At 49.0% G+C, this 57,671-nt stretch carries 50 protein-coding genes (2 of these 50 cut by a window edge); 12 read left to right on the top strand and 38 right to left on the bottom strand.

Going from position 1 to position 57,671, the window contains the following annotated elements:
• On the top strand, nt 1-345 hold the 3' portion of the coding sequence (gene rcsB, locus JK154_RS00500; RefSeq protein WP_211990536.1) for a response regulator transcription factor RcsB. The gene continues 306 nt to the left of window position 1, outside the view; the window shows 345 of its 651 coding nt (coding positions 307-651); its start codon lies beyond the left edge, outside the window; it ends in the stop codon at nt 343-345.
• A gap of 64 nt (nt 346-409) precedes the next feature.
• On the opposite strand, the gene rcsC is transcribed toward rcsB, so the two are convergent.
• Nucleotides 410-3,280, bottom strand: coding sequence for a two-component system sensor histidine kinase RcsC (gene rcsC / locus JK154_RS00495; protein WP_211990535.1), 2,871 nt, complete (start codon nt 3,278-3,280; stop codon nt 410-412).
• 235 nt (nt 3,281-3,515) lie between these two features.
• Entirely contained in the window at nt 3,516-6,152 is a 2,637-nt protein-coding gene (gyrA, locus tag JK154_RS00490) for a DNA topoisomerase (ATP-hydrolyzing) subunit A (protein WP_211990534.1), read from the bottom strand.
• A gap of 160 nt (nt 6,153-6,312) precedes the next feature.
• Here gyrA and ubiG point away from each other — a divergent pair, with 160 nt between their 5' ends.
• From ubiG to yfaE, 4 genes are all read left to right on the top strand, one after another.
• Nucleotides 6,313-7,032, top strand: a complete 720-nt coding sequence (gene ubiG, locus JK154_RS00485) for a bifunctional 2-polyprenyl-6-hydroxyphenol methylase/3-demethylubiquinol 3-O-methyltransferase UbiG (protein ID WP_211990533.1) — start codon at nt 6,313-6,315, stop codon at nt 7,030-7,032.
• Between the two features lie 355 nt (nt 7,033-7,387).
• Nucleotides 7,388-9,673: a class 1a ribonucleoside-diphosphate reductase subunit alpha gene (gene nrdA, locus JK154_RS00480; RefSeq protein WP_211990532.1), complete on the top strand. Its 2,286-nt coding sequence runs from the start codon at nt 7,388-7,390 to the stop codon at nt 9,671-9,673.
• Between the two features lie 59 nt (nt 9,674-9,732).
• Entirely contained in the window at nt 9,733-10,863 is a 1,131-nt protein-coding gene (nrdB, locus tag JK154_RS00475; protein WP_211990531.1) for a class Ia ribonucleoside-diphosphate reductase subunit beta, read from the top strand.
• 3 nt (nt 10,864-10,866) lie between these two features.
• Complete coding sequence (yfaE, locus tag JK154_RS00470; protein ID WP_211990530.1) at nt 10,867-11,121, top strand: class I ribonucleotide reductase maintenance protein YfaE; 255 nt, start codon at nt 10,867-10,869, stop codon at nt 11,119-11,121.
• 142 nt (nt 11,122-11,263) lie between these two features.
• On the opposite strand, the gene JK154_RS00465 is transcribed toward yfaE, so the two are convergent.
• The 3 genes from JK154_RS00465 to JK154_RS00455 form a co-directional block, all read right to left on the bottom strand.
• Nucleotides 11,264-12,607: an esterase-like activity of phytase family protein gene (locus tag JK154_RS00465; protein WP_211990529.1), complete on the bottom strand. Its 1,344-nt coding sequence runs from the start codon at nt 12,605-12,607 to the stop codon at nt 11,264-11,266.
• Between the two features lie 79 nt (nt 12,608-12,686).
• A complete protein-coding gene (locus tag JK154_RS00460) occupies nt 12,687-13,889 on the bottom strand; it encodes a nicotinamide mononucleotide deamidase-related protein YfaY (RefSeq protein ID WP_211990528.1) in 1,203 nt (400 codons plus the stop codon).
• Between the two features lie 167 nt (nt 13,890-14,056).
• Nucleotides 14,057-14,593: a YfaZ family outer membrane protein gene (locus tag JK154_RS00455; protein WP_211990527.1), complete on the bottom strand. Its 537-nt coding sequence runs from the start codon at nt 14,591-14,593 to the stop codon at nt 14,057-14,059.
• Between the two features lie 258 nt (nt 14,594-14,851).
• On the opposite strand from JK154_RS00455, the gene JK154_RS00450 reads away from it, so the two are divergent.
• Nucleotides 14,852-16,300, top strand: a complete 1,449-nt coding sequence (locus tag JK154_RS00450; protein WP_211990526.1) for a catalase — start codon at nt 14,852-14,854, stop codon at nt 16,298-16,300.
• A gap of 238 nt (nt 16,301-16,538) precedes the next feature.
• Here the strand turns inward: JK154_RS00450 and menE are convergent, their stop codons facing one another.
• From menE to JK154_RS00340, 22 genes are all read right to left on the bottom strand, one after another.
• Complete coding sequence (gene menE / locus JK154_RS00445; RefSeq protein WP_211990525.1) at nt 16,539-17,897, bottom strand: o-succinylbenzoate--CoA ligase; 1,359 nt, start codon at nt 17,895-17,897, stop codon at nt 16,539-16,541.
• Nucleotides 17,894-18,859: an o-succinylbenzoate synthase gene (menC, locus tag JK154_RS00440; protein WP_211990524.1), complete on the bottom strand. Its 966-nt coding sequence runs from the start codon at nt 18,857-18,859 to the stop codon at nt 17,894-17,896. Before menC ends, menE begins: the two co-directional genes overlap by 4 nt.
• Nucleotides 18,859-19,716, bottom strand: coding sequence for a 1,4-dihydroxy-2-naphthoyl-CoA synthase (gene menB / locus JK154_RS00435; protein WP_211990523.1), 858 nt, complete (start codon nt 19,714-19,716; stop codon nt 18,859-18,861). The genes menC and menB overlap by 1 nt, the downstream gene beginning before the upstream one ends.
• A 2-nt stretch (nt 19,717-19,718) precedes the next feature.
• Nucleotides 19,719-20,498 carry a 2-succinyl-6-hydroxy-2,4-cyclohexadiene-1-carboxylate synthase gene (menH, locus tag JK154_RS00430; protein WP_211990522.1) on the bottom strand — a complete coding sequence of 260 codons (780 nt, stop codon included), beginning with the start codon at nt 20,496-20,498 and terminating at the stop codon, nt 19,719-19,721.
• Complete coding sequence (gene menD, locus JK154_RS00425; RefSeq protein WP_211990521.1) at nt 20,495-22,162, bottom strand: 2-succinyl-5-enolpyruvyl-6-hydroxy-3-cyclohexene-1-carboxylic-acid synthase; 1,668 nt, start codon at nt 22,160-22,162, stop codon at nt 20,495-20,497. The genes menH and menD overlap by 4 nt, the downstream gene beginning before the upstream one ends.
• An 82-nt stretch (nt 22,163-22,244) precedes the next feature.
• Entirely contained in the window at nt 22,245-23,546 is a 1,302-nt protein-coding gene (gene menF, locus JK154_RS00420) for an isochorismate synthase MenF (protein ID WP_211990520.1), read from the bottom strand.
• Between the two features lie 104 nt (nt 23,547-23,650).
• Nucleotides 23,651-23,962 carry a DUF883 family protein gene (locus tag JK154_RS00415; protein ID WP_211990519.1) on the bottom strand — a complete coding sequence of 104 codons (312 nt, stop codon included), beginning with the start codon at nt 23,960-23,962 and terminating at the stop codon, nt 23,651-23,653.
• 39 nt (nt 23,963-24,001) lie between these two features.
• A complete protein-coding gene (locus JK154_RS00410) occupies nt 24,002-24,475 on the bottom strand; it encodes a GNAT family N-acetyltransferase (protein WP_211990518.1) in 474 nt (157 codons plus the stop codon).
• Between the two features lie 157 nt (nt 24,476-24,632).
• Nucleotides 24,633-26,090, bottom strand: a complete 1,458-nt coding sequence (nuoN, locus tag JK154_RS00405) for an NADH-quinone oxidoreductase subunit NuoN (RefSeq protein WP_211990517.1) — start codon at nt 26,088-26,090, stop codon at nt 24,633-24,635.
• Between the two features lie 6 nt (nt 26,091-26,096).
• Nucleotides 26,097-27,626, bottom strand: a complete 1,530-nt coding sequence (gene nuoM, locus JK154_RS00400) for an NADH-quinone oxidoreductase subunit M (protein WP_211990516.1) — start codon at nt 27,624-27,626, stop codon at nt 26,097-26,099.
• 84 nt (nt 27,627-27,710) lie between these two features.
• A complete protein-coding gene (nuoL, locus tag JK154_RS00395; protein WP_211990515.1) occupies nt 27,711-29,552 on the bottom strand; it encodes an NADH-quinone oxidoreductase subunit L in 1,842 nt (613 codons plus the stop codon).
• Nucleotides 29,549-29,851 carry an NADH-quinone oxidoreductase subunit NuoK gene (gene nuoK / locus JK154_RS00390; protein WP_211990514.1) on the bottom strand — a complete coding sequence of 101 codons (303 nt, stop codon included), beginning with the start codon at nt 29,849-29,851 and terminating at the stop codon, nt 29,549-29,551. The genes nuoL and nuoK overlap by 4 nt, the downstream gene beginning before the upstream one ends.
• Entirely contained in the window at nt 29,848-30,405 is a 558-nt protein-coding gene (gene nuoJ / locus JK154_RS00385) for an NADH-quinone oxidoreductase subunit J (RefSeq protein ID WP_211990513.1), read from the bottom strand. The genes nuoK and nuoJ overlap by 4 nt, the downstream gene beginning before the upstream one ends.
• Before the next feature lie 10 nt (nt 30,406-30,415).
• Nucleotides 30,416-30,958: an NADH-quinone oxidoreductase subunit NuoI gene (nuoI, locus tag JK154_RS00380; RefSeq protein ID WP_211990512.1), complete on the bottom strand. Its 543-nt coding sequence runs from the start codon at nt 30,956-30,958 to the stop codon at nt 30,416-30,418.
• Nucleotides 30,959-30,972: 14 nt separating this feature from the next.
• Nucleotides 30,973-31,950: an NADH-quinone oxidoreductase subunit NuoH gene (gene nuoH / locus JK154_RS00375; protein ID WP_211990511.1), complete on the bottom strand. Its 978-nt coding sequence runs from the start codon at nt 31,948-31,950 to the stop codon at nt 30,973-30,975.
• Entirely contained in the window at nt 31,947-34,670 is a 2,724-nt protein-coding gene (nuoG, locus tag JK154_RS00370) for an NADH-quinone oxidoreductase subunit NuoG (RefSeq protein WP_211990510.1), read from the bottom strand. Before nuoG ends, nuoH begins: the two co-directional genes overlap by 4 nt.
• A gap of 92 nt (nt 34,671-34,762) precedes the next feature.
• Nucleotides 34,763-36,106 (bottom strand): NADH-quinone oxidoreductase subunit NuoF, encoded by a 1,344-nt coding sequence (gene nuoF / locus JK154_RS00365; protein ID WP_211990509.1) that lies wholly within the window; start codon nt 36,104-36,106, stop codon nt 34,763-34,765.
• Nucleotides 36,103-36,603, bottom strand: coding sequence for an NADH-quinone oxidoreductase subunit NuoE (nuoE, locus tag JK154_RS00360; RefSeq protein WP_211990508.1), 501 nt, complete (start codon nt 36,601-36,603; stop codon nt 36,103-36,105). The genes nuoF and nuoE overlap by 4 nt, the downstream gene beginning before the upstream one ends.
• A 2-nt stretch (nt 36,604-36,605) precedes the next feature.
• The gene (nuoC, locus tag JK154_RS00355) at nt 36,606-38,417 is read right to left on the bottom strand and encodes an NADH-quinone oxidoreductase subunit C/D (protein ID WP_211990507.1); all 1,812 of its coding nucleotides are present in this window, start codon (nt 38,415-38,417) and stop codon (nt 36,606-36,608) included.
• Nucleotides 38,418-38,503: 86 nt separating this feature from the next.
• A complete protein-coding gene (gene nuoB, locus JK154_RS00350; RefSeq protein ID WP_211990506.1) occupies nt 38,504-39,178 on the bottom strand; it encodes an NADH-quinone oxidoreductase subunit NuoB in 675 nt (224 codons plus the stop codon).
• A gap of 15 nt (nt 39,179-39,193) precedes the next feature.
• On the bottom strand, nt 39,194-39,640 hold the full coding sequence (gene nuoA / locus JK154_RS00345; RefSeq protein WP_211990505.1) for an NADH-quinone oxidoreductase subunit NuoA: 447 nt from the start codon (nt 39,638-39,640) through the stop codon (nt 39,194-39,196).
• A gap of 633 nt (nt 39,641-40,273) precedes the next feature.
• Entirely contained in the window at nt 40,274-41,203 is a 930-nt protein-coding gene (locus JK154_RS00340) for a LysR family transcriptional regulator (protein ID WP_211990504.1), read from the bottom strand.
• Between the two features lie 881 nt (nt 41,204-42,084).
• Here JK154_RS00340 and JK154_RS00335 point away from each other — a divergent pair.
• Both JK154_RS00335 and yfbR read left to right on the top strand, forming a co-directional pair.
• Nucleotides 42,085-43,299, top strand: a complete 1,215-nt coding sequence (locus JK154_RS00335) for a pyridoxal phosphate-dependent aminotransferase (protein ID WP_211990915.1) — start codon at nt 42,085-42,087, stop codon at nt 43,297-43,299.
• A 121-nt stretch (nt 43,300-43,420) separates the two neighbouring features.
• Nucleotides 43,421-44,020, top strand: a complete 600-nt coding sequence (gene yfbR, locus JK154_RS00330; protein ID WP_211990503.1) for a 5'-deoxynucleotidase — start codon at nt 43,421-43,423, stop codon at nt 44,018-44,020.
• Nucleotides 44,021-44,050: 30 nt separating this feature from the next.
• Here yfbR and JK154_RS00325 read toward each other — a convergent pair whose 3' ends face one another.
• The 4 genes from JK154_RS00325 to yfbV form a co-directional block, all read right to left on the bottom strand.
• Entirely contained in the window at nt 44,051-45,883 is a 1,833-nt protein-coding gene (locus JK154_RS00325; protein ID WP_211990502.1) for an SLC13 family permease, read from the bottom strand.
• 87 nt (nt 45,884-45,970) lie between these two features.
• A complete protein-coding gene (locus JK154_RS00320) occupies nt 45,971-46,630 on the bottom strand; it encodes a sugar phosphatase (protein WP_211990501.1) in 660 nt (219 codons plus the stop codon).
• An 11-nt stretch (nt 46,631-46,641) separates the two neighbouring features.
• Complete coding sequence (locus tag JK154_RS00315) at nt 46,642-47,136, bottom strand: YfbU family protein (RefSeq protein ID WP_211990500.1); 495 nt, start codon at nt 47,134-47,136, stop codon at nt 46,642-46,644.
• 213 nt (nt 47,137-47,349) lie between these two features.
• Nucleotides 47,350-47,805, bottom strand: a complete 456-nt coding sequence (gene yfbV / locus JK154_RS00310; RefSeq protein ID WP_211990499.1) for a terminus macrodomain insulation protein YfbV — start codon at nt 47,803-47,805, stop codon at nt 47,350-47,352.
• A gap of 332 nt (nt 47,806-48,137) precedes the next feature.
• On the opposite strand from yfbV, the gene ackA reads away from it, so the two are divergent.
• Together ackA and pta are read left to right on the top strand one after the other, a co-directional pair.
• Nucleotides 48,138-49,340, top strand: a complete 1,203-nt coding sequence (gene ackA, locus JK154_RS00305; protein WP_211990498.1) for an acetate kinase — start codon at nt 48,138-48,140, stop codon at nt 49,338-49,340.
• An 81-nt stretch (nt 49,341-49,421) separates the two neighbouring features.
• Nucleotides 49,422-51,566: a phosphate acetyltransferase gene (pta, locus tag JK154_RS00300; protein ID WP_211990497.1), complete on the top strand. Its 2,145-nt coding sequence runs from the start codon at nt 49,422-49,424 to the stop codon at nt 51,564-51,566.
• 149 nt (nt 51,567-51,715) lie between these two features.
• Here the strand turns inward: pta and yfcD are convergent, their stop codons facing one another.
• From yfcD to yfcF, 3 genes are read right to left on the bottom strand one after another with little or no spacing between them, the layout of a single operon-like run.
• On the bottom strand, nt 51,716-52,258 hold the full coding sequence (gene yfcD / locus JK154_RS00295) for an NUDIX hydrolase YfcD (protein ID WP_211990496.1): 543 nt from the start codon (nt 52,256-52,258) through the stop codon (nt 51,716-51,718).
• Between the two features lie 54 nt (nt 52,259-52,312).
• Nucleotides 52,313-52,864: a phosphodiesterase gene (yfcE, locus tag JK154_RS00290; protein WP_211990495.1), complete on the bottom strand. Its 552-nt coding sequence runs from the start codon at nt 52,862-52,864 to the stop codon at nt 52,313-52,315.
• A gap of 56 nt (nt 52,865-52,920) precedes the next feature.
• The gene (gene yfcF, locus JK154_RS00285; RefSeq protein WP_211990494.1) at nt 52,921-53,553 is read right to left on the bottom strand and encodes a glutathione transferase; all 633 of its coding nucleotides are present in this window, start codon (nt 53,551-53,553) and stop codon (nt 52,921-52,923) included.
• A 248-nt stretch (nt 53,554-53,801) separates the two neighbouring features.
• Between yfcF and folX the strand changes: the two genes are divergently transcribed.
• Together folX and JK154_RS00275 are read left to right on the top strand one after the other, a co-directional pair.
• Complete coding sequence (folX, locus tag JK154_RS00280; RefSeq protein WP_211990913.1) at nt 53,802-54,164, top strand: dihydroneopterin triphosphate 2'-epimerase; 363 nt, start codon at nt 53,802-53,804, stop codon at nt 54,162-54,164.
• Between the two features lie 23 nt (nt 54,165-54,187).
• Entirely contained in the window at nt 54,188-55,081 is an 894-nt protein-coding gene (locus tag JK154_RS00275) for a TIGR01777 family oxidoreductase (protein WP_211990493.1), read from the top strand.
• Nucleotides 55,082-55,138: 57 nt separating this feature from the next.
• On the opposite strand, the gene hisP is transcribed toward JK154_RS00275, so the two are convergent.
• From hisP to hisJ, 4 genes are all read right to left on the bottom strand, one after another.
• On the bottom strand, nt 55,139-55,915 hold the full coding sequence (gene hisP, locus JK154_RS00270; protein WP_211990912.1) for a histidine ABC transporter ATP-binding protein HisP: 777 nt from the start codon (nt 55,913-55,915) through the stop codon (nt 55,139-55,141).
• 10 nt (nt 55,916-55,925) lie between these two features.
• Nucleotides 55,926-56,639, bottom strand: a complete 714-nt coding sequence (locus JK154_RS00265) for an ABC transporter permease (RefSeq protein ID WP_211990492.1) — start codon at nt 56,637-56,639, stop codon at nt 55,926-55,928.
• Entirely contained in the window at nt 56,636-57,322 is a 687-nt protein-coding gene (locus JK154_RS00260; RefSeq protein ID WP_211990491.1) for a histidine ABC transporter permease HisQ, read from the bottom strand. Before JK154_RS00260 ends, JK154_RS00265 begins: the two co-directional genes overlap by 4 nt.
• A 76-nt stretch (nt 57,323-57,398) precedes the next feature.
• Nucleotides 57,399-57,671, bottom strand: the final stretch of a protein-coding gene (hisJ, locus tag JK154_RS00255) for a histidine ABC transporter substrate-binding protein HisJ (protein ID WP_211990490.1). It continues 510 nt past the right edge of the window; 273 of the gene's 783 nt are visible here — the last part of the coding sequence; its start codon lies off the right edge, out of view; the stop codon is at nt 57,399-57,401.

The raw sequence follows: 57,671 nt of genomic DNA, 5'->3' as shown, positions 1-57,671 counted from the left end.
ATCGAAGGTATTGTACTGAAACAAGGAGCACCGACTGATTTACCAAAAGCATTAGTCGCGCTGCAAAAGGGCAAGACATTTACCCCGGAAAGTGTCTCTCGCCTGTTAGAAAAAATTAATGCTGGCGGCTATGGTGACAAACGCCTTTCGCCAAAAGAGAGCGAAGTTCTGCGCCTGTTTGCTGAAGGCTTTTTGGTTACTGAAATAGCGCGTAAACTCAACCGCAGTATTAAAACCATCAGCAGCCAAAAGAAATCTGCAATGATGAAGTTGGGTGTTGAAAATGATATTGCCTTACTGAATTATCTCTCATCGGTTAGCCTGGCACCGGAAGATAAAGAGTAAGTACCGTCGAAGCATTAGCGATCTATTCCCCTGATGAAAACAGGGGAATAGATCCGCACTCTTGTTATACTTCATGGAGTTGACGTGTTTTCCTGACCTGTGCTGCATATTTTTCCAGTGTCAGCCTGACCACGTCCAGGGTTACCGGTTTAGAAAGACAACTGTCCATTCCTGAAGCAATACAACGTTGTTTTTCTTCTGCAAGCGCATTCGCGGTTACCCCAATGACCGGCATGGTTAACCCCAGCTCACGAATATGCTGTGTCAGACGATAACCGTCCATATTCGGCATGTTTACGTCACTTAAAACAATATCAATATGGTTTTTACTGATCACATTAAGCGCATCCACACCGTCATTGGCTGTTCTGCAACGATAACCAAGCAGGCTTAACTGGTCTGCAAGTAATCGACGGTTGATGGGATGATCGTCCACGACCAGAATCAGCATATCTTCATTATTTTCACTCTTCTCGTTATCTGTTGATAATTGAAATAATTCGGTCCGCAGATTTTGCCGTTCAGCAGTCATGCCATAAATACGTGCTAACAGCATCGGGAGCTCATGGGGGGATACCGTACTGTATATCCATTCTCCTGCATGGCGTTCAACAGGAAGCCCAATATGAGAGTGGTCAAAAATAATGCTCGCCTTACCACCCCATGGACTTTTACGTTTTTCATCACTGATCAGAATATCGTTGGAACTGGGCTCTTCCCCTGTCCAGTAGCGTACAGTCATCCCACAGTCAACTAGCAGCAATTTAAGGTAGTCGCTTAATGAATCATTGCGTACATCGAGCCAGCAACAATAACGTGTAAATTCCTCACATTCGACGACCGGCGCAAAATGAGCATGATAAAGAGGAATACGCACCGTGAACTGGCTCCCCATGCCCGGTTCACTGTCAACTGAAATATCGCCATCCATCATGTTAATCAGTTTTTCACTGATAGCCAGCCCCAGCCCTGTACCCTGAAAATTGTGCTGAACCCCAGATCCGACCTGAAAGAAGGGATCAAACAAGCTCATCAACTCCTTCGACGGGATACCGATCCCGGTATCCCGAACCCGGAAGCTAAGGTAATCATCCTGGAGTGCGACATGGATAATAATACAGCCGAAATCAGTAAACTTAATCGCATTACTCAGCAGATTGGAAATCACCTGCTGCAGGCGCATTGAGTCGCCTGATAACGTCAGGGGAACTTCGGGTTCAATAAAGCAGTACAGCCCAAGTTGTTTTCTGACTACCAGTGGTAAATAGTTCGCTGTAATGTGATCAAGGGCTTCACGAGGTGAGAATTCTCGTGGCTCTATTTTTAATTGCTCAGACTCTATTTTCGAGAAATCGAGAATGTCACTGATGATTTTTAATAAAAGGCTGGAGGAATTGCTCATGGCTGTTACCAGCCTGTCTGCACCCTTTGGTAAGGTCTCGTTACGCAACAAATCAAGGTTACCAATAATCCCGTATAACGGCGTGCGTAATTCATGACTCACGGTAGCAAGGAACATGGATTTTGACTGGCTCGCCTGCTCAGAAGACTGGGCCATCTCTTGCAGAGACTCTTCCATTTTTACCCGGGCACTGACATCCACCAATACGCATATGGCAACATTTTCATTACGGTAACGTGAATGAACAAAGCTCATTTGCAGGTTTGTCTGATTACTGGTCAGAACATCGACAAAATTGACTTGTTGCCCGCAAATAATCTGCGTGAGTTTTTGCCTGTCCTCATGAGTCAGCATGCTCAGGTAGTCATGTGCCAGCTCGTTACTGAGAATATTCGTGCCATCCCGCGTGCGCAAGATACAGATCCCAACCGGGGCAGATGCGACTATTTTATGATTAAACTGTTCATTTTCTTCTAAGCGTCGCGCATCACTCTCTGCTGGCACAAAGACGCGCCGCTCATACATCCGAGTCAGCAGCAGCAGCCCCAGACCTATCAGCAGATTCAGTATCACGGCATTAATAACCGACAACCGGATAGTGTCAAAAACAAATTCCACGGGCACCGAATAAACCACAGTCAACGATGTGGGGGAGAGATTCTTCTTCAACACCAGTGATTTAAAACCAGAGCTGTAACCGAACCAGGTACGGTTCTGTAACCAGCTATTTTCCAGCTCAAGGCGAGGATCAGAACCACGCAGGGAGATTAACAGCTTACCTGATTCATCAAAAATACCGACCCCTACGGGTAACGAACCGGGTATAAAAAAGTTTTCGGTTCTTACACTTTGCTCTATGCCCAACAGCCCCTGGAGTCTGTTTGACTGATAAACCGGTGTTATCGTATAAAAATAACCCAGCCCGGGACGTGGCCCCTGTTCTATCCAATAGAGACTATTAGGCCGCTCATTTCGAGCGGTTCCGTAATAATCCTGTACCCGACTCTGGAGCATTCTGAGGGTGCTGTCGCGTTCAAATGGCATATCTCTGAGGCCAAAATTCGCAATACATTGCCCGTCATCAATCACTAAAAAAATCCGGTTAAGATCGTAAACTGTAGAAAAATTCTCCTGCCAGTAATGGAGATATCCCGCCAGAGACTGTACAGGCGTATTCCAGCTTTCACGGGTTACTGAGCAATTGGAGGGCTCCAATAAAGGCATGAACGTGGGAGTCTCAGGCAAACTGTCTTCAGCATCTACCGGGGGCTGAGGGTCTATTGGGGTGATAAATCTATTTTCAGTGACGTATTTGAGATCTTTGATAACATCACTACTGCGCTGTATGAAACGCTGGGTTTGATCAAAATTCGTATTAAATTCTTGTCTTATCTCTGACTCTCGCTGATGTAGAGCATTAATAATATAAAATACAGAAAGCAGTACAATCAGCAGCCAAAATAACAGCACCAGAGCCCGAAAAAGATAGCGGGAAATTTTCAGGGTATTACGGAAAGAGACAAGATAGTTCAAATTAGGCCTGAAAGTCAGCGAGTAAAAGAGAATCTGATAAGGTTAAGGTAGTCGTAAAATATCCCCCTCGCAATACCAATGCGATGCGGGATGATAACCTTAAGTGATATCACCAACACCGGCGATAGTAATATTTACAGAAAAAACATAAAAAAAGAGGAAAAACAAATGCTTTCCCTCTTTTTAGTGATGATAAAAGCCAACAACGCAATACGGTTTTATCCGCTATTTCAGATTATTCGTCTGCGTCGTTACTTTCGTCTTCGTCACTGTCCGTTTCAGGCACGATATCATCGTCCCCTTCCGCTAATGAACCATCAATGCTGTCCAGCTCTTCGTCATCAACAGGTTCAGCGACACGTTGTAAACCTACCACGTGCTCATCTTCCGCTGTACGAATCAGAATCACGCCCTGAGTATTACGACCCACAACACTGACTTCAGATACTCGGGTTCTCACCAGTGTACCCGCATCGGTGATCATCATGATTTGGTCCGTGTCTTCAACCTGGACCGCACCGACGACAGTACCGTTACGTTCAGTCACTTTGATAGAGATAACGCCTTGAGTCGCACGGGATTTAGTTGGATATTCTGCTGCTGAGGTACGTTTACCGTAACCATTTTGTGTCACAGTCAGAATAGAGCCCTCACCTCGCGGAATAATAAGCGATACAACACTATCGCTGTCCGCCAGTTTGATACCGCGAACACCGGTAGCATTACGCCCCATCGCACGAACCGCGTCCTCTTTAAAGCGAACGACCTTACCAGCGCCAGAGAATAACATCACCTCATCTTGCCCATCGGTAAGATCGACACCAATCAGTTCATCACCCTCATTCAAGTTGACAGCAATGATACCGGCTGAACGTGGACGGCTGAATTCAGTCAGCATGGTTTTCTTCACGGTACCGCTGGCGGTTGCCATAAAGACGTTTACCCCTTCAGCATATTCACGGACTGGCAGAATCGCCGTGATACGCTCATTTTGCTCAAGTGGTAACAGGTTCACAATCGGTCTGCCACGAGCCCCGCGACTGGCCTCTGGTAATTGATATACCTTCATCCAGTAGAGACGACCACGACTTGAGAAACAAAGGATGGTGTCATGGGTATTGGCCACCAGCAGTCGGTCGATGAAGTCTTCTTCTTTAATCCGCGCAGCTGATTTACCTTTACCACCACGGCGCTGAGCTTCATAATCGGTAAGAGGCTGATATTTCACATATCCCTGATGGGACAAGGTGACCACAACATCTTCCTGATTGATCAAGTCTTCGATATTAATATCAGCAGAATTGGCGGTTATCTCTGTGCGGCGATCATCACCAAACTGAGCACGCATTGCTTCCAGTTCTTCACGAATGACTTCCATCAAACGTTCTGCACTGCCCAGAATATGCAGCAGTTCTGCAATTTGTAACAACAGTTCTTTATATTCATCGAGCAGTTTTTCATGCTCAAGCCCTGTCAGCTTTTGCAGACGTAAATCGAGGATAGCTTGCGCTTGCTGCTCGGTGAGGAAATATTTTCCGTCACGAATACCAAACTCTGGTTCCAGCCATTCAGGACGTGCTGCATTATCCCCGGCACGTTCCAGCATCTGTGCCACAGAACCTAAATCCCACGGCTGTGCTGTTAAACCTGCTTTCGCTTCAGCCGGTGTCGGCGCTCGACGGATAAGCTCAATAATAGGATCAATATTAACCAGTGCAATGGCCAGAGCTTCAAGGATATGGGCCCTGTCACGAGCTTTGCGTAGTTCAAAAATCGTCCGGCGCGTCACGACTTCACGACGGTGACGTATAAATGCTGACAGGATCTCTTTGAGTGTCATGATCTTCGGCTGACCATGGTGCAATGCCACCATGTTAATGCCGAATGAGACTTGCAACTGAGTCTGGGAGTAGAGATTATTAAGTACCACTTCCCCTACAGCATCTCGTTTGATTTCAATGACAACACGCATGCCGTCTTTGTCAGACTCATCCCTTAGCGCGCTAATCCCTTCAATACGCTTGTCTTTCACCAGTTCAGCGATTTTCTCAATCAGGCGGGCTTTATTTACCTGATAGGGGATCTCATGAACGATAATGGTTTCACGACCTGTTTTCGGGTCAGCTTCAACTTCAGCTCGGGCACGAATATAGATTTTACCGCGCCCAGTACGATAAGCCTCTTCAATGCCACGACGGCCATTGATGATTGCCGCAGTCGGGAAATCCGGGCCAGGGATGTGCTCCATCAGGGCTTCAACACTGATGTTTTCGTCTTCAATGAAGGCGAGACAACCGTTGATCACTTCCGTAATGTTATGAGGTGGAATATTCGTTGCCATGCCCACAGCAATACCGGATGCACCGTTAATCAAAAGATTCGGGATCTTGGTTGGCATGACATCCGGAATTTTTTCGGTACCGTCATAGTTATCGACGAAGTCTACCGTCTCTTTTTCCAAATCAGCCATTAGCTCATGGGCGATCTTCGACATACGGATTTCCGTATAACGCATCGCCGCAGCGGAGTCACCATCGACAGAACCGAAGTTTCCCTGGCCATCAACCAACATGTAACGTAAGGAGAATGGCTGCGCCATACGTACAATGGTGTCATAGACAGCCGTATCACCATGGGGGTGATATTTACCGATGACATCACCCACGACACGGGCTGATTTTTTATACGCTTTATTCCAGTCATTGCCCAGTACGTTCATGGCGTAGAGTACGCGACGGTGTACCGGTTTGAGTCCATCTCGGACATCTGGAAGTGCACGGCCGACAATAACCGACATTGCATAATCCAGATAGGAGCTTTTAAGCTCTTCTTCAATATTGACCGGTGTAATTTCTCTGGCAAGGTCGCTCATGTAAACGCTATCCCTCTCACTGTATCCCGGATTCAAAGGTCGCAAATTATAACACATGCGCCCCACAGTGGGGAAACCAGAACGCTTTTGCTGACGCTTTATTCACGACGCTAGCCTGATATACTGCTGTCATTCACTTCTGAAAGGAGTTACCACCGCTATGAACCCTGAAAACCCGTCGTTTTCACAAAATGTCGATCCACAAGAAATAGCCAAATTTGAAGCTGTTGCTTCTCGCTGGTGGGATCTTGAAGGTGAATTTAAGCCACTACACCGCATTAATCCCTTACGTCTGGGTTACATCAATCAGCGTTCAGGGGGAATTTTCGGTAAAAAAGTGCTCGATGTTGGCTGTGGAGGGGGGATTCTGGCAGAAAGTATGGCCCGTGAAGGGGCCGATGTTACCGGCCTGGATATGGGGGCAGAACCATTACAAGTGGCCAGACTGCATGCTTTAGAAGAAGGTATCAGTGTTAACTACATACAGGAAACCGTTGAACAACACGCTGAAGCGCATGCCGGTGAGTACGATATTGTCACCTGTATGGAAATGCTTGAGCATGTTCCCGACCCACAATCGGTAGTTGCCGCATGTGCGCAATTGGTCAAACCGGGTGGTCATGTATTTTTTTCCACGATTAATCGTAATGGCAAAGCCTGGTTAATGGCGGTGGTTGGCGCCGAATATGTGTTACGTATGGTTCCCAAGGGAACGCATGACGTCAAAAAATTTATTAAACCTGCCGAATTATTGCACTGGATTGACCAGACCCCGCTCCGTGAACGTCACATCACCGGTTTACATTTCAATCCATTAACTAACCACTTTAGCCTTGGTCCTGGGGTCGACGTTAATTATATTCTGCATACTGAAGCCTGATCAGGCATAAGATATACCAACTCGTACTGAAAAATGCGCAGCAGTAATGCTGCGCATTTATTCATTAAGTTTAAGAAACCAGCATCCGATCAAATTTTTCATTTTTTTTGTATCCCATTGACAATCGAATCAGGCCTTATGTGGCGAGGACTTACAGAAATTCACACTTCAGAACCTCAATTTCTCCTCAAAATCAATACTTGTTCTAAAGAGAATCCTTACTAGAATACTCACCATATTGTGATTTATTTTTATCCAAACCCCTACATATAGTATTTATCCACAGAGTTAGTCACAGATTAACAAATGTGTATAAAGCGGGGATATCTTCTTTTCACGGACAGGTACAACGCACATGAATCAGAGTCTGCTGGTTACAAAACGTGATGGTCGCACTGAGCGCATCAATCTGGACAAAATCCATCGAGTAATAGACTGGGCTGCCGAAGGGCTGGATGACGTTTCAGTCTCGCAGGTTGAACTGCGTTCCCATATTCAGTTCTATGATGGTATTAAGACTTCTGACATTCATGAAACGATTATCAAAGCAGCGGCTGATTTAATCTCCCGTGATGCCCCTGATTATCAGTATCTGGCTGCACGACTGGCGATTTTCCATCTGCGTAAAAAAGCCTATGGCCAGTTTGAGCCTCCTAAGCTTTATGACCATGTTATTAAAATGGTTAAAGCAGGAAAATACGATCAACATCTGCTGGAAGACTACACGGAAGAAGAGTTCAAGCAGATGGACGATTTCATCGATCACTGGCGCGATATGAATTTCTCCTATGCGGCAGTGAAACAGCTTGAAGGCAAGTATCTGGTACAAAATCGCGTGACCGGCGAAATTTACGAAAGTGCTCAGTTCCTCTATATGATGGTCGCTGCATGCCTGTTCTCCGGTTATCCCCGTGAAACACGTCTTGATTATGTGAAACGTTTCTACGATGCGGTATCAACCTTTAAAATATCTCTGCCGACCCCTATCATGGCAGGGGTACGAACCCCTACTCGTCAGTTCAGCTCCTGTGTGCTGATTGAGTGTGGTGACAGCCTCGATTCCATCAATGCGACGTCCAGCGCTATTGTAAAATATGTTTCTCAGCGTGCGGGGATCGGTATCAACGCAGGACGTATTCGTGCGTTAGGTAGCCCAATTCGTGGTGGTGAGGCTTTCCATACCGGTTGTATTCCGTTCTATAAACATTTCCAGACAGCAGTAAAATCCTGCTCACAAGGGGGCGTGCGTGGTGGTGCGGCGACCTTGTTTTACCCAATGTGGCACCTGGAAGTTGAAAGCCTGCTGGTATTGAAAAATAACCGTGGCGTGGAAGGCAACCGCGTGCGCCATATGGACTATGGGGTACAAATCAATAAATTGATGTATACCCGTTTGCTTAAAGGTGAAGACATCACCTTGTTCAGCCCTTCTGACGTTCCGGGTCTGTATGATGCCTTCTTCGCCGATCAGACTGAGTTCGAGCGCCTTTATACGCAATATGAACAAGATAGCAGTATTCGTAAGCAACGCATTAAAGCCGTTGAGCTATTTTCACTGATGATGCAAGAACGTGCGTCCACGGGGCGTATCTATATTCAAAACGTGGATCACTGTAATACCCATAGCCCGTTCGACCCAAGCGTGGCTCCTGTACGTCAGTCAAATCTGTGTCTGGAAATTGCCCTCCCGACTAAACCGTTGAATGATATTAATGACGAAAACGGTGAAATTGCCCTCTGCACCTTGTCCGCATTTAACCTCGGGGTTATCGAAAGCCTGGATGAATTAGAAGATCTCGCCGCTCTTGCAGTACGTGCTCTGGATGCCCTGCTTGACTATCAGGATTACCCAATCATTGCAGCAAAACGGGGCGCGATGGGGCGCCGTACCCTGGGTATAGGTGTCATTAACTACGCCTATTATCTGGCCAAAAATGGGGTGCGTTATTCCGATGGGAGTGCAAACAACCTGACCCATAAAACTTTCGAGGCAATTCAGTACTATTTGTTGAAAGCATCTAATGAGCTGGCTAAAGAGCAAGGTGCCTGCTTGTGGTTTAACGAAACCACCTATGCTCAGGGCATTTTGCCTATCGACAGTTATAAGAAAGATCTCGATGCTATCAGTAATGAACCACTGCATCTCGATTGGGAAACCTTGCGTGAGTCCATTAAAACGCATGGTCTGCGTAACTCGACTTTATCCGCACTGATGCCTTCAGAGACATCCTCACAAATCTCTAACGCCACCAATGGAATCGAACCACCACGCGGCCATATCAGCATTAAAGCCTCTAAAGACGGTATTCTGCGTCAGGTGGTTCCTGAATATGACCGCCTTAAAGATAACTATGAATTGCTGTGGGATCTGCCAAACAATGATGGTTACCTGCAGTTAGTGGGTCTGATGCAAAAATTCATCGACCAGGCTATTTCGGCTAACACTAACTATGACCCAACGCGTTTCCCGTCAGGGAAAGTTCCGATGCAGCAATTGCTGAAAGACTTGCTCACCGCCTACAAATTTGGTGTGAAGACGCTTTATTACCAAAATACCCGTGATGGCGCCGAAGATAACCAGGATGACCTGCTGCCTTCAGCCCAGGATGACGATTGCGAAAGCGGTGCCTGTAAGATCTGATGCCTCCCGGGCAACATGACATCATGTGGCCCGGGACCTCTGTATAAGGAATATTATTAATGGCTTACACTACATTTTCCCAGAATAAAAATGATCAACTGTCCGAGCCGATGTTCTTTGGTCAGTCCGTTAACGTGGCGCGTTACGATCAACAAAAATATGATATTTTTGAAAAGTTAATAGAAAAACAACTGTCTTTCTTTTGGCGCCCGGAGGAGATTGACGTCTCCCGGGATCGTATCGATTTCCAGGCACTGCCAGAGCATGAAAAACACATCTTCCTGAGCAACCTGAAATATCAAACATTACTGGACTCTATTCAGGGACGCAGCCCGAACGTAGCCCTGCTGCCTTTGATCTCCATCCCAGAGCTTGAAACATGGGTTGAGACTTGGGCATTCAGTGAAACTATTCACTCCCGTTCCTACACCCATATTATTCGTAATATCGTTAACGATCCGGCGATTGTTTTTGATGACATTGTCACCAATCAGGAAATCCTCAAGCGTGCGAAAGACATTTCGGGTTACTACGATACGCTGATTGAAATGACCAGTTACTGGCATTTACTGGGGGAAGGTACCCACCATGTTAACGGTAAAAGCATTACCATTAATCTGCGCGAACTGAAAAAACAGCTTTATATCTGCCTGATGAGCGTTAACGCACTGGAAGCCATACGTTTCTATGTGAGCTTCGCCTGCTCCTTTGCTTTCGCAGAACGTGAGCTGATGGAAGGAAACGCTAAAATCATCAAACTGATTGCGCGTGATGAAGCCCTGCACCTGACCGGCACGCAGCATATGCTGAACCTGTTACGTTCAGGTGAAGATGATCCTGAGATGGCAGAGATTGCACTGGAATGCCGCCAGGAGTGTTACGACCTGTTTGTTCTGGCCGCAGAGCAGGAAAAAGAGTGGGCTGAGTATCTGTTCCGCAATGGCTCTATGATTGGCATGAACAAAGATATTCTCTGCCAGTATGTTGAGTACATCACCAATATTCGTATGCAGGCAGTAGGGCTGGATTTGCCCTTTAAGACACGTTCAAACCCTATTCCCTGGATTAATGCCTGGCTGGTGTCAGACAACGTACAAGTGGCGCCACAAGAAGTTGAGGTCAGCTCTTATCTGGTGGGTCAAATTGACTCGGAAGTCGATACCGATGACCTGAGCAACTTCCAGCTTTAAGGTATGGGTAGCATTACACTCACAATTACCGGCGCGAAGTTAATCAGCCATAAAGAACACCCTTCGCTGCTTGTTGCCCTGGAGTCTCACAATATCTGTGTGGAATATCAGTGTCGTGAGGGATATTGTGGTTCATGCCGGGTCAAGCTGGTCACTGGCGAAGTTAACTGGCTGACTAAACCCCTGGCACTCATTCAGCCAGGGGAAATACTTCCCTGCTGTTGTAAAGCGAAGGGCGATATCGAAATAGAGCTTTAGTGTATTAAGCCCCGAGCCATTTGCCAGTACAGTCAGTCAAAAGCCCCCCTGTTTACAGGAGGGGCTTTTTCTTCACCACGAGCAGCAGGATAACAATCAAAAGCCCCAAAAAAACCCGGGACGACGGTGAATGTCCCGCCTGTTATTTCAGCAAGTCAGGGACGTTTAACAAGATAAACTCGTTATCATCCGCCATATTCGGCTCACGGCTGGAAGAGAACGGGAAATTGTTATCGTTACCCACAATAATATGGCTATCATCAACAACATCAACATTCTCGATAGTAAAGAACGGGAAAGTCAGTACTCCATCATTTAATGGTTTACGTGCCAGTTTGTCCGGATCCTGAATATTCATTAAATCAATATAAGCCAGTTTATCGACAGGCTTACCGACGTTATCATCGGAAAAAGCAATTTTATACACTCGCTTAAACTTCGCCGGTTTGCTAAAGCAGTTATCCGTCGGGGCCCCTTCAGCACAGGCCTTATCTGAAGCACCTTCCCCATTATCCCGTTCGATAACCAAACCATGACTGGCGTCTGTCATATTGAAATCACCAATCGCATTCTGATTATCTTCAAGGACATATTGCCAACTACGCCCTGTCCAGTCCTGTTTTTTTACATCAAATTCCAGTACTCGTAGATAACGTTTCCCCTCAACATTTTCATACTGCTCGCCTTCCCAGAGCGCCCCTTCCAGCATCGGGTATAACATTTTACCGTCCGGTGAAGCGGCCATTCCTTCAAACCCTTTGGAGCGCGTTACCTGGAAATTTTGTTTCCCATCAGGGGCTCCTGGCAATGTCAGGGTTGGGTTATCGGGTGACTTCACTACCTTATCTTCCACACGGGTATCAAAAACTGCCAGAACCTTGCCATTCAAATCTGTTTTAATCAACCAGGGGCCAAATTCGTCACCAATCCACAGCGCATTATCGGCAAACTGGAAACTTTCAGGATCGAAATCGCTCCCCGTCAGATAACGCTTTTCGGTGCTCTCATTAACAATATGGAACGGCACTTTTCTATCCTGGTCATTCAGGAATAATGTGCGTAACGGTGTCACTGTCCCGTCTTTAAAATCAATGTTGTATTGTGTCAGATACAGCATGGAATCGGGGGAGTTGGCTTTGCTACCAAAACCATTATCTGTCAGAACCCAGTAGGTTCCATCAGGCATATGTTTAATCCCTGAATGCCCCTGTAAGGGCTGCCCATTGACAGGCAAGCCTATTCCCGTCAAACGATCAGCAGACTTCCCGGGTACACTACCCAATTCAGTGACACGTTGCCCACTGGTGTATTTACCACTTTGTTGCAAATCTGATGGTGCATCATCAGGGGCTGGAATGAGTGACTGCACAGGCAAGATCGCATGGCCGGCAAGGGTTGCCTGCACTGACTGAGCTTGTGCCCAAAGGTTACAACTCAGTGCCAGGCAACTTACTAATAACGCGGATCGTGTTCGAGTGAAGTGCATACTGTTTTCCTTTGTCGTTGTGGTTACCCCTTGGTCAGGTCAACGACAATATAGGAAACACAAATGACAACAGTATGATTTAAACAAGGTCACCATATGATTCACGGATTTTAATCCATCCCTGATCGACAGCCAGTGCCTCTCCATTCATCCAGCGACGCAGCATATTCAAAGCCATCAGGGCACAAACTTCCTGACGCGTTGCCAATTGATAATGGCTCACACCAAACTCAACAGCTAAACCGTAGTCCCCTGTCTCGGTTGTCAGAACAAAATTAATCTGACTCTCTATCGTGCCCGCGATCACCAAGGCCAGATCGGCCCCCTGTTTCTGACGCAGACCAGCACCATAGTCCAGCGTATCCCTGAGGCTTTGTTGTTGGGGGGGGAGTATTTCACTGGCAAGCAACGGGACAGCGGCTCTGACAAGATCCAACGCCAGCAAACCGCCCGTAAATTGCTCACTGATGCTCAATGTCTGATGATTTGCCTTCAGTCGACGGGCTATTTGTGCGGGTAAACCTTCTGTCCCTTCATAAATCAGGCTATCACCCGCGACACGTTTGACCTCTGGCCAGATAGCTTCCATTGCTGCCCGCTGCGTTGCCGGCCCGGTGAGTTTCAGCTCAATGATCGGCATGGACGACCGATAACCCATCACGACCCCATCAGGTAATGGCAAATTTTCCAGGCTTTGGGCTAAATCACTTTCACCGCGGCCAAAGGTAGTAAGACGCAAACACACAGGAGGTTCAGGCAGCGTAAAGCGTGCCCGCAATCGCGGCAAAATCTCCTGCGCAACCATCTCTTTGAACTCGGATGGAACGCCTGGAGTAAAAAAGATCAAACAACGATTCAGCTGCATTGCAAAACCACATGCTGTCCCAACCGGGTTATCAATCATCTCACTGTGGGCCGGGATTAACGCTTGCTTACGGTTGGTCGGCGCCATGATTTTACCCCGTTTTGCAAAGAAGGCTTCCATCGTTTTCAGCCACTCTTGATGCTCCACTAACTCGACGCCAGCAGCAGTCGCTGCTGCCAATGCACTGAGATCATCACTGGTCGGACCCAGACCACCGTTAACAATAAGCACATCCGCGTGCTGACTGCGCTCTTTAAGGATGGTAATTAAATCCTCAAGGTTGTCACCGACCGTATTGCGACGTGAAAAAGGTAATCCGTGGTTGAACAGATAATCCGCAAGCCAGGCGGCATTGGTATCAATAATTTGCCCGTATAAAACTTCATCACCGGTTGACAGCATTTCTACTTTTAACATTGCTCTACCTTGCAGATAAATGGAGGACGTACTGCCTGCTATACTTCAGATTATTGTGCATTTCCTTTGCATCGCGTGGCAAATCACAGACATGATCGAGGCGATATAACGCAGACGGCGCTGAAAACAGGCATGATAAAGCGCGGTAGAATACCGCGCTGACAAGATTAGAAACGGGCATTAACCCCGACGTAGGCGCCATCAGCAATCATTCTGTTACTGTCGCCATTTTTACCATCCAGCGCAATATAGCGATAACCGCCTTCAAGGCTGATTGGCCGGAAAATGGCCCAGCTAGCACCAGCACTGGCTTCTTTATAGTCTTTTACACCACTGGAGAGCGAGTCCGGTGAGTAGTAATAATCACCAAACAGGCTGACGCTGGAAGTAACAGGCCACCTTAAACCGCCCCCCGCCGCCAAAGCATAACCATTTTTGCCTTCTTTCGGATTCAGGTAGAGTGCCCTGCCACCCACTGTCGCCGTAACAGGCCCCAGAGGGATATTATAGCCAAGCCCTAAACCGGCCGTATTGCCATTATTTTCATGGTGGGCATAGTTCCCATTAATTGACAAACCGCTGGTATCGGTAGAAGCACCTAAGTAGCTAAACTCTTTACCCACTCCGCCACCAATGCTGATTGCACTCGCACTGGCAGATATCAACAATAGCCCCGGCACACAAGCCAGATATCGCTTTTTCATTCCATGGTTCCTGAAAAAAGGGGGGAGCCCCTATAGATAAAATCTCTCACACGTAGATTATCTAATCAATGCCTCACTAAATGCTACTGATTCTTGCATTGTAATAAAATGAAAATAGAACGGATCTTTGTCTCGGGATCAAGGAATTACAGTAATAGGAAATGGCACATTGTGAAAAGGACAAAAACCACCTAAACCTAAGGGTGAGCAAATGTCATTACTTTCTTAAAACCGTCTATTTTATTATTGGAGATACAGATGAGCAAAAAAGGATTAACCACTGTTGCAGGCGCCCCGGTTGCCGATAACAATAATGTTGCTACCGCAGGTCCACGCGGCCCGATGTTACTCCAGGATGTCTGGTTCCTGGAAAAACTTGCCCATTTTGACCGTGAAGTGATCCCAGAACGCCGGATGCATGCAAAAGGCTCAGGAGCGTTCGGTCAGTTCACTGTCACCCATGATATTTCTCGTTATACCCGCGCAAAAATGTTTGATACGGTGGGCAAAAAGACGGAGTTATTTATTCGTTTTTCAACCGTTGCCGGGGAGCGTGGTGCTGCGGATGCGGAACGTGATATCCGGGGTTTTGCCATCAAGTTTTACACAGAAGAAGGTAACTGGGACCTGGTCGGTAACAATACGCCCGTATTCTATTTGCGAGATCCGCTGAAGTTCCCTGACCTTAACCACGTGGTAAAACGTGATCCCCGAACAAATCTGCGTAATGCCACCTATAAGTGGGACTTTTTCTCCCATTTGCCTGAAGCCCTGCATCAATTGACTATCGATTTCAGTGACCGGGGCTTGCCTCGCTCTTATCGCCATATTCACGGTTTTGGTAGCCATACCTTTAGCTTTATCAATCAAGACAATCAGCGTTTCTGGGTAAAATTCCATTTGAAATCACAGCAGGGTATTGAAAACCTGATGGATGATGAGGCACAAAAAATCATTGGCGAGGATCGTGAAAGCTCCCAGCGTGATCTTTATGATGCCATTGAAAAAGGCGACTTCCCACGCTGGACTCTGTTTATTCAGGTTATGCCCGAAGCAGAAGCCTCACAGACCCCTTACAACCCTTTCGACCTGACTAAAGTCTGGCCACATGCTGACTACCCACTGATTGAGGTAGGGGTGCTGGAACTGAACCGTAACCCGGAAAACTATTTTTCTGAGGTTGAACAGGTGGCTATGTCCCCCGCAAACATCGTTCCCGGGATCAGCTTCTCCCCGGACCGTATGCTCCAGGGGCGCCTGTTCTCCTATGGTGATGCCCATCGCTATCGCCTGGGGGTGAATCATCATCAGATTCCCGTCAATGCTGCAAAATGCCCGTTCCATAACTACCACCGTGATGGTGCGATGCGTATCGATGGCAACAGTGGTAATGGCGCAACTTATGAGCCAAACAGTTTCAATGTGTTCCAGGAGCAGCCTGACTTTAGAGAACCCCCTCTGAGCCTTGAAGGGGCGGCAGATCACTGGAACCACCGTGAGGATGATGACTATTTCAGCCAACCACGGGCGCTGTTTAACCTGCTTAGCGAAGAAGAGCATCAGCGCATGTTCCAGCGTATTGCAGGAGAACTGCAAAGTGTGCCAGCGGACATTACTGAACGCCAGCTGGGGCTGTTTGCTCAGATTGCGCCTGAATACCGGGCCGGTATTGAGGCCGCACTGCAACAGCTGGCGAGCAATAAATAGCCGCAAACGGGTGCATCCGGCACGTTATTGATAACCACCGGGGATGAATACCCGTGACCAATGCCCGGGCTGTTTCATGGCCCGGGCTGTTCTTCCTTCTGTCGGTGCCGGTCTCCGTCCATATTTCAGGTAACCGTTCATCAATTTATGAGTGAGTCAGCCTGAGTGTGGTGAGTCTCATTCCAGTTTCGGGTGTGCATCACGGCCAGGGGCCGGGCTCGTCAGTCAGCAACAGCTATCATCGCTCGCCCATTACCCAGGCCATCAGCCTGTGGCGCGAAACTTTTATCCCTTCCTGCTGGAATTCATCAGGTAACAGATACCAGTGGACGGGCATCTGAAAGCGTGGCAATTTCCCCTCCAGCCACGAGTGAAGATCTTGAAAGCTCACCCCCTCGCGGACGGTAATTATCGCCACTGGACGTTGCCCAAACTCCACATCAGCCACCGGAACAATAAATACCTGCTCTATCGCCGGGTGTCTGGCGATCACCTGTTCCACAGCCTCAGGCTGAATGCCTTCCCCTGCACTAAAAAACAGATTATCGGAGCGTCCTAAAACCTGTAATCGTTGCCCCTGTAAGACACCAAGATCATGGCTAGGAAACCAGCCTTCTGCATTACAAACAGGCATCAGTCGGCCATTGTGCCAGTATCCCCTCGCAAGGCTGGAAGAGCGAAGCCAAATTTCACCCTCAACGATTTTCACCCTCTGCCCAGGTAGCGGGGGGCCTACATCAGGTAAGCCATCCGCTCGTTTAGCACAGACTGTCGAGGCCAGTTCAGTCAGCCCATAGCCGCACCAGCAAGTGAGGCCAATAGCCTGAGCCTGCTGAGTCAATGTCACCGGGATGACGGCACCGCCCAGCAAGACTTCACGTAAGGTGATGGCTTGTTTCTGTTCCAGCAAACGCCAAAGCTGAGTGGGTACCAGCGAGGCATGAGTACAGCCCTGCAATGCCTTGCCAAGTGGGATATCCGGTTTAAGTACAAGTTGCCCCCCGGCCAGTAACCAGCGCCAGAAAATGCCCTGCCCGGAAACATGGAAGAGTGGCAGTGACAGTAACCAACGATCCTCCATGCCATAATGCAGTCTGGAGAGCACACCAGCCGCACTCGCCAAGTGTGCGGCTGGCGTGTGCACCGCCGCTTTTGGGGTGCCGGTACTCCCTGAAGTCAGCGTCATGGAAGCCAGCCGGTCAGGTTGCCAGGTTTCCTGCCAGGGACTTGCGGTTATCCATTGCAAGGAAGGTAAACCCGGGGGGGGAGTATCATCAGGTGCCGCAAGCCCCCAGGAAAGGGTCATTCCCGGTAATAGAGATGACAAAAATGATTCTGGAAACTGAGGGTTAAGAGGCAGGATACGCGCACCGCACTGTAACAGCGCCAGCCATGCCAGTAATATTTGTGCGCTGTTCTTCCCCTTTAGCGCCACCCCGTCACCTGCCTTGACGCCCTGTTGATGAAAACCACCCGCCAGGGCGTCCACTTGCTGGCATAAGTCCCCCCAGTTAAGTGTTTTTCCTTCCAGTATCAGAGCATTATCGCCCCTACGCTGGCGTGCCCAATGATGCCAGGGCCAGTGAAAAAAAGTCATCGGATGCGTTCCAAATTATCCTTCTTCCAGCAAGGAAGCGGACTGGCAGGCCAGGGTCTGATCACTTGCGCCTGCATCAGCGTCAGGGTATCTAAACCGGGTATCACTCCGGGGGTTAACCAGGCGGCTATTCGTGCCAGTTGCGTTAGTCCCAGACTGGATTCCAGAGAGGAGCTGATAACGGCAGTCTGCCCCAGTTGCTGTGCGGCCGAGACCTGTTGCTGAATACGCTCAAGACTGCCGGTCAGTGTTGGTTTGATCACCACCGCAGCCACACCGGCTTCGGACTGAAAATGGTACCCCTCTTCGCGCAGGCTTTCATCCCATGCAATAGCAATACCCGTCTCATGGCTGAACGCTCGTGAGTCATCAGGGTTCTGGCAGGGTTCTTCAATAAAAGCAATACGCGAGCGATAAGCAGGATCAACATATTTTGCGAACTGTCGAGCCTTAAGCGGAGTCCAGCGGCGGTTAGTATCGAGGCGTAACCGTAATCCTGGTACGGCTTCCAGCAACAGGTTCACCACCATCCCGTCCCGCACCGCTTCATATTCACCAATTTTAACCTTGGCAATTTTTTCACCCTCCATCGCCGCCAGACTCAGGATAAGCTCATCAGGATCCCCACTGCACAACGGAGCCGTTCGATAATCGGCTGCCACGGGCAGCAGCCCGTGAAGTTCAGCCAGTGCACAGCTCACACCAAAGGCTACAGAGGGCATAACCGGTAAAGGTGACTCCACCTCTGTTTGCCACTGATCAAGCCAGTCAACTAGCACGCGTTGAGCCTCCATGAGGCTCTCATAACTGAATCCTGGCAGGGGGGCAATTTCTCCCCAACCCTCCTGCTCCCCCTGAGTTAAGCGCACCAGTAACCCTTCACGTTGTTTCATGCGCTGATCACGCAGTACCACTCCCGCATCCATCGGGATTTGGTAACGCCATACGGCAGCCCGGCGCATTATGGATTCCGTTTAAATTTACTGAAGTCCGGTTGCCGTTTCTGATTAAAGGCATTCCGTCCTTCCTGACCCTCTTCGGTCATATAAAATAGCATTGTGGCATTGCCCGCCAGCTCCTGTAAGCCAGCCTGACCATCACAGTCGGCATTCAGTGCGGCTTTCAGGCAACGCAGCGCCATTGGGCTATTTTGCAGCATTTCCCGGCACCAGCGAATGGTCTCTTTTTCCAGCTCGTTAAGCGGTACGACTGTATTTACCAGTCCCATATCCAGCGCCTGCTGTGCATCGTACTGGCGGCACAGGAACCAGATTTCGCGCGCCTTTTTCTGGCCAACAATACGGGCCATGTATGAAGCCCCCCAGCCACCATCAAACGATCCTACTTTCGGTCCTGTCTGACCAAAAATGGCATTCTCAGCCGCAATGGTCAGGTCACACATCAAGTGCAATACATGCCCCCCTCCGATAGAGTAACCCGCAACCATGGCCACCACCGGTTTAGGGCAGGTACGGATCTGGCGCTGGAAATCCAGTACATTAAGGTGATGGACACCACTGGCATCCTGATAACCACCGTAATCCCCCCGGACTTTCTGATCCCCCCCTGCACAGAAGGCTTTATCCCCCTCCCCCGTCAGAATAATCACCCCGATGCTGTCGTCATAACGGGCATCCGCCAGGGCGTCAATCATCTCCTTCACAGTTAATGGGCGAAAAGCATTACGAACCTGTGGACGATTAATGGTGATTTTGGCAATACCGTCCTGGGATTTATGGTAGCGGATATCGCTATAACCGGCGGAACAGTCCTGCCATTCAATCGGGGCATACAACATATGTTCATCAACGGGGATCATGATCACTCCTTGGAATCAGAATAACGCAATAAGATGGACAACCGATTGCCAAAAGCCGCAGGAGAATCCCGGTGTGCATTATGGCCGGCGTCAGGAATAAATTCAGGGTTCAAACCGTGGCGAGTGGCGAGAGCAGAAAATTTTGCGTCCCGTTCACCACACAAATAATAAAATGGTATTGTCAGCTGCTTGAGTGCAGGCAGCATGTCTGGTTGCCTGGAGAGTGATGTGGCCCACAGCACAGAGGCTAACCCAGCAGGGCTATTCTGACTACGTAATGCCACTAAGGCATGACGTTGTTGCCTGTCAAGACTGCTGAATACGGGTTGTTGATACCAGTCGGTAAGTACCAAAGAGAAATCGTCATCACGAAAGCGCTGTACCCACGTGGCGTCATGTTGTTGACGAGCCTGACGACACACGTCATCCTTCAGCCCCGGGTGCCCCCCTTCCACTACCAGCCCCCGTAATCCCGATGCCTGACCGTGAGTTGCGTGGTACATTGCTACTCGCCCGCCGAGTGAGTAGCCTATCAGCCAGTAATCATGAATATGGTAATGATCCAGCGTCCTGCGGAGCAACCTGTCCAGCGAGCTGAACCCCTCCACGCTGATATCAGCCGATCCCCCATGCCCAGGCAGGTCAATAAAAAGCTGTGACCATGCCTGAAAGACATCACTGACTGGCAGCCACTCTGCATGGTTCCCTAAGAAACCATGCAGCCAGACAATAACGGGCCCCCGGGGCTGACTACCGGGGCGAAAAACCGCATGCAAGATCATGGGCTGACGGCCTGGGCCAGTAGCTGCCTTAAGCAGTCAACCCCAGCAGTCGGCTCTGTGACTATCTCAATCAACGTAGTCATCTCTTGCTGCCATCCCTTCTCAACGGCAGCCCTCAGCTCATGCCAATCCCCTGGTCGGTGATAAGCAAGACCAAACATGGCTGCCGCGTGAGAGAAATCAACGTCCTGTGGCAGGGTATAAAAACGCTCCCTCTGTTCAGCCGGGGTGGGTAACATTGAAAAAATTTGCCCACCATTATTATTCACCACCAGCAAAACCAAAGGGCCAGGGGGATGGCGCAGTAATGCCAGCCCGTTCAGGTCATAAAGTGCAGAGAGGTCACCAATAATAGCAAGTGTCGGGCAGCCATTAGCCCGCTGTACCCCAGCAAGGGTAGAGATAAGACCATCAATGCCACTGGCCCCACGGTTGCTGAATACCGGATAACCAGCAGGTAACTGTGCAAACGCATCGATTAATCTCACCACCAGACTATTACCGACAAACAGTTGCCCCGCTGGCGGCAATAACTGGTCAATACGCTGGGCGACCTGTGCTTCACCAAACTGGGCTGTCTGTTCCTGTACCCGGTTCAAGGTTGCCAGAGCAAGGTCATCTAACGCCGGAGCCCAGCGCGATGCTTTTTGTGGTGGGTGGTTATCAAGCCAGGGTTCTATTTCTGCCACTAGCCGACGCCCACGATGATGGAAGGGATCCAGTCTTCCTGAGCGAGAGTCAATAAGCCAGTATTCATCGGCCTGACAGCCTGCCTGCCATTGTAAAACACGCTTCCCGGTTAAATAGCCACCAAACTGCACAACAATTTCCGCCTGTTGCAGGCAGCTTGCCCCCTCTCCAGCGAGCCACAGATCAGCGCAGGGCAATGGCTGCCCTGTTTGTGACAACACATCACCAATGACAGGCCAGCCGAGTGTTTTGGCCCAGGCGGCCACCCTCATGCCTTCTGACGGAGACAGGTTACCCGCCACTACCACGCCGCGTTTTTGGCGCCATTCATGCCAGTCTGGCTGAACCACAACCCCAGCTCCCCACATTTCACGCAGCCAGGGCTGGCTACTGTGCCACCAGTCCCCCAAAGTATGTTGCCATGCCAGCCCTGTATCGTCATCAGCCCCGTATAGTGGCTCTGCAAAGGGACAGTTCACATGTAATGCTCCACCCTTTAACTGGCTCATGGCACTGTCGAGTGACGAGACTAACCAGCTGGCCGGGGTCTCTTGCCTGGGGATGGGCAAGTTAAGACTGGCCGCAGGATGACTACTAAAAATATGGTGCTGGCGGATGGCCTGATTGGCCCCACAGTCAATCTGCTCCGGCGGGCGATCTGCTGTCAGGAGAACTAATTTTTCACCCGTCAGCCCGGCCTCAATGACTGCCGGATAGAGATTAGCCACTGCCGTACCCGATGTGACAATAATACCGACAGGGCGGGCGCTGGCTTTGGCTAACCCTAAAGCCAAATGCCCCAGTCCTCGCTCATCAAAATGCGTGTGGCAGGTAAAGGCAGGGTTTTCCGCTGCTGCCAGCATCAAAGGGGTGGAACGCGACCCAGGGGCAATACAGATATGATGAACACCATGTCGTGTCAGTGCTTCAAGGATCACCGTCGCCCAGCGACGGTTAAAGGAGCTTATTGACATATTATTGTCCTGAGACAGTTTTATTCCATTAGTATAAATATCACGCCCATAAGAAAATTGACCTGAATCGTGAAGATGATATTTAACTAATAGAATTCAATAACAAAGTACGCAGCCCTGCCGCTTTATTGTCAATTTCCTGCCACTCCTGACGGGCAACTGAGCCCGCCACAATACCCGCACCTGCATAAAGCCGCACCTGATTACCTGCCACTTTTGCCGATCGGAGTGCGACACAAAACTCACTCTTTGCAACAGAGAGATACCCAGCAGAGCCCGCATACCACTCTCGATCAAAGGGTTCATGCTCGGTGATAAAGACACGTGCGGGTTCACGGGGAAGCCCCGCAACCGCGGCAGTGGGTTGTAAACGATCCAGGCAGAGTCTGTCATCCGGCTTTTTAAGCCGGGCAGTAATTCCCCGCTTTAAATGCTGAACATTGCGTAGTCTGATAACCTGGGGGGGTAAAACATCCAGTTCATCAACAACATTTTGTAAACGCTGGCAGATATCTTCCAGTACCAGCATATTTTCACGCTGATTTTTATCATCTTTTAACAACCAGTCAGCAAGCGCCTGAGCACGACCATCATCATCATGACTAATAACTGTCCCAGCCAGGGCTTCTGTATACAAATGCTTTTCGACCCGTAACCATAGTCGTTCAGGGCTGGACCCAAGAAATGCCGCAGAGCGATTGAAAACCATTAAAAAATGATAACAATTGAGATTAACCCGTCGACTGGCGGCCATTAATCCGGCAGCAGAAACGGCAGAAGAAAAGAGCATATCCGTTGCCCTGGCGAGCACCACTTTGTCCAGTGCGCCCTCTTCAATGGCCTGAGTCGCCTGGTGGATTAAATGACACCAATCAGATAAATCAGGCTGATGGGTTTCATTCAGTATAGTCAGGTTAAGGGAAGGTATCGGGGTTTCCGGCAACAGCTGCTGAAGGAAGGCTTGTGCTTGTCTGGCATCCTCTCTGAGGGATGTCTCACTGTAAAGCCAGAGCCAGAGTACCGCTTCTCCCCCCGTTCTCCGCCATTCCAGACGCGGCAGGAAAAGATAGCCCTGCGTTGAGTCAAACCCGTTCAGCCCCCAAAGACGAACGGTCGGTAATTTGGCCTGTTGTTGACAAAAAAGCGCCGCATCCCCAAGGCTTGAGAACACATTCACCTGCCCCAGTGCGGCGACCTCTTCCGCCCCATTCCGATGCTGCCAGTAAAACTGAGGGTAGGCGACTTGTCCGGTCAGCCAGCCAAGTGGATCTGAGCGCTCACTAAGATTCAGCGCCACACTGATGCCCGTAAAACCTGGGGCATCAGCAAATTCCCGAGTCAGTTCAAGCTGCATATGCTGCAGCGCTGTGGCTACCGAATTCACAATGACTTCACCTTCCCTGAAAACAACTTACTATACGTGGTTTTTTATAATAAAAAAAACAGGCTACTATGTTCAGTAACTTATGTTTCTTTTTTTATAACAAGCTAGTCCTGCTCGGTACAATGTGACAGAACAAAACCGACGATGACACCGACAGCGGTGCTTATACCGATACTGTGCCATGGTTTATGGTGAAGATAATTATCGGCCCAGCAAGTAGCTTGCTTGAGTGAGTCATACCCCTGCTCCGCACGGCCGCTCAAACGATCGTTTACTTCCTGCAAGCGCCGTGCGGCCTGGAGTTTCATTTCAACGTAATACGGGTTGTCAGGATCATCGAGGGTGTAGAGCACTTGCTCCAGTGTTTCTCTCAGTAATACAACATCATCTTCCGGTGTGAACAGGTATTTAGACATAATTGCTCCTGTGAGAAAAAATAGTCTCTCTAACTATAATCAATCATTATGAACTTCGCTCAGAGGCTCTCTTGCCATGCCAATGTGAAGAATACCATCTTCATCGTATTCAGGCGTGACAGCCGAAAAACCAAACCGCTGGTAGAAGCATTGCAGATGCGCCTGTGCGCCAAGATAAATTGATTTGTCAGGCCACTGTCGCTGACAGGCTTGCAGGGTAAATTGCATTAACTGCTCGCCCACTTGTTTCCCCCGTAGTTGGGATGACACAATGACTCGCCCGATAACAACCGGCTCAAGCTGATTGTCACTGTGCAGTATCCGCGCATAAGCCACTAACTCCCCTCCGTGGAACCCAAGGATATGGCGATTATTCCCCTGAAGATCTTCTCCATCCACATCCTGATAAACACAGTTCTGCTCAACCACAAATACAGCACAACGAAGCTGTAGCACCGCATAAAGCTGGGTAACCGTTAACTCACTGTGGTGAAGGTTATGCCAGTTAATCATAGTGACTCCTGATCGGGTATCTCTGCCATAGTTAGTATTGTAGATAATAAATAACCGATAACTGACAATAAAAAACTGCACCTTACTTCGTTGGGCGTCCAACTTTTTGGGTGCAGTTCAGTAGTACAGCCGTTTTAGCGTGTTGACACACTCAGGGTTACATCAGGGGTTGTGCTAACTCAACCAGGCTGACAAGCGGTTGTGGGTAAATACCCAGCACCAGAACCAGAATAGCTGAGATCAGTACCACGATCCCCCCGGCGGTCAGCGCCCAGTTGGACGGCGTATCACGATTCAGCTGCTCCGGAGCCTTCAGATACAGGCTAACCATGACGCGCAGATAGTAGTAGACACCAATAGCACTACCGGCAATGACAGCCCCTGTTAACCACCACAGGTGAGACTGGACACCCACGGCAATAATGTAGAATTTGCCAATGAAGCCCAGTGTCATTGGGATACCTGCCAGTGACAACATCATAATCGTCATAACAGCAGACAGTACTGGCTTATGCCAAAACAGGCCGCGGTAAGAGAACAGCGAATCAGCATCAGAACCACGGTACGGGCTGGACATCAGGCTAACCACGCCAAATGCGCCCAGGCTACTAAACAGATAACCCGCCAGGTAGATACCTACCGCTTCTCTCGGCAACGTGCCGTCCTGTAAAGCAATCAGCGCCACCATTAAATAGCCGAGGTGAGCGATAGAGGAATAACCTAACAGACGCTTGATATTCGACTGGGTCAATGCCATCACGTTACCAAAAATCATGGAGGCAAAGGCAATCAGGCCCAGTACCACACGAACTGATCCATTATCCTCGAATGGAACATAGAGGAACAGTCGCATCACTACAGCAAAAATGGCGATTTTACTGGCAGTGGCCAGGAAAGTGGAAACCGGGGCTGGCGCGCCCTGATAGACATCCGGTGTCCATAAATGGAATGGCACCAGTGACAGTTTAAAGCCAATACCAACAATCAGCATCCCCAGGCCTGCCAGTAACAATGGCTGACTCAGCATATTGTCAGACAGGCTCTTACCCAATTCGACAAATGATAACTGACCAGAGTTAGCATAAATCAGCGCGATACCAAACAGTAAGAACGAAGAGGCCGCCGCCGACAGAATGGTGTACTTAATACTGGCTTCAAGGGAACGTTTCTGACGGTAAGCGTAACCCACCAAACCAAATAATGGCAGGGAGATTAATTCAATGCCCAGGAATAGCGAAGCCATATGGTTCGCATTCGCCAGCAAAATGCCGCCCAGTGCCGCAATCAGTACCAGCAGGTAAAACTCGTCACGGTTATCGTTGTAGCCCTGTAACCAGGGATAAGCGAAAGTACAGGTAGCGAGGCTCGCCAGTATCACAAGTCCCGTATACAGCATGGCATAGCCATCAACCCGCATCAGTGGTGTGACATCCATCGCCCCCACCTGACCTACAAACCACAAAGAAACTAATGCAGCGTTTAGGCCGATAACTGAAAGCGTGGCACTAAGAAAGTGGTCTCGCCGCCACGCAATGGAGAGCATCACAACCACCACCGTCAATCCGACGATTAACAGCGGGAGTAGCGCAATCAAATGTTGAGCAGTTATAGTCATGGCGAATTACGGCCTTGTAGTAGAAATGGACTGTGTGAACCACTGCTGAATATTACTCATGGAGGCATGAGAGGTATCCAGAACTGGCTGCGGGAAAATACCCAACAGAACTAACAGTGCCACCAGGAACAAAATAATTGAGAATTCACGTGCCGTCATACCCGGCAATGTCTTGGCGCTTATCTCACTTTGTGCTTTACCGAAGTAAGCACGATGCAACATTGCCAGAGAGTAAACCGAGGCGAATACCACACCAAACGTCGCGATAACAGTGATAACAGGCACAACCTGGAAGCTGCCGAACAGCATCATAAATTCGCCGACAAAGTTACCGGTACCCGGCATCCCGAGGTTGGCCACTGCAAAGAACAGTGACAGGCCTGGTAACCATTTAATTTTATTCCACAAGCCCCCCATCTGACGCATATCACGGGTATGCAAACGCTCATAAAGCTGGCCGCAGATAATAAACAGCGCTGCTGCCGACAGGCCATGTGCAATCATTTGAATCACCGCCCCCTGATAAGCCAGCAGGCTACCGGTATAGATGGCGATTAATACAAAACCCATATGCGAAACGGAAGTATAGGCAATCAGACGCTTGATATCTGTCTGGGCGAAAGCCAGCCACGCCCCGTAGAAGATACCAATCACACCCAGCACCATGGCAACCGGGGCAAAGGCAGCTGACGCTTCAGGAAACAGTGGCAGCGAGAAACGTAACAGACCATAAGCTGCGGTCTTCAGCAAAATACCGGCCAAGTCAACAGAACCAGCGGTTGGCGCTTGTGAGTGAGCATCCGGCAACCAGCCATGCAACGGCACCACAGGCATTTTCACCGCAAATGCAATGAAGAAGCCCAGCATCAGCAGCCATTCAACACCGTGGGACATCGGTGTATTCAGTAACTGCTCATAGTTAAAGGTCCAAATACCTGTCGCGTTATAATGAACAAACACCAGCCCCAGAATGGCAACCAGCATCACCAGACCACTTGCCTGGGTGTAGATAAAAAACTTGTTTGCCGCATTAATACGCGTCTTCCCGGTGGCGGATTTATAACCCCACAGTGCAATCAGGAAGTACATAGGAACCAGCATCATTTCCCAGAAGAAGAAGAACAAAAACAGGTCGATAGAGAGGAAAACCCCCATCACGCCGCCCAGGATCCACATCAGATTCAGGTGGAAAAAGCCCTGATATTTTTGGTTTTCATTCCAGGAACAGAGTACCGCCAGAACACCCAACAATGCGGTGAGCACTGCCATCAGTAATGACAGACCATCCAGTGCCAGATGAACTGAAATACCGAAACTGGGTATCCAGGGCAGAATAAATTCAGACTGCCACTGTGGCAAACCTGGAGACTGCGTCAAAGAATAGTCGGCCTGCAACCACAGTTGCAGAGTCAGTACCAGTGTCAGCCCCATGGTAATCAGTGCAATCCAGCGCGGCACTTTCACGCCGAAGCGTTCGGTCTGCCAGCAGAAGAACCCACCGATAAAGGGGATTAATATTAGCCAGGGTAATAGCATGGCGTTTTGTGTCCCTTATTAAAATAAATCTTATACATCGCTCACGCCCCCCTCCGGTTAACAGAGGGGGAACTCACCATTGGATTAATGCAGAACCAACAACAAAGTCAGTACCACAACGGCACCAATGCTCATGGATGCCACATACCAACGCAGATAACCATTCTCACTCACTAACAGACCACGACCAGCAACGCGGGCTACAATAGCGGGAATGTTCATCAGGGCATTCAGTGGATCACGCTTAAGCAGCCACGAGATACCCAGGAATGGTTTAACAAACAGTTTGTCGTACAGGCAATCAAAGCCCCAGGCATTGAACCACAGCTTACTCAGCAGGCGACCTGGCGTGCTATTAGCCAGCGCGGTAACCAGAGTACGCTTCCCTAACCACAGCCCGCTGGCAATCAGCAATCCGGCAAGAGCAATAACACCTGAGATAGTTTCCAGTGTCAGCTTGTTATCGTGAGTTAATGCAGTGGTATCCGGTAAAACACCCTGCAACGGCTGTACAATCATCGCACCAATAAAGGTCGATAATACCGCCAGTACAATCAGCGGCAGATGATGGGTAATACCTTTACCCGCATGTGCCTTGATCTGTTCTTTGCCATGGAAGGCAACATAGATCAGACGGAAGGTATACAGTGGGGTCAGCAATGCGCCGGCCAGGCCAGCAATCAGTAAGTACATATGACCGTTCGCCAGTGCGCCTTCGAGGATTTCATCTTTACTGTAGAAACCCGCACTAATGACAGGCAGCGCAGATAATGCAGCACCACCAATCAGGAAGCAGACGTATACCAACGGAATAGACTTACGCAACCCACCCATTTTGAAGATATTTTGTTCGTGATGGCACGCCAGGATAACCGAACCTGCGGAAAGGAACAGCAATGCCTTAAAGAATGCATGGATCATCAAATGGAAAATCGCCGCATCCCATGCTTGTACCCCAAGCGCCAGGAACATATATCCAAGCTGACTCATGGTGGAATAAGCCAGAATACGTTTGATATCCGTCTGCACCAGAGCACAAAAGCCTGCCATGACCAGAGTCACTGCACCAATGATACCGACCAGCTCCAGTACCTCTGGCGTCAGCAGGAACAAACCATGTGTACGAGCAATCAAGTAAACACCAGCGGTAACCATAGTTGCTGCGTGGATCAATGCAGAAACAGGCGTGGGGCCTGCCATCGCATCCGCAAGCCAGGTTTGCAGTGGCAGCTGGGCAGATTTACCCACCGCACCACCCAACAGCATCAGGGTTGCCAGATTCAGCATATGATTGTCTGCGGCGAAGTGTTGTGGCGCAAGTTGAACCAGTTCGCTGAAGTTCAGGGTGCCCAGCTCTTTGAAGAGAATGAACATACCGAACGCCAGAAAAACGTCCCCGACACGGGTCACAATAAAGGCTTTCATCGCCGCGGCGCCGTTCTTCGGATCGGTGTAATAGAAACCGATCAATAAGTAAGAACAAAGCCCTACCCCTTCCCAGCCCAAATACATCAGCATCAGGTTATCGGCAAGCACCAGAACAACCATGCTGGCAATAAACAGGTTCGTATAGGCAAAGAAACGTGAGTATCCCTCTTCACCACGCATATACCAGGAGGCAAAAATGTGGATAAGAAAGCCGACGCCCGTTACCACAGACAGCATGGTTAATGACAAACCATCCAGTTGCAGTGTGACACCAATGTCAAAATTATTCACCGCCATCCAGGTCCATAAAGGCTGGATAAATGCATGGCGGTCACCACCAAGGAACTCTATGCCCGCAATCAGTGTGACCAGAGCAGCAAGCCCGACAGAGCCGGCACCAATAGTAGCGGAAACATTTTCAGACCAGCGCCCACGAGAGAATGCCAGTAATAAGAAGCCAAGTAATGGCAGAAAAATAGTTAACCAGAGAAGGTTCATCCACGCATCTCACTTACTGAATCGATATTCAGGTTCTGGCGACGACGATGGAGCTGCAGTAACAACGCGAGGCCAATACTGGCTTCAGCCGCAGCTAAACTAATCGCAAGGATATACATCACCTGACCATCAGGCTGGCCCCAATAGCTCCCGGCAACCACAAAAGCCAGCGCAGCAGCATTGATCATCACTTCAAGGCTTATCAGCATAAAGAGCAGATTACGGCGGATAGTTAACCCCGTCAGCCCCAGCACGAATAAGATAGCGGCAAGGATCAGCCCATGTTGCAACGGAATCATACGTTCTCCTCCGATTTCTGTCTCACAACCTTGTCAGCCGGACGATTGCTTAATACTTCACCAGCCCGGTCTTCGCGACCAAGATGGAATGCAACCACCAGTCCGGACAGTAACAGCATTGAGGCTAATTCAACCGCCAGGACATAAGGGCCAAACAGGGAAATACCTACATCTTTAGCATCAATATTCGCCCCGCTGATCCCCTGGTCATTAATACCTGCAATAGCGTAAACCAGTACCACTAACAACAATGCGGAAAGAATACCCGGGCCGATCCAGACTTGTGGTTTCAGCCATTCCCGCTCTTGCTGCTGTACCGAGTTACCCAGATTCAGCATCATCACAACGAAGACGAACAGCACCATGATGGCACCCGCGTAAACGATGATTTCCAGCGCCCCGGCAAAGTATGCACCAAGGGAGAAAAAGACCCCGGAGATCGCCAGCAAAGAGACAATCAGGTAAAGCAATGCATGAACCGGATTGGTATGCGTTACCACCCTAAGGGTGGTCAGGACCGCCACAATGGCACAAATATAAAAAGCGAATTGCATTCCTGACTCCTTAAGGTAACAGGCCTTTGACGTCGATAGGCTGGGCTTCGTTTTCCGCCTGACCTTTATCTTTGCCGTCGATTGCCATACCTGCCATCCGGTAGAAGTTATATTCCGGGTATTTGCCCGGACCGGAGATCAGCAGATCCTCTTTTTCATACACCAAGTCCTGGCGCTTGAACTCACCTAATTCAAAGTCCGGGGTGAGCTGAATAGCGGTAGTCGGGCAGGCTTCTTCACACAAACCACAGAAGATGCAACGAGAGAAGTTGATGCGGAAAAATTCCGGGTACCAACGACCATCCTGCATCTCCGCTTTTTGCAAGGAAATGCAGCCAACAGGACAGGCAACCGCACACAGGTTACAGGCAACACAACGCTCTTCCCCATCCGGGTCACGGGTTAACACAATACGACCACGGTAGCGCGGCGGCAGGTAGACTGGCTCTTCCGGATACATGCGCGTTTCACGTTTGGCGAAAGCATGCATGCCAATCATCCAGATACTGCGTACCTGGGTGCCGAAACCAACCACTAACTCTTTTAATGTCATGGTTTATTCACCCCTTATGGTGCCTGGTAAAGAATGACCGCGGCGGTCACCAGCAAATTGATAAGCGTCAATGGCAGGCAAATTTTCCAGCCAAAAGACATCACCTGATCGTAACGAGGACGAGGTAACGCTGCGCGAATCAAAATGAACATCATCATGAAGAACGCTGTTTTCAGTGCGAACCAGATGAACGGGGGTAACCATGGACCGTGCCAGCCACCAAAAAACAGGGTCACAATCATGGCCGATATAGTCACAATGCCAACATACTCACCCACGAAGAACAGGCCAAACTTCATACCGGAATATTCAACATGGTAGCCATCCGCCAGTTCTTGTTCAGCTTCTGGCTGGTCAAACGGGTGACGGTGACAAACCGCAACACCCGCAATGGCAAAGGTCACAAAGCCAAAAAATTGTGGGATCACATTCCAGAGATTAGCCTGATTATTGACGATGTCGGTCATATTAAATGAACCGGCCTGGGCAACCACCCCCATCAGAGACAACCCTAAAAATACTTCGTAGCTTAACGTCTGAGCGGAAGCACGCATCGCACCCAACAGGGCATATTTGTTGTTACTTGACCAGCCAGCAAACAGCACGGCGTAAACACCGAGCCCCGCCAGCATCAGGAAGAACAGAATCCCGATATTCAGATCAGCAACCACCCAAGTTGGGCTCACTGGCACAATGGTAAATGCCAGTAACAGTGAGGTAAACGCAATCACTGGGGCGATGGTAAAGACGAATCGGTCAGCGAACTTCGGGATCCAGTCCTCTTTAAAGAACATTTTGATCATGTCAGCCGCCAGCTGAAGCGATCCGCCCCAACCCACACGGTTTGGCCCGTAGCGGTTCTGGAAGAGCCCCAGCAAGCGACGCTCACCAAAGCTCATAAACGCGCCACACACCACCACCACTAACACAATTACTACGGCTTTAAGGATGCTGATGAGAATTTCAATAACATCCGGCGTGAACCAACTCATTGGGCAGCCTCCTGCAGGTTCTCAAGACGGGCACCCGCAAGCACAGGTGCAATTCCTGGCATCCCCATCGGCAAACCTACCAGGCCTCTGGCGAGTCCGGCAGAGAGCTGTAGAGGCAGGCTCAGGGTCTGACCTTCATAACTGAAGGAGACCAAACCACCCGCGTTAATGCCTAGTGTGGCTGCATCTTCCGGGTTCAGTTTGAGGTATGGCTCAACCATCCGTTGCTGGAATACCGGTGAACGCTGGGACATTTCGTCACTACCAAACAGGTGATAGTAAGGGGCCACACGCCATTTACCTGCTTCAGCATGGAAGCTTTCAGGGACCGCCGTGAAATAGTCCAGGCTGGTCTCAGAAGCTTCAATCAAACGCACGCCCGGATCACCATGACGCAGACTCCCCCCCACTTCGGCCTGGAATTTGTTCCAGGCTTGAGGTGAGTTCCAGCCCGGAGCCCAGGCGAACGGAATTTGCTGACGATCAGCAAGGGGGCTGTTGTTTCCTTCCATGGAGAAGGCAAACATCGTGTCTTTATCTTGTGGCTGACGCGGCTCATGCACACTGATATTAGCGCGCATAGCAGTACGACCACTGTAGCGATGCGGTTCACGCGCCAGTTTCTGACCACGGATACGGAAACTCGCATCTGGCGCTGCATCTTTGATACCTGCCAGTTGTGGTAATGCTTTCACACAGGCGTCAATCACATGATCAAGCTGCGTCCAGTCGGCATGGCGATTCTGGACAATACTTTGCAGAGAATGCAACCAGCGCCAGCTTTCCAGCATCTCAACGCTGCTGTCGTAATAAGCAGGGTCATAAACCTGGAAGAAACGCTGTGCCCGACCTTCATTGTTAATGACGGTGCCATCACTTTCTGCGAAGCTGGCCGTTGAAAGCACCAGATGCGCCTGGTCCATAATGGCGGTGTGTTGATGATCAATGACCAGCACCAGTGGTGCTTTGCTCAGGGCTGCGTCAACACGAGCCGCGGAAGCATGACGGTGCAGATCATTCTCAAGCACCACGACGGCATCAGCCGCACCGGTTTCCAGTTCAGTCAGCGCGTCATCCAGTGAGCCACCGCCAATCATCCCCAGACCAATGCTGTTAACCGCACGGGCAATCATGGTCACACCCACATCCGCACCACGGCCTTTCAGTGCTTTAGCCACGTTGGCAGCAGCCTGCAGTACCGCTTCGCTACCGGCATTCGTCCCGGAGACAATGAGCGGCTTGCGTGCACCAGCCAGGGCCTGAACAATGACGTCCACTTTGTTTTGCAATTCACGACTCAGTTCTACCGCGGGTGAATTGGCATCCAGGGCATGAGCAATAGCAAAGCCCAGGCGCGCCTGATCGTCAACCGGGGCACGATAGGTCCAGGCAGAGATATCATCCAGTCGAGTATCGTCAACATTCGTCACAAACAAAGGATGTTTAGCGTGCTGGCCAATGTTCATAATGGCCGCAATCTGCCAGTCAGCCACTTTTTGTGCAGCAGCCATTTCGCGGGCTTTGCCTTTTACCGCCTGACGAATAGCCAGTGCAGCGCGGGCACCTGTCTGGGTAATGTCTTCACCCAAAATCAACACCGCATCGTAAGATTCGATTTCACGCAGTGCCGGGGTATGGATCCCACTTTCACGCAGAACTTTCAGTACCAGTTCAAGACGAGCCTGCTCTCCTGCAGCAATCCCTGTGTAGAAATTACTGGCACCCACCAGTTCACGCAGGGCAAAGTTGCTCTCAATACTTGCCCGCGGTGAACCAATACCAATCACTTTTTTCGACTGGCGCAGGATATCTGCGGCTCCTTGCAGGGCTTGTTCCGCATTCAGCGTAATCAGGTCATCGCCACGGCGTTGAACCGGCTGGCGAGGCCTGTCTTTGCGGTTCACATAACCATAACCAAAGCGACCACGGTCACACAGGAAGTAGTGGTTTACCGTACCATTGTAACGGTTTTCAATGCGGCGCAATTCCCCATAACGCTCACCCGGACTGGTGTTACAGCCCAGGGAACATTGCTGGCAAATACTGGGTGCGAACTGCATGTCCCATTTACGGTTATAGCGCTCGGAGTGCGTTTTATCGGTGAAAACACCGGTCGGACAAATCTCTACCAGGTTACCAGAGAACTCACTCTCCAGGGTCCCTTCTTCAGGGCGGCCAAAGTAGACATTGTCATGAGCACCGTAGACCCCTAAGTCTTTACCGTCCGCATAATCTTTGTAATAGCGGACGCAACGATAACAGGCGATACAGCGGTTCATCTCGTGAGAAATAAACGGCCCCAAGTCCTGGTTACGGTGTGTACGCTTAGTAAAACGATAGCGGCGGAAACTGTGACCGGTCATGACAGTCATATCCTGAAGGTGACAGTTGCCCCCCTCTTCACAAACCGGACAGTCATGGGGATGGTTCGTCATTAACCACTCTACGACACTTTCCCGGAACTGATTCGCTTCACCATCATCAATAGAGATGAAGGTGCCGTCCGAGGCCGGTGTCATACAAGACATTACCAGGCGGCCGCGGGTATCTTCAGCGTTCTGATATTGCTTTACCGCACACTGGCGGCAAGCACCGACGCTGCCCAGCGCCGGATGCCAGCAAAAATAAGGAATATCGAGGCCGAGGGAAAGGCAAGCTTCAAGAAGGTTGTCCGCCCCATTTACCTCATATTCTTTGCCGTCTACATGAATCGTAGCCATAGTCAGCATGCTTCCAGTTGGCCTGAACAAACTCAGGCGTTAATCAAAAATTCTTGTGCCATTCCTCTGGTTACACCATGAGGAATGAATATTTACCAACGCGTTTTTAACAGGTTCGGTTGAATACCGTTAATCAAACGGAGATTACCGAGGTCCTGTCTGGCAATGCCTGCTTCGAATTCGTCGCGGAAATATTTAATTGCACTTTGTAATGGCTCAACGGCACCTGGCGCATGAGCACAGAAAGTTTTACCCGGTCCCAGAGAACGGCAAAGCTGCTCAAGTGTTTCAATATCACCCGGCTGCCCTTCCCCACGTTCAAGCGCCCGCAGAATTTTCACACTCCAGGGTAAACCGTCACGACAAGGCGTACACCAACCGCAGGACTCTCGGGCGAAAAACTCTTCCAGATTGCGTACCAGTGATACCATGCCGATTTCATGATCAACGGCCATGGCCAGTGCAGTGCCCAGACGGCTACCTGCTTTACCGATACTTTCAAACTCCATCGGTAAATCAAGGTGTGCATCTGTAAGGAAGTCAGTCCCTGCCCCACCTGGCTGCCAGGCTTTGAATTTCAAGCCATCGCGCATGCCTCCGGCATAGTCTTCGAGGATTTCCCGGGCCGTAGTACCAAAAGGCAGTTCCCAGACACCCGGATTTTTCACCCGTCCAGAGAACCCCATCATCTTGGTGCCATGGTCTTTACTCAAACCACCAATGCCCTGATACCATTCAACACCATTAGCCAGAATAGCAGGCACATTACACAGGGTTTCCACGTTGTTAACACAAGTGGGCTTGCCCCATACACCGCTTGACGCTGGAAAAGGAGGTTTAGAGCGTGGGTTTGCACGACGCCCTTCCAGGGAGTTAATCAGTGCCGTCTCTTCGCCACAGATATAACGCCCGGCACCGGTGTGCACAAACAGCTCAAAATCAAAACCCGAACCCAGTATATTTTTGCCTAATAAGCCGGCTTGCTTCGCCTCTTCAATAGCGCGACGCAGATGCACCGCGGCTTCAATATATTCCCCACGCAGGAAGATATAACCGCGATAAGCTTTCAGGGCAAAAGCCGAGATCAACATGCCTTCCACCAGCAAGTGCGGTAGCTGCTCCATAAGCAGACGGTCTTTATAGGTGCCGGGTTCCATTTCATCGGCGTTACACAACAGGTAACGGATGTTCATGGACTCGTCTTTAGGCATCAGACTCCACTTAAGACCGGTGGAAAAGCCTGCGCCGCCGCGCCCTTTCAGGCCGGCGTCTTTAACAGCGTTAACAATGTCATCTGGAGCCATACCGCTCAACGCTTTACGGGCACCCGCATAGCCATTTTTGCTCTGGTATTCTTCAAGCCACACGGGTTGTTTGTCGTCGCGCAGGCGCCAGGTCAGGGGATGTGTTTCAGCAGTACGAATAATGGTTTTCATTTATACCGCTCCAGCAGGTCAGGAATTGCGTCCGGCGTCAGATGACTGTGCGTGTCTTCATCAATCATCATATTTGGCCCCTTATCGCAGTTACCCAGGCAACAGGTTGGCAGCAAAGTAAAACGACCATCGGCTGTCGTCTGTCCCGGTTTGATCGCCAGCTGGCCTTCAAGGGCGGACTGAATCCCTTGATAACCGGTAATATGGCAGACTACGCTGTCACAATAGCGAATAACGTGACGTCCCACGGGCTGGCGGAATATTTGGCTATAAAACGTTGCCACACCTTCAACATCACTTGCCGGGATACCCAGAACATCTGCAATGGCATAAATCGCCCCATCGGGAACCCAGCCACGCTGTTTCTGAACAATTTTCAGCGCTTCAATGGAGGCCGCACGGGCATCTTCATAGTGATGCATTTCGTGCTCAATAGCCTCACGTTCTGCCGCACTCAGCTCAAAAGCCTCAGCCTTGTTTTGTTGGTTATCGTGCATAGTTAGCGATCCACATCAGACATTACAAAATCGATACTACCCAGATAGACAATCAAGTCAGAAACCAGGCTGCCACGAATTGTCGCCGGAATTTGCTGCAAATGCGCGAAGCTCGGCGTTCGGACACGGGTTCGGTAGCTCATGGTGCTGCCATCACTGGTCAGGTAGTAACTGTTAATACCTTTGGTTGCCTCAATCATCTGGAAGGATTCGTTTGCCGGCATCACCGGACCCCAGGAAACTTGCAGGAAGTGAGTAATCAAGGTTTCGATATGCTGCAAAGTACGCTCTTTCGGCGGTGGCGTGGTCAGCGGGTGGTCAGCTTTAAAGGGACCCGCTGGCATATTTTTCAGGCACTGCTCAAGAATACGCAAACTTTGACGCAGCTCTTCCACTTTTAGCATCACACGGGTATAGCAATCGCTGATACCGCCACCCACAGGCACTTCAAAGTCAAAATTCTGATAACCAGAATAAGGACGCGCTTTACGGATATCAAAGTCAATGCCAGTAGCACGCAGACCCGCCCCGGTGGTTCCCCACTCGAGGGCCTCTTTGGCGGTATAAGCAGCAACCCCTTGAGAACGGCCTTTCAGGATGGTGTTGCGCAGTGCCGCTTTCTCGTAAGAATCGAGACGTTTTGGCATCCACTCAAGGAACTCTTTCAGTAACCGTTCCCAGCCTTTTGGCAGATCATGGGCCACACCACCAATACGGAACCAGGCAGGGTGCATGCGAAAACCAGTAATCGCCTCAACCAGGTCGTATATTTTCTGACGATCGGTAAATGCGAAGAACACCGGGGTCATTGCCCCTACGTCCTGAATAAAGGTCGAGATATAAAGCAGATGGCTGTTAATACGGAACAGCTCAGACAACATGACGCGAATCACTTCCACGCGTTCGGGAACCACGATGCCAGCCAGTTTTTCAACGGCTAACACATAAGGCATTTCATTGACACAACCGCCAAGGTATTCAATGCGGTCGGTGTAAGGAATATAGCTATGCCAGGACTGACGCTCGCCCATTTTTTCAGCACCACGATGGTGATAGCCAATGTCAGGAACACAGTCGACAATCTCTTCACCATCAAGTTGCAGAATAATACGGAACGCACCGTGGGCTGAGGGGTGGTTCGGACCCAAGTTAAGGAACATGAAGTCTTCGTTTTCGCTACTGCGCTTCATACCCCAGTCTTCAGGCTTGAACGTCAGTGCTTCCATTTCCAGATCTTCTTTCTGCTTGGTCAGAACAAAAGGATCAAATTCAGTGGCGCGGGCGGGATAGTCTTTACGCAGTGGATGACCTTCCCAAGTGGATGGCATCATGATGCGTGTCAAATGTGGATGACCATTAAAGGTAATGCCAAACATTTCCCAGGTTTCACGCTCATACCAGTTTGCGTTCGGGAACAGCTTAGTCAGTGTCGGTACATTTAAATCGTTTTCTGACAGGGCCACTTTCAGCATGATATCGCGGTTGCGATCAATAGAAATAAAGTGGTAGAAAACGGAAAAATCCGCAGCAGGTAAACCGTTGCGGTGAGTACGGAGACGTTCATCCATGCCATGCAGGTCGAATAACATGACATAAGGTTTAGGAAGTTTTTTTAAAAAATCGACAATTTCCAGCAGTTGCTCACGCTTAACCCAAACAACAGGTACTCCGGTGCGGGTTGGCTGAAGGGTAAATGCATCCGGCCCAAAGCGGTTGCGCAGTTCACCGATCACAGGGTCATCAAGATGATCCCTCGTTTGCCAGGCTGGCATTGCGGCGTCTTGCGCAGTTAAATCGGTCATAGTTCTCACCATTGCAAATGAGTCTGTGGTGACTGACGGTCAGTGCCTTTGCTTTGATATTATAGAAATGCAAGGTATCCACTGGCCGCAGGCGTAAATTAAATTTCGTCGGGTGTACGAAGGTTGGTCACAGCAATACGTTCGCCACGTTTACGCTCACGTTCTGACTGCATATTGGCGCGGTAAACACCTTGATCACCAACGACCCATGACAACGGACGACGCTCTTTACCAATAGATTCCTGCAGTAACATCAGGGCTTGCATATAGGCTTCCGGGCGCGGAGGGCAACCTGGAATATACACATCCACTGGCAGGAATTTATCAACGCCTTGCACAACAGAGTAAATATCGTACATGCCACCAGAGTTGGCACAAGATCCCATGGAAATGACCCACTTTGGTTCCAGCATCTGATCATAAAGACGCTGGATTACCGGAGCCATTTTGGTAAAACAGGTACCGGCAATCACCATCAGGTCAGCCTGACGTGGAGAGGCACGTAAGACCTCAGCACCAAAACGTGCGACGTCATGCACGGCGGTAAACGACGTTACCATCTCCACATAACAGCAAGAGAGACCGAAGTTATACGGCCAGATTGAGTTTTTACGACCCCAGTTAACCATATCGTGCATAGCATGTTCTAATTTGCCCATGTATACACTACGGTTAATTTCTTGTTCCAGTGGATCAGTCACGATCTCCTGTTTTTGCAGGGGATAACGGTCATTCTCACCGTTAGGGTCTATGCGGGTGAGCGTATAGTCCATCTTATTGCCTCGTTATTACTGCGTATGACGATTAGTGATATTGTCTTGCTCTGGATTCATTTGTTCACGGCGCGAACGTACAGGGGTCCAATTCAGGGCTCCCACACGCACCAGATACACCAGACCTGCCAGTAACACTAAAATGAAGATTGCGGCCTCAATGAAGCCAAGCCAGCCACTTTCACGAACGGAAACAGACCAGGCAAAGAGGTACAGGGCTTCTACGTCAAAGATGACGAAAAACATGGCAACCAGATAAAACTTGGCAGAAAGACGTAGACGTGCTGTACCAACGGAGTCAATACCTGACTCGAAGGGAGTGTTTTTGTGCCGGGCTCTGGCTCTGCCACCGAGTAACCAACCCCCGGTGAGCATAAAACAGCACAGACCAATAGCAACAATGACAAAGACAGCGAGCGCCCAATGTTGAGCGATAACTTCGATAGATGTTGACATACTCATTGCTTACTCATCAAAAGTGGCGCTTAAATCTCTGCTCTTGATGGCAGATGAACACCACATCGATTCATGGGAAGAACGAAAAACCGTACAATTACTGCCGGAAATCAATTAAAAGACAGAAAATTGATGGGGTTTTTTACTCCTTTCTATAACCTTTTGTCAACTTTAACAAAAGTAAGCACACATTAATTTACATTGACACATTGTCGTTAACATTTAATGCGTTATCCCCTTATCTTCATAAGTGTTTAATGCAATTGAAAGTTTGTTGAATCGTGTCCGTCGTGTGCAAAAAATAATCCCCTCTATTCTGGCAGGAAATCACCATGATTCCTCTTTTAAATATGCGTATTTTTTTGATCCAGAACACAGTTTTGCTAATTCACATCAAAAACATATAACATTTGTATGATTTTTTTAACACCGGGTCTGTCACAGGCAGATCTGTAACATCAAACCCCCAAAAACAGATTACTGAAGTTTATGCCGCCGATAATTTGGGAGTCTCCCCCATGCTATTGAGGGAGCTTCCTGCCACGTTCAGGTTTCGCCTCTCATCACCCGTGCCTTACCACGATGGTATTTCGCACCGACTCAAACCAGCGATAACCTTTATAATAGTAGCCCAAAAATTCAGGGTGAAAGAAAACGGGTATCCAATGCCGATCCATGTTTAGGGCTATAACGCGTGATATTTAGCTGATTAGATAACTGATTGAAAATGATTTCCGCCACAGGATTGCGCGTTTCCCGATGTTTACAGAGTAAGTACTTTGTTTCAGGTAAAGCAGGTAGTCCTTCAAATAATCCCAGCACACGCAGTTCCTTACACATCATGATGTCTACCGTGCCGGCCGTCACGCCAAGACCCGCTTTTAATGCGGCATAGACGGCACTCTGGGTCACCGCTTCATAAGAAACCCGCCAGGGAATGCCTGCCGTATTAAGGGCGTCCAGCATCATGTCCCGGTGGAGACTCGATTCTTTAAGCATCACCAGGGGAATGGGGTCCCCCTTGCAATACGTGTAATCCGCTGCGCAATACCACAGTGTAGGCGAGAGATGCAGCAAGGTACTATCATAATGCGGGGGATGTGAGGTTGCGATGATCAGGTCAACCTCCTGCTGGCAGATAACATCATCCTGAAAGGGATCATTTTTGATTCTCACATCAAGAATGAGTTTTGGATATATCGAGCGAATGAGCTCTAACTGTAATGGCAGAATTGTTTCTGTTAATTCACCCGCTGCCCAAAGGGTTAAAACGCCGTCAAGGTTATTCGCCCGTAAAGACAAACAAGCCTCATCATTAAAACGCAAAATTTTACGTGCATAACCCAGCAACTGCACCCCATGTTCAGTCAGTAATTTATTCCGGCCATGACGAGCAAATAACTCTTTTCCTATTAATGACTCAAGGCGTTGCATTTGCTGGCTAACGGCCGACTGAGTTCGGCAGACAGCAATAGCTGCAGCACCAAAAGTATTCAGATCTGCAACGGCAACAAATGTGCGCAACAAATCAAGGTCGAGATTAAGTATAAGACGGTTTTCATTAGTCATTTTTTTCACTAGTCGAGTGCTCTTACGAGTTGTCCTTGTTTATGTTTAAATGACTTATCAATAAGATAGGTCAATTCCTTTTTACGTTCCACGCCACCACATCCGCAGTCCGCCAGGCCGTCATTTCACCTCGTTTTATTTAGTTACCATCCTAAAAAAATGCCATCAGTGATATCCAAGTCGTATTCATATATTACGGCATGGCTATTTTTATTCTATTTGCCGGTGCCTATTTTAAACCAATTCATTATTACTGAACAATAAGTTAATAACTGTTAAAGAACGATATTTTTTGACTGAATAATTGAACAAATAAGAAAAACACATCTTTATAAAGCTGAAAGAACTGAAAGTTTTCTTATGAAAACCAGTGCCCCATAGTTATTTACGTTACCTTTCTCTGTAAGCAATAATTCTTATTGCATTTTAGCAGTAGTAAATGAAGTATTTGATTTATTTGTTTACTAGAAAAATAATCTTTATAAAAATTAAAGAGCTAAATGATTCTTTATAGATGCAGAATTCTGATTGATTATCCCTTTTTGCTTAAAATAGATATGAAACACAAGTCATGTCTGAACCACTACCATGAATGCTGCAATGCAAAAACCAGAGGAACGAAAATAGCGTCTTCAGACTCAGTGCGGTAAGATTCATCACCTTATATGCTGCATAATAGATCAGCACAGGTTTGTGTAACTATAATTAGCGCCAAAAACAAGATATCCTCCCCCGAAAAACCGCCGGGGTTTGTTCTGACCAGAGAATATTTTTTATTTCTCATGGTAACGACCCTTCAAATCTTGCAGTAGCAGGAGTACATTGTGGAAATGTATGCTTCCACGGCAGGAAGCAAGGTTAACAACAAAGGTCAACGCTTCATGTCCCCTATCGAAAAATCCAGCAAACTTGAAAATGTCTGTTATGACATCCGTGGTCCTGTGCTTAAAGAGGCGAAACGCCTTGAAGAAGAAGGCAATAAAGTGCTTAAGCTCAACATTGGCAACCCTGCGCCATTTGGCTTTGATGCACCGGATGAAATCCTTGTTGATGTGATTCGTAACTTGCCCACCGCGCAAGGGTACTGTGACTCTAAAGGGCTGTTCTCTGCCCGCAAGGCCATCATGCAGCATTATCAAGCCCAGGGAATGCGTGATGTGACGGTAGAGGATATTTACATCGGGAATGGGGTGTCGGAACTGATCGTTCAGTCGATGCAAGCCCTTCTCAACACGGGGGATGAAATGCTGGTCCCCGCTCCGGACTACCCGCTCTGGACGGCGGCGGTTTCTTTATCCGGCGGTAAAGCAGTTCATTATCTGTGTGATGAAGAAGCGGACTGGTTTCCTGATCTTGACGATATTCGTGCCAAAATAACGTCCCGGACTCGGGGGATCGTGATTATTAACCCGAACAACCCTACCGGTGCGGTTTACTCTAAAGAATTACTGTTAGAAATAGTTGAACTAGCTCGTCAGCATAATTTAATCATTTTTGCCGATGAAATTTACGACAAAATTCTTTATGACGATGCGGAGCATCATTGTATCGCTGCACTGGCTCCGGATCTGCTGACCGTAACCTTTAATGGCTTATCTAAAACCTACCGCGTGGCGGGCTTCCGCCAGGGCTGGATGGTGCTGAATGGCCCGAAAAAACATGCCAAAGGCTATATTGAAGGGCTTGAAATGCTGGCATCAATGCGTCTTTGTGCCAACGTACCAGCCCAGCATGCTATTCAGACCGCGCTCGGTGGCTATCAAAGTATCAGTGAGTTTATCGTGCCTGGCGGGCGGTTATATGAACAACGTAATCGTGCATTTGAATTAATAAATGAAATACCCGGCGTGTCCTGCGTCAAACCACGTGGCGCATTATATATGTTCCCAAAAATTGATGCCAGGCGCTTCAATATTCATGATGACCAAAAAATGGTTTTAGACTTCCTGCTACAGGAAAAGGTGCTACTGGTTCAGGGTTCCGCATTTAACTGGCCTTATCCGGATCACGTCAGGATAGTCACCTTGCCACGTGTCGATGACCTGGAAATATCCATTACCAAATTAGGGCGTTTCCTGGGGCATTATCACCAGTAATCTGCAGCGGGTTTCATCAGGGCTGTCAATATCGGCCGGACGCCAGTTTTCCGGCTGATTTGCAATGCTTTCATGAACACCGCACAATGCTGCTTATCTGTTCTGGATCGCGAGATACATTATGCAGCAAAGCCATTTCTTCGCTTATCTTTCCCGTCTGAAACTAATCCATCGCTGGCCACTGATGCGCAATGTGCGCACGGAGAATGTCTCGGAACATAGTCTTCAGGTCGCGATGGTTGCCCATGCGCTTGGGGTCATTAAAAATAGAAAATTTAATGGCCAGGTCAATGCGGAACGTATCGCCTTATTAGCAATGTACCATGATGCCAGTGAGGTGCTCACCGGGGATCTTCCCACACCGGTAAAATACTTCAATTCACAGATAGCTCATGAATACAAAGCGATAGAAAAAATCGCACAACAAAAAATGATTGAGATGGTGCCAGAAGAGTTACGTGATATTTGGGCCCCATTAATCGATGAGGCGCAATACACTGCTGATGAAAAATCGATAGTCAAGCAAGCCGATACCTTATGTGCCTACCTCAAATGCCTGGAAGAGTTGTCCGCCGGAAATAACGAGTTTTTGCTCGCCAGGACCCGCCTGGAAAAAACACTCGCGGAACGTCGCAGTGACGAGATGGACTATTTTATGCAGACTTTTGTGCCCAGTTTTCACCTCTCACTGGATGAGATTAGCCAGGACTCCCCTTTATAGCGATAACACCTTGTCAGCACAGACCATAACTTAAAATGGAAACAGCATCGGTACCATAATGACGCAAACCATCATAACAATGAAGGTAAAAGGAACCCCAACCTTGGCAAAATCACTGAAGGTATAATGCCCGGGGCCCAATACCAGCGTATTCACCGGTGAAGAAACCGGCGTCATAAATGCTGCCGATGCTGCCATCGCGACTATCATGGCAAAAGGATAGGGAGAGACGCCCATTGTTTTTGCTGCTGCGAGAGCGATAGGCGCCATTAATACGGCAGTTGCCGTATTAGAGATAAACAACCCGATGGTTGCACACATAACGAACAGGCAGACGAGCATGATATGTGGCCCGTAATCACCGCCGAAGGACATCAGGCCATGAACTATCAAGTCCACTCCACCCGTTTTCTGTAGTGCCAGGGCAAAGGGCATCATGCCGACAATCAGGATAATACTTGGCCAGTGAATCGCTTTGTAAGCACTTTCCATATCAATACAACGGAATTTGCCCATCAGTAAACAAGCAATAATGGCGGCAACGGCATTCGGCACGTCATCCATCACCATCAGCACGACCATCAGTACCAGGCAGAACAACGCATGGGGAGCCTGACTGTGTGCCGGTGAGGCATCAATAGCCTCGATGGGAACATTGAGTAGCAGAAAGTCGCGACTCTGTTGTGAGAGTTGTTTAATTAATTGCCAGTCCCCGACAACCAGAACAATATCACCGGGCTGTATTGGGATATCCACCACGGCCCCTTCCATCGCTTTTCCTGCCCGACGCAGCCCGACAACATTCAAACCATAACGACTGCGAAATGCCATTTGTCGTATGGTCTGATTGATAAGCTCTGATTCAGGTACCACCAATACCTCCGCCATCCCCACATCCATGGCCTGATCGGAAAAGTATTCACCACGTAATATTTTAGGCTCCAGCATCTGCTCGCTGCAGAATTGACGGAGTTCATCTTCAGAGGCGGAGATATCAATAAGCAACACATCACGTTCGCAAAAGGTTGTCTCCCCGGCCACATTCACCATCACCCGGCGAAAACGCCGCCAGCGTTCAACGCCAATCACATTAGCGCCATAGCGTTCACGGAGTTTGAGATCATCAAGGCGGGCACCTATCATCGGGGAACCAGGGCGCAAAGCCAGGCGACGCGCCCGCCCATTGAGGCGATAAGCTTTAATTAATGAACGAAAAGTACTGCGTTGCCCCCCTTCTTTATCGACGCGGGTATCCTCCCCTTTCAGGGCAAAACGGACGAACAACATATAAATAATGCCCAATATCAGGACCACAATCCCGATAGGAGTGACACTGAAAAACTGAAAGCCGTCAAATCCATCACGGACTAATTCACTGTTGACCACCAGGTTAGGCGGGGTGGCAACCAGTGTCATCATGCCACTAATCAAACCAGCGAAACTCAGTGGCATCATTAATCGAGAGGGGGATATTTTCATGCGCAGTGCCACACTCAGCACCACAGGAATGAAAATAGCCACTACCCCCGTTGAGCTCATAAAAGCCCCTAAACCGGCTACGGTTGCCATCAACAGCACCAGCATTTTTATTTCGCTGCTGCCCGCAACCGAGACCAGCCACACACCAACATTCGTTGCAACCCCGGTACGCACTAAGCCGTCACCGATAATGAACAGTGCAGCAATCAGAATAACATTAGGGTCACTAAATCCAGAAAACGCTTCGCTAATGGTCAGCGTGCCACTGAGCACAAAAGCGATGATCATCAAGAGTGCCACGGCATCCATACGCATCTTGCCCGTTGCAAACAAGACAATCGCAATGCCCAGTAAAGACAGTACCCAAATGAGTTCCAGATTCACACTATGTCCTTTTTATTCTGAGTGCTGACATCATTCGCGCAGATACTATAAAAAAGCCCCATAGGTTAAGGGGCTAAGTGGCAAAGATTAGTGTTTTCTCAGTATTTCAACATGGCCATCTGCCGTTTTCTGTACCAGGAGCTCCTTCAGGGATGACAGGGCATAATTAACCTGCTCCAGTCGCGGCGTCTCTGCAGGCGCGTTGACAGCAATAACATGGCACCCTGCGCTAAGACCAGACAATATACCCGCGGGGGCATCTTCCACCACCACGCATTGCTCCGGTTCAAGACCCAGCAATTGGGCACCCAGCAAATACGCATCGGGCTCCGGTTTGCCACGCTCAACCTGTTCTGCGGTAACAAAAACCTCAGGTTTTGGTAAACCTGCGGTTCCATGGCGGGCAAACGCAATAGGTACGGTCCCTGAAGTGACTATCGCCCAGGGAATCTTTTCGTCATTGAGATAGGTAAGAAGATCGATGACTCCCGGTAAGGCGACGACCCCCTCGGTATCCTCCGCTTCTTTAGCCTCAAGCCATGAGAATTCCCGCAAAATAGCCTCTTCGGAGGCTCCAGGCATAAAATGACGTAATGAAGTCATCGCTTGCTTGCCGTGGATAAAGTCCAGCACCTCTTGCGCAGGAACGTTAATGCGTTCAGCCAGCTGGCTCCATGCGCGCTCTACTGCGGGCAAGGAGTCTACAAGCGTACCGTCCAGATCAAACAAAAATCCTCTACACTTCAAGCTGTATCTCCTCAGGCATTAATAATTTGCTTAATTTCATTGGCGCTTAAATGATACTGACGCGGGCAAGCATGCCAGATGGCTTGCATACGAATGTATTTATCCCACATTGGCGTTTGCGCATTAAAGTTGTCAGCCCCAGGCGAAAAATGGGTATAACGCTTCTCAATGGTTACCAAAAAACGAACATAATTCAGGATTTCACTCTCCAGCCCCGCATCAAAGCCGAGGAAAGCCACACGCCTTTCGTCAATATCACTGCTGTCTTTCAAGTTTGCCCGGCTCACCTGCAAAGCGTGGAACATTTCCATAATATCGATAATTGCACGGCAGGTTGCTTCTTTCAGTGCACCAAACTCACTGTCGAGTTCACGCATTTGCAGACCATAACCCCGTTCAACGATGGTCTGCAGACGGTGATAACGTTCTGCATTCTCCGGGTCCATCATCGTCATTAATTTATACTGATTGGATAAGATAAGTCGTTGTGCGTGAGTCATTTCCATTTTCTGATACCTGCCTTCAAGAAAAAATATTGGCTTCACCATACCGAACGAAACTGGGGTATTGCTTTGAGATAGCACAAGAGATTAATAGAAAATCGTAAACAACTACCTTGCTCCCCCCAAAAGAAGGGCATTTTTAAGAATACGTCTGATACTTTCAGTCGCCCTTCATTATACGGTCATGCAAAATACCTATCCTTGCCCCAGGAGAGATTACAAATCATCTAAAAAGGTTTTATCCAGTTGTTTGAATGCCCGCTTCAGCACATCTGCCAGTGCCTGATAGTCAGGCTTGCCTTCTACAGGGGCCAAAGCCTGACCCGACTGTTGCAGTTTTTCGCGCACCTCATAAAACCATTGCAGGGTTGAGGGGGGTAATGGAGTGACTGAACGCTTACCTAACCACCATAGCGCCTGCAACGGCAGGCTGCAGGCAAAAAGTGCTGTCGTCACGGCAGGCCCCAGTTGGCCGCCCAGCGCAACTTGCCAGGTAAGGGTGAATACGGCGATCGGTGGCATAAAACGGATAGCGAAACGCGTCATCCGAATGATTCTGTTTTCAATAAACACCGGTGTAAGACGCTTATCCATAGGCCAGGTATTCGCATAATGCTGCCCGCGTCCGAATAAGCTGAACCAGCTTACGTGACTATTCTGGGGTGTTGACATGGCTCCGCCTCAAATTTTTATGCAAAGAATAAAAAATAATAACAACACAACAACTGATGATTATAAGGTTCAAAAGATTTTGTATTTATAGTGATCTATCTGCTACGCTGTGCGCGTTTTACAGCTGTAAGCCATAATACACAGGCTATCCCCCAAGCTCATTATACTTGCCGTAACCAGTCTTGGGTAAACAGCAGAATGTTCGCTTAATTTATTCGTCATGCCCCAAAATCCCACAGGCATGACGTTGATCATAAATGTCCGGGTCTTCATGGGCTACGATGATAGACTATCAGACGTTTTTTTAGCCACGAATTAAAAGTAGGTATTCCATGTCGAGTAAGCTTGTACTGGTTCTGAACTGCGGTAGTTCATCACTGAAATTCGCTATTATCGATGCGGCAAACGGTGAAGAATATCTTTCTGGTTTAGCCGAATGTTTCCATCTTCCTGAAGCACGTATCAAATGGAAACTTGAAGGCGCCAAGCACGAAGCGGCTCTGGGTGCTGGTGCTGCCCACAGTGAAGCTCTTAACTTCATCGTTAATAACATTCTGGCACAAAAACCAGAATTGTCAGCCCAGCTTACAGCAATTGGTCATCGTATTGTTCACGGTGGCGAAAAATATACAAGTTCCGTTGTTATTGATGAATCCGTGATTCAGGGTATCAAAGATGCAGCCTCTTTTGCACCTTTGCACAACCCGGCTCACTTGATTGGTATTGCTGAAGCACTGAAATCTTTCCCGCATCTTGCTGATAAAAACGTAGCTGTTTTCGATACTGCTTTCCATCAGACAATGCCTGAAGAGTCTTATCTCTACGCATTGCCTTATAAACTGTATAAAGAACACGGTATTCGTCGCTATGGCGCCCACGGTACCAGCCACTTCTATGTAACTCAAGAAGCGGCAAAAATGCTCAATAAACCAGTTGAAGAGCTGAACATCATCACTTGTCACCTTGGCAATGGCGGTTCTGTTTCTGCTATCCGCAATGGTAAGTGTGTTGATACTTCTATGGGTCTGACTCCTCTGGAAGGTCTGGTGATGGGTACCCGTTCTGGTGATATCGACCCGGCGATCATTTTCCATCTGCATGACACTCTGGGTATGAACATTGATGACATCAACAAAATGCTGACTAAAGAGTCTGGCTTGTTGGGTCTGACTGAAGTAACCAGCGACTGCCGTTATGTGGAAGACAACTACGAAACCAAAGCCGATGCAAAACGTGCAATGGACGTTTACTGCCACCGTCTGGCTAAATACATCGGTGCCTATACCTCACTGATGGATGGTCGTCTGGATGCGGTTATCTTCACGGGTGGTATCGGTGAAAACGCAGCCATGGTTCGTGAACTGACATTAAATAAACTGGGTGTTCTGGGTCTGGAAATGGATCATGAACGTAACCTGGCAGCCCGTTTCGGTAAGTCCGGCTTTATCAATAAAGAAGGGACTCGTCCGGCACTGGTTATTACAACCAATGAAGAGCTGGTTATCGCTCAAGACGCATCCCGCCTTACTGCCTGATTCTCTTGCCGTAGCCCAAGGCTACGGCATGTTTTCAGTTAAGCTGAGCTAAGTGGCTCACGAAAACGAAGAGGTTATACCGTGTCCCGTACAATTATGCTTATCCCTACCGGAACCAGTGTCGGTCTTACCAGCGTAAGTCTTGGCGTTATCCGTGCTATGGAACAAAAAGGCGTGAGTTTGAGCGTATTCAAACCTATCGCCCAGCCACGTAATGGCGGTGAAAATACGCCAGATCAAACCACCAGTATTGTCCGTGCAAACAGCTCTATCCCTGCGGCTAAACCGCTGAAGATGAGCTATGTAGAGTCTCTGCTGTCAAATAACCAGCAAGATGTACTGATGGAAGAGATCATCGCCAACTACCACACCAACAGCAAAGATGCTGAGGTCATTCTGGTAGAAGGGCTGGTTCCGACGCGTAAACATCAGTTTGCCCAGGCACTGAACTACGAGATTGCCAAAACACTGAATGCTGAAATCGTCTTCGTGACCTCTCTGGGCAATGACTCGCCTGAACAGCTCAAAGAACGTATTGAACTGGCACGCAACAGTTTTGGCGGCAGCAAAAATACCAATATCAATGGCGTGATTATTAATAAGTTAAACGCGCCAGTGGATGATCAAGGCCGTACTCGCCCTGACTTGTCTGAAATCTTTGATGACTCCAACAAAGCCAGTGTCGCGAATATTGATCCTAAACTGCTGTTCGCTAACAGCCCGTTACCCGTATTAGGTTGCATTCCCTGGAGCTTCGACCTGATTGCAACCCGTGCGATTGATATGGTTCGCCACTTAAATGCAACCGTGATCAACGAAGGGGATATCAATACCCGTCGTGTGAAATCAGTCACTTTCTGCGCGCGCAGTATTCCTCACATGCTGGAACACTTCCGCCCGGGCTCATTGCTGGTCACCTCAGCTGACCGTCCTGATGTCCTGGTTGCTGCCTGCCTGGCGGCCATGAATGGCGTAGAGATTGGCGCAATTCTGTTGACCGGTGGCTACGAAATGGACCCTCGCATCAGCAAACTGTGTGAGCGTGCATTCGCGACCGGCCTGCCGATGTTTATGGTCAACACTAATACCTGGCAGACCTCCCTGAGCCTGCAAAGCTTTAACCTGGAAGTCCCGATTGATGACCTTCAGCGTATTGAGAAAGTCCAGGAATATGTTGCCAGTCATATCGATACCCAATGGGTTGAGTCCCTGACGGCCTCGTCAGAACGCAGCCGTCGCCTGTCACCACCGGCCTTCCGTTATCAGCTCACCGAGCTGGCGCGTAAAGCGGGTAAACGTGTCGTACTGCCAGAAGGCGACGAACCACGCACCGTGAAAGCGGCTGCTATCTGTGCAGAACGTGGCATTGCTACTTGTGTGTTGCTGGGTAATCCTGATGATATCCTGCACGTTGCCGCAGCACAGGGCGTAGAGCTGGGCTCAGGTATTGAGATTGTCGACCCTGAAGTTGTACGTGAAAGCTATGTTGCTCGTTTGGTTGAGTTGCGTAAGAGCAAGGGTATGACTGAAGCCGTTGCTCGTGAACAGCTGGAAGATAACGTGGTACTGGGTACCTTGATGCTCGAGCAGAATGAAGTGGATGGCCTGGTTTCTGGTGCCGTGCATACCACTGCTAACACCATTCGCCCACCGTTACAGTTGATTAAAACAGCACCAGGCAGTTCACTGGTCTCTTCCGTCTTCTTTATGCTGTTACCAGAACAGGTTTACGTCTACGGTGACTGTGCCATCAACCCGGACCCATCCGCAGAGCAATTAGCAGAGATAGCTATTCAGTCCGCTGACTCAGCTGCCGCTTTCGGTATCGATCCTCGGGTAGCAATGCTCTCCTACTCTACCGGTACGTCCGGTGCAGGTAGTGATGTAGAAAAAGTTCGTGAAGCCACTCGTCTCGCTCAGGAAAAACGTCCAGACTTGGTCATTGATGGACCGTTACAGTATGACGCCGCTGTCATGGCTGATGTAGCCAAATCTAAAGCGCCAGACTCCCCTGTAGCAGGCCGTGCGACTGTATTTATCTTCCCGGACCTGAACACAGGTAACACCACTTACAAAGCCGTACAGCGTTCTGCTGACCTGATCTCCATCGGGCCAATGCTGCAAGGTATGCGTAAGCCAGTAAATGACCTGTCTCGTGGTGCTCTGGTTGACGATATCGTTTACACCATCGCACTGACAGCGATCCAGTCAGCACAACAGCAGTAATCATCCCTGCTCTGGCTGAGCCAGAGCAGAAAGAGAGCTATTCGCGACTGACACAAAAAAGCCGTAATTCTGATAACCAGATTTACGGCTTTTTCACGTTTCAAATCAGACCTGTTCCTCAGGGATGGATCACAAGGCTCTGATATTATCTATTCGCTTTGTGAATCGCCTGATTCATTTCTGGCATTACGTGTCATCCATAATGCCAGTGCTTTCAGGGAGTCTGGCGTGAACTCATCACAACGTGCCGTGATCTCTTCAGGAGTCATCCAGCATACGTCGCTGACTTCTTCAACCTGAAGGGCAAAAGGCCCGTGGGAAACGCAGCTAAATAACCCCCCCCAGACACGGCAATGAGCATCTTCAAAATAGAATTGCCCATGTTCAGCAAAGGGGACACCAGCAATACCCAGCTCTTCTTCTGCTTCACGACGCGCTGACTCTAACAATTGCTCTTCCGCCTGGACCACGCCCCCTGCAGTCGCATCCAGCATTCCGGGCATAAAATCTTTTGTCTCAGTACGGCGTTGTACCAGTATATGGCCCATACCGTCACTGACTACGATATAAGTTGCCCGATGTCGTAAACGCTGCGCACGCATATTTTCGCGGCTAGCTTGCCCAACCACTTCGTTATTCTCATCAACAATATCAACCCATTCTGTGCCACCAAAAGGCTGCTGATCCACCATCGGAAAAACCTTATTCTGAGCGTTTTAAAACGCGTTATTGAGTTTTTTGTAACGTTACGGGGTAATCTGAACCTGTGCAATCATCCTGTTGCCGTTTAAAGTGCGAACGCTCAGAACATCATCATCAAGCATGCCAAAACTCGCTTCATGACCCCCTTTGGGAATACTCACTGAGCCTGGATTAAATAAATAGCAGCGTTGGTGTTGTGTTGCCACTGGCAGGTGCGTATGACCAGAGATAAAAATATCATGCGTGACCAGCGGGGGTAACGCCTCGGGGCTGTAAAGATGCCCGTGCGTCAAAAACAAGCGCTGTTTCGGGAGGAGTATTTGTTGCCAGGGAGCGGTTATCGGAAAATCCAGCAGCATCTGATCCACTTCGCTATCACAATTACCGCGTACGGCGATAATTCTATCCGCAACCTTGTTCAGGCACTTGGCGACCTCCGCAGGGGCATATCCTTCTGGTAGCGCATTTCGCGGCCCATGATTGAGTAAATCCCCCAGGATAACCAGCCATTGAGCACCACTTTCGGCAAAGAGGTCCAGTGCTCTTTCCGTGGCAGGTAAAGCACCATGTATATCCGATATAAACATCAGCTTCATTCACATTACCTCTAATCGGTCCCTTGCAACATTATAACCAGCGCTGTTGGGAACAGCTATGCCGAAAGTGCCAGCCACTGCTGTACTGATGAACGCTGCCACTGGAAAGCCGCATAGGCTTTAAGGCGTTCAGGCACCTCATCACCGTTTAAAATAAGCCGGTTGAGCATTACCGCCAAGTCACTGTCAGCAATGGACCACTCACCAAACAGGTTATTCTGCCCTTCTGGCAAAAACTTGAGGGCCGTGCTCAGAAGCTTTTCTGCTGCCAGACTGCCATTTGTACTTAAAGGGGGTCTTTTATCCCCGATAAACACAACCGAGGTAGGTCTTTCTTCACGAATGGCCATCAAATCACTGCGTAACCATGCCTGAATCTGTCGTGCCTGAGCTCGTTTTTCCTTGTCCTGGGGATAAATCCGTGCCCAGACCGGCGGGGCAAACACCTCCTCTAAATACTCATCAATAGCTGACGATTCACTGAGCCTGAAGTTTCCCCTTTCCAGCATCGGTACTCGACGTGTCAAATCATACCCATCCCAGCCAGGCAAAAGATTATCCCCACTATTTAAATCAATAGGCTGAAGATTAAAGGTGAGCCCTTTTTCCTTTAGTGCAACATACACAGAAAAAACATAAGGACTCAGGTAGCTACTATCTGACCATAGCGTCATTGTCGGCTGATTCATAAAGCGCTCCCTTAGCACTACTCATAGCTATTGAACATAGAATATAAAAAAACCACTGTCATCAAGAATCAGCCATAGAGACAGGCCGACCAAATGCACCAGAGCGTCTATAATGGTGACAGATACTTTTTTCCTCGTTTTCTCTGCCCCTGAAAGATCCATTACTGTCGGGAAATAGGCAGATAATATTTTCTCCCCACTGGTATATTCTGTGACAGGACGTCATTAACAAGGAGCCTGCCATGCCAATACCCCAGGCGGATGCCATTATCCGCATTAAAAATTTACGGCTGCGAACCTTTATCGGAATTAAAGAAGAAGAGATAACCAACCGTCAGGATATTGTCATCAATGTGGTGATCCATTACCCCGCGATTAAAGCCAGATCCAGTGAAAATATCGCTGATGCACTGAATTATCGCACGGTAACCAAAGGGATCATCCAGCTAGTAGAAAATAATCGCTTCTCTTTACTGGAAAAACTAACCCAGGATGTTCTGGATATTACCCATATGCATCCCTGGGTCACGTACGCTGAGGTTGAAATTGATAAACTGCACGCATTACGTTATGCCGACTCCGTATCAATGACCCTGAGCTGGCAAAAATAGATTGCAACAACGGGAGGTTGGATATGCGTGTTTTAATCACTGGAGGAACCGGGCTGATTGGTCATCATCTGATAACCCGCCTGGTGAAAGAAGGAGCCCGGATAACCGTCCTCACCCGCTTTCCTGAGCGGGCCGCCACTCAGCTGGGTTCACAGGTATCATTATTGCCGGATTTAAGCCTCCTGAATCATCTGGACGATTTTGATGCGGTTATCAATCTGGCAGGCGAACCTATTGTTAACAGGCGCTGGACAACATCACAGAAAGAGCATCTGTGCCAGAGCCGCTGGCATATGACTGAACAGCTGGTCGCGCTCATTCGTGCCAGCCACTGCCCCCCAGAAGTGCTTATTTCAGGTTCAGCGATAGGTTATTACGGTGATAAGGGCGAAATACCTCTCACTGAGGATACCCCGCCCCATGACGAGTTTACCCACCGTCTTTGCCAACAGTGGGAGCAAATAGCATTAGGGGCTCAAACAGCCAGGACCCGCGTCTGTCTGCTACGTACCGGCGTGGTACTCGCAAATGATGGTGGAGCATTAAAGAAAATGTTACCCCCTTTCCGTTATGGTTTAGGGGGCGCATTAGGGAACGGGCACCAGTATATGGCCTGGATCCATATTGACGATATGGTGAACGGCATTATCTGGCTGCTGAATAATCCACTGCATGGCCCATTTAATCTGGTCTCCCCACAACCGGTGACGAATACTCAGTTTACCCGCACGTTGGGCAACGTTCTCAACCGCCCGACGCGTCTATCCGTCCCCGGGATGATGGTACGTTTACTGATGGGGGAAGCCGCGGTATTACTGCTCGGCAGTCAGCACGCGATCCCCCAACGGCTTGAGGCGTCTGGTTTCCAGTTTAACTGGCCAGAGCTTCATGACGCATTACAGAATTTATTGACCTGACGGCATACGCGACATCAACTAAAACGGCGCAGATAGCGGAAGGTCCGCGCCATAAAACTATTTTAATGCCCCGGATAAGAACTGTTGTAAACGTTCGCTTTTAGGATGATTAAAGACCTCTTCTGGTGGCCCCTCTTCTTCAATGCGTCCTTTATGCAAAAAGATGACATGGCTGGAGACATGACGGGCAAACTCCATTTCATGGGTTACCACGACCATGGTTTTCCCCTCTTCGGCCAGTTTCTGCATAATACGCAGCACTTCCCCAACCAGTTCGGGATCCAGTGCGGAAGTGGGTTCATCAAATAACAGAACCTCCGGTTCCATTGCCAGTGCGCGCGCGATCGATACTCGCTGCTGCTGACCACCAGAAAGATGCACGGGGTACTTTATATACTGACGTTCATCAATACCCACTTTTTCCAGGTACTTTATTGCCCGCTCTTTGGCATCCGATTTACTCAGGCCAAGTACTTGAATAGGTGCCTCCATGACATTCTCAAGCACCGTCATATGGTTCCACAGATTGAAGTGCTGAAATACCATCGTCAGGCGAGTACGCAGCAAACGTAGCTGGTTTTTATCCGCAACTTTTAATTGCCCGTCTTTGTCCCGAACCAGATTGATAACTTCATTACAGACGGTGATCGAACCTTCACTGGGTTTTTCCAGGAAATTAATACAACGCAAGAACGTACTCTTACCTGAGCCAGAAGAACCAATGATGCTGATGACATCACCAGCTTTGGCCTTTAATGAAACACCTTTGAGTACTTCATGTTCACCATAACGTTTATGTAAATCCGTTACGCTTAATTTATTTTCAGTCGTCATCAGCACTCGCTCAGTGTGAAGCAGGTTTAACATGTTGCAACCAGCGTTTCTCCGCTCTACGGAACAGGCTAATCAGCACATAGGAAATCATCAGATACAGTACCGCTGCGATACCAAACGCCGTAAAAGGTTGATACGTTGCGGCATTAATATCACGGGCAATTTTCAGCAAGTCAGGCACTGTGGCGGTAAACGCCAGGGCGGTAGAGTGGAGCATCAGGATCACTTCATTGCTGTAGGCGGGTAATGCAATACGCAACGCCGAGGGCAAAATAATACAGCGATACATTTTTACACGCGAAAAACCATATGCTCGTGCGGCTTCAATATCCCCGTGAGGAACCGCCCGAATCGCCCCGGCAAATACCTCAGTCGTGTAAGCACAAGTATTTAGTGTCAGCGCTAAAATAGTACAATTCAGCCCGCTGCGAAAAAAGGCATTCAGAAAATCCGTTTCTTTGACTATCTCCAGAGTATAAAAGCCAGAATAAAAAACCAGCAGCTGAACATAGAGCGGAGTTCCACGGAACACATAGGTAAATAAAGCAATGGGGAAAGAAATAAACCGATTACTGGATACCCGACCAATAGAAAGAAACAGGGCCAGAATCCCCCCCATTACCACAGAAGTAATCAATAACCATAAGGTCATTGCCACCCCTGTCATGCGGTAACCATCTGACCATAGCAATGATTTCCAGTATTCCTGAATGATCTCTGTCATAGCTCCGCCCTCTTCACACCCACAGAATAACGGCGTTCAAGCCAGAGTAATATGCCGGAGGAAAGCGTGGTAAACACTAAATAAATCCCACCCGCAACCAGAGCAAAGTAGAGTGGCTGCCAGGTGCTTTTCCCGGCCAGCTGGGTCGCTTTTACGACATCCTCTAAGCCCAGTAAAGAGACCAGGGCTGTCGCTTTCAGGATAACCTGCCAGTTATTACCGATCCCAGGCAAAGCATAACGCATCATTGTCGGAAACAAGATACGGCGGAATGTTTGGGAGCGGCTAAAACCAAATGCAATACTGGCCTCAATGTGCCCTTTGGGAACGGCCAGGTAAGCGCCGCGAAAGGTTTCAGTAAAATAGGCACCATAAATAAACCCGAGCGTGGCAATACCTGCCGTCATGGGGTCAATATCAAGCTGCTCAAAACCTAATGCATCGGTAATACTGTTTATCAGCATCTGAAGGCCATAAAAAATCAATAGCATCAGTACCAGGTCAGGCACCCCACGGATCAGGGTGGTATAGCCTTCAAACAGCCATGCCAGTGGACGATTTTTCGACAGTTTTGCCCCGGCACCTGCCAGCCCTATCACGACAGCAAGCACCACAGAGGCGAGAGCCAGTTCAAGCGTGACCAGTGCGCCTTTTAAAATTACTTCGGAAAAGCCATACAACATGGTGCATATCCTGTCGGTCAGTGTGCACGTTATTACCAGCCTCTCTCATAAGAGGCTGTTTTCTCAACAGTGCGAACTAGTCACCGTAGACATTGAAATCAAAATATTTTTTTGCCAGTTTGTCATAAGTACCATCTTTGCGCATCTCAGCAAAGGCAGTATTTAACGCTTCACGAAGCTCGTTGTCATTCTTGCGGACACCCATACCTGTGCCGACGCCAAACAGTATCTCATCTTTAATCGCCGGACCACCAAACTGATACCCGGCCCCCGCTGGAACCTTCAGGAAACCTTCACTGGCCGCGACTTCATCCTGAAATGCGGCATCAATACGTCCCGCAAGTAAATC

This window comes from Citrobacter sp. JGM124 (assembly GCF_018257795.1).
Taxonomy (GTDB): Bacteria; Pseudomonadota; Gammaproteobacteria; order Enterobacterales; family Enterobacteriaceae; genus JGM124.
This window is presented reverse-complemented; position numbering and strand designations above follow the sequence as displayed.

Coding starts and splice junctions, on each gene's coding strand:
- gyrA (WP_211990534.1), bottom strand. CDS start 6,152: ATGAGCGACCTTGCCAGAGAAATTACACCGGTCAATATTGAAGAAGAG.
- ubiG (WP_211990533.1), top strand. CDS start 6,313: ATGAACCCTGAAAACCCGTCGTTTTCACAAAATGTCGATCCACAAGAA.
- nrdA (WP_211990532.1), top strand. CDS start 7,388: ATGAATCAGAGTCTGCTGGTTACAAAACGTGATGGTCGCACTGAGCGC.
- nrdB (WP_211990531.1), top strand. CDS start 9,733: ATGGCTTACACTACATTTTCCCAGAATAAAAATGATCAACTGTCCGAG.
- yfaE (WP_211990530.1), top strand. CDS start 10,867: ATGGGTAGCATTACACTCACAATTACCGGCGCGAAGTTAATCAGCCAT.
- JK154_RS00465 (WP_211990529.1), bottom strand. CDS start 12,607: ATGCACTTCACTCGAACACGATCCGCGTTATTAGTAAGTTGCCTGGCA.
- JK154_RS00460 (WP_211990528.1), bottom strand. CDS start 13,889: ATGTTAAAAGTAGAAATGCTGTCAACCGGTGATGAAGTTTTATACGGG.
- JK154_RS00455 (WP_211990527.1), bottom strand. CDS start 14,593: ATGAAAAAGCGATATCTGGCTTGTGTGCCGGGGCTATTGTTGATATCT.
- JK154_RS00450 (WP_211990526.1), top strand. CDS start 14,852: ATGAGCAAAAAAGGATTAACCACTGTTGCAGGCGCCCCGGTTGCCGAT.
- menE (WP_211990525.1), bottom strand. CDS start 17,897: ATGACTTTTTTTCACTGGCCCTGGCATCATTGGGCACGCCAGCGTAGG.
- menC (WP_211990524.1), bottom strand. CDS start 18,859: ATGCGCCGGGCTGCCGTATGGCGTTACCAAATCCCGATGGATGCGGGA.
- menB (WP_211990523.1), bottom strand. CDS start 19,716: ATGATCCCCGTTGATGAACATATGTTGTATGCCCCGATTGAATGGCAG.
- menH (WP_211990522.1), bottom strand. CDS start 20,498: ATGATCTTGCATGCGGTTTTTCGCCCCGGTAGTCAGCCCCGGGGGCCC.
- menD (WP_211990521.1), bottom strand. CDS start 22,162: ATGTCAATAAGCTCCTTTAACCGTCGCTGGGCGACGGTGATCCTTGAA.
- JK154_RS00415 (WP_211990519.1), bottom strand. CDS start 23,962: ATGTCTAAATACCTGTTCACACCGGAAGATGATGTTGTATTACTGAGA.
- JK154_RS00410 (WP_211990518.1), bottom strand. CDS start 24,475: ATGATTAACTGGCATAACCTTCACCACAGTGAGTTAACGGTTACCCAG.
- nuoN (WP_211990517.1), bottom strand. CDS start 26,090: ATGACTATAACTGCTCAACATTTGATTGCGCTACTCCCGCTGTTAATC.
- nuoM (WP_211990516.1), bottom strand. CDS start 27,626: ATGCTATTACCCTGGCTAATATTAATCCCCTTTATCGGTGGGTTCTTC.
- nuoL (WP_211990515.1), bottom strand. CDS start 29,552: ATGAACCTTCTCTGGTTAACTATTTTTCTGCCATTACTTGGCTTCTTA.
- nuoK (WP_211990514.1), bottom strand. CDS start 29,851: ATGATTCCGTTGCAACATGGGCTGATCCTTGCCGCTATCTTATTCGTG.
- nuoJ (WP_211990513.1), bottom strand. CDS start 30,405: ATGCAATTCGCTTTTTATATTTGTGCCATTGTGGCGGTCCTGACCACC.
- nuoI (WP_211990512.1), bottom strand. CDS start 30,958: ATGACATTAAAAGAGTTAGTGGTTGGTTTCGGCACCCAGGTACGCAGT.
- nuoH (WP_211990511.1), bottom strand. CDS start 31,950: ATGAGTTGGTTCACGCCGGATGTTATTGAAATTCTCATCAGCATCCTT.
- nuoG (WP_211990510.1), bottom strand. CDS start 34,670: ATGGCTACGATTCATGTAGACGGCAAAGAATATGAGGTAAATGGGGCG.
- nuoF (WP_211990509.1), bottom strand. CDS start 36,106: ATGAAAACCATTATTCGTACTGCTGAAACACATCCCCTGACCTGGCGC.
- nuoE (WP_211990508.1), bottom strand. CDS start 36,603: ATGCACGATAACCAACAAAACAAGGCTGAGGCTTTTGAGCTGAGTGCG.
- nuoC (WP_211990507.1), bottom strand. CDS start 38,417: ATGGTGAGAACTATGACCGATTTAACTGCGCAAGACGCCGCAATGCCA.
- nuoB (WP_211990506.1), bottom strand. CDS start 39,178: ATGGACTATACGCTCACCCGCATAGACCCTAACGGTGAGAATGACCGT.
- nuoA (WP_211990505.1), bottom strand. CDS start 39,640: ATGAGTATGTCAACATCTATCGAAGTTATCGCTCAACATTGGGCGCTC.
- JK154_RS00340 (WP_211990504.1), bottom strand. CDS start 41,203: ATGACTAATGAAAACCGTCTTATACTTAATCTCGACCTTGATTTGTTG.
- JK154_RS00335 (WP_211990915.1), top strand. CDS start 42,085: ATGTCCCCTATCGAAAAATCCAGCAAACTTGAAAATGTCTGTTATGAC.
- yfbR (WP_211990503.1), top strand. CDS start 43,421: ATGCAGCAAAGCCATTTCTTCGCTTATCTTTCCCGTCTGAAACTAATC.
- JK154_RS00315 (WP_211990500.1), bottom strand. CDS start 47,136: ATGGAAATGACTCACGCACAACGACTTATCTTATCCAATCAGTATAAA.
- yfbV (WP_211990499.1), bottom strand. CDS start 47,805: ATGTCAACACCCCAGAATAGTCACGTAAGCTGGTTCAGCTTATTCGGA.
- ackA (WP_211990498.1), top strand. CDS start 48,138: ATGTCGAGTAAGCTTGTACTGGTTCTGAACTGCGGTAGTTCATCACTG.
- yfcD (WP_211990496.1), bottom strand. CDS start 52,258: ATGGTGGATCAGCAGCCTTTTGGTGGCACAGAATGGGTTGATATTGTT.
- yfcE (WP_211990495.1), bottom strand. CDS start 52,864: ATGAAGCTGATGTTTATATCGGATATACATGGTGCTTTACCTGCCACG.
- yfcF (WP_211990494.1), bottom strand. CDS start 53,553: ATGAATCAGCCGACAATGACGCTATGGTCAGATAGTAGCTACCTGAGT.
- JK154_RS00275 (WP_211990493.1), top strand. CDS start 54,188: ATGCGTGTTTTAATCACTGGAGGAACCGGGCTGATTGGTCATCATCTG.
- hisP (WP_211990912.1), bottom strand. CDS start 55,915: ATGACGACTGAAAATAAATTAAGCGTAACGGATTTACATAAACGTTAT.
- JK154_RS00265 (WP_211990492.1), bottom strand. CDS start 56,639: ATGACAGAGATCATTCAGGAATACTGGAAATCATTGCTATGGTCAGAT.
- JK154_RS00260 (WP_211990491.1), bottom strand. CDS start 57,322: ATGTTGTATGGCTTTTCCGAAGTAATTTTAAAAGGCGCACTGGTCACG.